At 70.5% G+C, this 53,003-nt stretch carries 60 protein-coding genes (1 of these 60 only partly in view); 29 read left to right on the forward strand and 31 right to left on the reverse strand.

All coding sequences use genetic code 11. The features are described from left to right. Nucleotides 1-338: 338 nt before the first annotated feature. Both AB0B45_RS08310 and AB0B45_RS08315 read left to right on the forward strand, forming a co-directional pair. Nucleotides 339-608 (forward strand): sigma-70 region 4 domain-containing protein, encoded by a 270-nt coding sequence (locus AB0B45_RS08310; RefSeq protein WP_358127572.1) that lies wholly within the window; start codon nt 339-341, stop codon nt 606-608. Next, on the forward strand, nt 605-1,519 hold the full coding sequence (locus tag AB0B45_RS08315) for a hypothetical protein (protein WP_358127260.1): 915 nt from the start codon (nt 605-607) through the stop codon (nt 1,517-1,519). Before AB0B45_RS08310 ends, AB0B45_RS08315 begins: the two co-directional genes overlap by 4 nt. Here AB0B45_RS08315 and AB0B45_RS08320 read toward each other — a convergent pair. Beyond that, nucleotides 1,486-1,638, reverse strand: coding sequence for a hypothetical protein (locus tag AB0B45_RS08320; RefSeq protein WP_358127263.1), 153 nt, complete (start codon nt 1,636-1,638; stop codon nt 1,486-1,488). The genes AB0B45_RS08315 and AB0B45_RS08320 overlap by 34 nt on opposite strands. An 87-nt stretch (nt 1,639-1,725) precedes the next feature. On the opposite strand from AB0B45_RS08320, the gene AB0B45_RS08325 reads away from it, so the two are divergent. Both AB0B45_RS08325 and AB0B45_RS08330 read left to right on the forward strand, forming a co-directional pair. Then, nucleotides 1,726-2,595: a MurR/RpiR family transcriptional regulator gene (locus AB0B45_RS08325; RefSeq protein WP_358127265.1), complete on the forward strand. Its 870-nt coding sequence runs from the start codon at nt 1,726-1,728 to the stop codon at nt 2,593-2,595. Further along, nucleotides 2,592-3,332: an SIS domain-containing protein gene (locus tag AB0B45_RS08330; RefSeq protein ID WP_358127268.1), complete on the forward strand. Its 741-nt coding sequence runs from the start codon at nt 2,592-2,594 to the stop codon at nt 3,330-3,332. The genes AB0B45_RS08325 and AB0B45_RS08330 overlap by 4 nt, the downstream gene beginning before the upstream one ends. 47 nt (nt 3,333-3,379) lie before the next feature. Here AB0B45_RS08330 and AB0B45_RS08335 read toward each other — a convergent pair whose 3' ends face one another. After that, nucleotides 3,380-4,330, reverse strand: coding sequence for a BadF/BadG/BcrA/BcrD ATPase family protein (locus AB0B45_RS08335; protein ID WP_358127270.1), 951 nt, complete (start codon nt 4,328-4,330; stop codon nt 3,380-3,382). Nucleotides 4,331-4,495: 165 nt separating this feature from the next. Here AB0B45_RS08335 and AB0B45_RS08340 point away from each other — a divergent pair, with 165 nt between their 5' ends. The 4 genes from AB0B45_RS08340 to AB0B45_RS08355 are packed head-to-tail and all read left to right on the forward strand — an operon-like array spanning nt 4,496 to nt 8,556. After that, entirely contained in the window at nt 4,496-5,359 is an 864-nt protein-coding gene (locus tag AB0B45_RS08340) for a MurR/RpiR family transcriptional regulator (protein WP_358127272.1), read from the forward strand. Nucleotides 5,360-5,361: 2 nt separating this feature from the next. Continuing rightward, the gene (gene ngcE, locus AB0B45_RS08345) at nt 5,362-6,774 is read left to right on the forward strand and encodes an N-acetylglucosamine/diacetylchitobiose ABC transporter substrate-binding protein (RefSeq protein ID WP_358127274.1); all 1,413 of its coding nucleotides are present in this window, start codon (nt 5,362-5,364) and stop codon (nt 6,772-6,774) included. A gap of 1 nt (nt 6,775) precedes the next feature. After that, nucleotides 6,776-7,672, forward strand: a complete 897-nt coding sequence (locus AB0B45_RS08350; RefSeq protein ID WP_358127277.1) for a sugar ABC transporter permease — start codon at nt 6,776-6,778, stop codon at nt 7,670-7,672. Then, complete coding sequence (locus AB0B45_RS08355; protein ID WP_358127280.1) at nt 7,672-8,556, forward strand: carbohydrate ABC transporter permease; 885 nt, start codon at nt 7,672-7,674, stop codon at nt 8,554-8,556. Before AB0B45_RS08350 ends, AB0B45_RS08355 begins: the two co-directional genes overlap by 1 nt. 6 nt (nt 8,557-8,562) lie before the next feature. Here the strand turns inward: AB0B45_RS08355 and AB0B45_RS08360 are convergent, their stop codons facing one another. The 3 genes from AB0B45_RS08360 to AB0B45_RS08370 form a co-directional block, all read right to left on the reverse strand. Further along, nucleotides 8,563-8,826, reverse strand: coding sequence for a hypothetical protein (locus AB0B45_RS08360; protein WP_358127283.1), 264 nt, complete (start codon nt 8,824-8,826; stop codon nt 8,563-8,565). A gap of 52 nt (nt 8,827-8,878) precedes the next feature. After that, nucleotides 8,879-9,259, reverse strand: a complete 381-nt coding sequence (locus tag AB0B45_RS08365; protein ID WP_358127285.1) for a VOC family protein — start codon at nt 9,257-9,259, stop codon at nt 8,879-8,881. A gap of 86 nt (nt 9,260-9,345) precedes the next feature. Then, the gene (locus tag AB0B45_RS08370; protein ID WP_358127287.1) at nt 9,346-10,290 is read right to left on the reverse strand and encodes a LysR family transcriptional regulator; all 945 of its coding nucleotides are present in this window, start codon (nt 10,288-10,290) and stop codon (nt 9,346-9,348) included. Between the two features lie 215 nt (nt 10,291-10,505). Here AB0B45_RS08370 and AB0B45_RS08375 point away from each other — a divergent pair, with 215 nt between their 5' ends. Further along, nucleotides 10,506-12,449: an ATP-binding domain-containing protein gene (locus AB0B45_RS08375; RefSeq protein WP_358127289.1), complete on the forward strand. Its 1,944-nt coding sequence runs from the start codon at nt 10,506-10,508 to the stop codon at nt 12,447-12,449. Here AB0B45_RS08375 and metE read toward each other — a convergent pair. Beyond that, entirely contained in the window at nt 12,415-14,550 is a 2,136-nt protein-coding gene (metE, locus tag AB0B45_RS08380; protein ID WP_358127291.1) for a 5-methyltetrahydropteroyltriglutamate--homocysteine S-methyltransferase, read from the reverse strand. The two genes, AB0B45_RS08375 and metE, sit on opposite strands and share 35 nt — an antisense overlap. 45 nt (nt 14,551-14,595) lie before the next feature. On the opposite strand from metE, the gene AB0B45_RS08385 reads away from it, so the two are divergent. Further along, the gene (locus AB0B45_RS08385; protein WP_358127294.1) at nt 14,596-15,429 is read left to right on the forward strand and encodes a LysR family transcriptional regulator; all 834 of its coding nucleotides are present in this window, start codon (nt 14,596-14,598) and stop codon (nt 15,427-15,429) included. Here AB0B45_RS08385 and AB0B45_RS08390 read toward each other — a convergent pair. Both AB0B45_RS08390 and AB0B45_RS08395 read right to left on the reverse strand, forming a co-directional pair. Then, nucleotides 15,371-16,096, reverse strand: coding sequence for a DNA alkylation repair protein (locus tag AB0B45_RS08390; RefSeq protein WP_358127296.1), 726 nt, complete (start codon nt 16,094-16,096; stop codon nt 15,371-15,373). The two genes, AB0B45_RS08385 and AB0B45_RS08390, sit on opposite strands and share 59 nt — an antisense overlap. Then, a complete protein-coding gene (locus tag AB0B45_RS08395; protein WP_358127298.1) occupies nt 16,093-16,758 on the reverse strand; it encodes a TetR/AcrR family transcriptional regulator in 666 nt (221 codons plus the stop codon). The genes AB0B45_RS08390 and AB0B45_RS08395 overlap by 4 nt, the downstream gene beginning before the upstream one ends. Nucleotides 16,759-16,856: 98 nt before the next feature. On the opposite strand from AB0B45_RS08395, the gene AB0B45_RS08400 reads away from it, so the two are divergent. After that, entirely contained in the window at nt 16,857-17,993 is a 1,137-nt protein-coding gene (locus AB0B45_RS08400; protein WP_358127301.1) for an acetyl-CoA C-acetyltransferase, read from the forward strand. A 10-nt stretch (nt 17,994-18,003) separates the two neighbouring features. On the opposite strand, the gene AB0B45_RS08405 is transcribed toward AB0B45_RS08400, so the two are convergent. Beyond that, nucleotides 18,004-18,465: a MarR family transcriptional regulator gene (locus AB0B45_RS08405; protein ID WP_358127304.1), complete on the reverse strand. Its 462-nt coding sequence runs from the start codon at nt 18,463-18,465 to the stop codon at nt 18,004-18,006. 87 nt (nt 18,466-18,552) lie between these two features. On the opposite strand from AB0B45_RS08405, the gene AB0B45_RS08410 reads away from it, so the two are divergent. From AB0B45_RS08410 to AB0B45_RS08420, 3 genes are all read left to right on the forward strand, one after another. Continuing rightward, nucleotides 18,553-18,966, forward strand: a complete 414-nt coding sequence (locus AB0B45_RS08410; RefSeq protein WP_358127307.1) for a DoxX family protein — start codon at nt 18,553-18,555, stop codon at nt 18,964-18,966. 178 nt (nt 18,967-19,144) lie between these two features. Beyond that, nucleotides 19,145-20,701: a glycoside hydrolase family 3 N-terminal domain-containing protein gene (locus AB0B45_RS08415; protein WP_358127310.1), complete on the forward strand. Its 1,557-nt coding sequence runs from the start codon at nt 19,145-19,147 to the stop codon at nt 20,699-20,701. Nucleotides 20,702-20,705: 4 nt separating this feature from the next. Then, on the forward strand, nt 20,706-21,377 hold the full coding sequence (locus tag AB0B45_RS08420; protein ID WP_358127314.1) for a pentapeptide repeat-containing protein: 672 nt from the start codon (nt 20,706-20,708) through the stop codon (nt 21,375-21,377). Here AB0B45_RS08420 and AB0B45_RS08425 read toward each other — a convergent pair. Genes AB0B45_RS08425 through AB0B45_RS08440 form a run of 4 tightly spaced genes read right to left on the reverse strand, consistent with a single transcriptional unit; the run spans nt 21,364 to nt 24,569 of the window. Continuing rightward, nucleotides 21,364-22,392 carry a nitronate monooxygenase gene (locus AB0B45_RS08425; protein ID WP_358127317.1) on the reverse strand — a complete coding sequence of 343 codons (1,029 nt, stop codon included), beginning with the start codon at nt 22,390-22,392 and terminating at the stop codon, nt 21,364-21,366. The two genes, AB0B45_RS08420 and AB0B45_RS08425, sit on opposite strands and share 14 nt — an antisense overlap. Then, entirely contained in the window at nt 22,389-23,069 is a 681-nt protein-coding gene (locus AB0B45_RS08430) for a CoA-transferase (protein WP_358127319.1), read from the reverse strand. Before AB0B45_RS08430 ends, AB0B45_RS08425 begins: the two co-directional genes overlap by 4 nt. Next, nucleotides 23,056-23,841, reverse strand: a complete 786-nt coding sequence (locus tag AB0B45_RS08435) for a CoA-transferase (RefSeq protein ID WP_358127321.1) — start codon at nt 23,839-23,841, stop codon at nt 23,056-23,058. Before AB0B45_RS08435 ends, AB0B45_RS08430 begins: the two co-directional genes overlap by 14 nt. Then, on the reverse strand, nt 23,838-24,569 hold the full coding sequence (locus AB0B45_RS08440; protein ID WP_358127324.1) for an enoyl-CoA hydratase family protein: 732 nt from the start codon (nt 24,567-24,569) through the stop codon (nt 23,838-23,840). The genes AB0B45_RS08435 and AB0B45_RS08440 overlap by 4 nt, the downstream gene beginning before the upstream one ends. Nucleotides 24,570-24,614: 45 nt before the next feature. On the opposite strand from AB0B45_RS08440, the gene AB0B45_RS08445 reads away from it, so the two are divergent. Then, nucleotides 24,615-25,361 carry an SDR family oxidoreductase gene (locus AB0B45_RS08445; RefSeq protein ID WP_358127327.1) on the forward strand — a complete coding sequence of 249 codons (747 nt, stop codon included), beginning with the start codon at nt 24,615-24,617 and terminating at the stop codon, nt 25,359-25,361. A gap of 18 nt (nt 25,362-25,379) precedes the next feature. Here the strand turns inward: AB0B45_RS08445 and AB0B45_RS08450 are convergent, their stop codons facing one another. Beyond that, nucleotides 25,380-26,315, reverse strand: a complete 936-nt coding sequence (locus AB0B45_RS08450) for a class I SAM-dependent methyltransferase (RefSeq protein WP_358127330.1) — start codon at nt 26,313-26,315, stop codon at nt 25,380-25,382. A gap of 186 nt (nt 26,316-26,501) precedes the next feature. Between AB0B45_RS08450 and AB0B45_RS08455 the strand changes: the two genes are divergently transcribed. Beyond that, the gene (locus tag AB0B45_RS08455; RefSeq protein ID WP_358127334.1) at nt 26,502-27,317 is read left to right on the forward strand and encodes a hypothetical protein; all 816 of its coding nucleotides are present in this window, start codon (nt 26,502-26,504) and stop codon (nt 27,315-27,317) included. A gap of 232 nt (nt 27,318-27,549) precedes the next feature. Further along, nucleotides 27,550-27,891: an RNHCP domain-containing protein gene (locus AB0B45_RS08460; RefSeq protein WP_354906770.1), complete on the forward strand. Its 342-nt coding sequence runs from the start codon at nt 27,550-27,552 to the stop codon at nt 27,889-27,891. A gap of 1 nt (nt 27,892) precedes the next feature. On the opposite strand, the gene AB0B45_RS08465 is transcribed toward AB0B45_RS08460, so the two are convergent. From AB0B45_RS08465 to AB0B45_RS08495, 7 genes are all read right to left on the reverse strand, one after another. Then, nucleotides 27,893-28,639: an SDR family oxidoreductase gene (locus AB0B45_RS08465; RefSeq protein WP_358127338.1), complete on the reverse strand. Its 747-nt coding sequence runs from the start codon at nt 28,637-28,639 to the stop codon at nt 27,893-27,895. 77 nt (nt 28,640-28,716) lie between these two features. Continuing rightward, nucleotides 28,717-30,018: a DUF2252 domain-containing protein gene (locus AB0B45_RS08470; RefSeq protein ID WP_358127341.1), complete on the reverse strand. Its 1,302-nt coding sequence runs from the start codon at nt 30,016-30,018 to the stop codon at nt 28,717-28,719. Between the two features lie 31 nt (nt 30,019-30,049). Continuing rightward, the gene (locus AB0B45_RS08475; RefSeq protein ID WP_358127344.1) at nt 30,050-31,054 is read right to left on the reverse strand and encodes a hypothetical protein; all 1,005 of its coding nucleotides are present in this window, start codon (nt 31,052-31,054) and stop codon (nt 30,050-30,052) included. After that, nucleotides 31,051-31,389, reverse strand: a complete 339-nt coding sequence (locus AB0B45_RS08480; protein ID WP_358127347.1) for a PadR family transcriptional regulator — start codon at nt 31,387-31,389, stop codon at nt 31,051-31,053. Before AB0B45_RS08480 ends, AB0B45_RS08475 begins: the two co-directional genes overlap by 4 nt. 47 nt (nt 31,390-31,436) lie before the next feature. Next, a complete protein-coding gene (locus tag AB0B45_RS08485; protein WP_358127349.1) occupies nt 31,437-32,195 on the reverse strand; it encodes an SDR family oxidoreductase in 759 nt (252 codons plus the stop codon). After that, nucleotides 32,192-33,292: an acyl-CoA dehydrogenase family protein gene (locus AB0B45_RS08490; RefSeq protein WP_358127351.1), complete on the reverse strand. Its 1,101-nt coding sequence runs from the start codon at nt 33,290-33,292 to the stop codon at nt 32,192-32,194. Before AB0B45_RS08490 ends, AB0B45_RS08485 begins: the two co-directional genes overlap by 4 nt. Further along, nucleotides 33,289-33,879: a flavin reductase family protein gene (locus AB0B45_RS08495; protein ID WP_358127353.1), complete on the reverse strand. Its 591-nt coding sequence runs from the start codon at nt 33,877-33,879 to the stop codon at nt 33,289-33,291. Before AB0B45_RS08495 ends, AB0B45_RS08490 begins: the two co-directional genes overlap by 4 nt. A gap of 117 nt (nt 33,880-33,996) precedes the next feature. On the opposite strand from AB0B45_RS08495, the gene AB0B45_RS08500 reads away from it, so the two are divergent. Together AB0B45_RS08500 and AB0B45_RS08505 are read left to right on the forward strand one after the other, a co-directional pair. Continuing rightward, nucleotides 33,997-35,136: an acetyl-CoA acetyltransferase gene (locus AB0B45_RS08500; protein WP_358127357.1), complete on the forward strand. Its 1,140-nt coding sequence runs from the start codon at nt 33,997-33,999 to the stop codon at nt 35,134-35,136. A gap of 2 nt (nt 35,137-35,138) precedes the next feature. Further along, on the forward strand, nt 35,139-35,483 hold the full coding sequence (locus AB0B45_RS08505; RefSeq protein ID WP_358127360.1) for a zinc ribbon domain-containing protein: 345 nt from the start codon (nt 35,139-35,141) through the stop codon (nt 35,481-35,483). 102 nt (nt 35,484-35,585) lie between these two features. On the opposite strand, the gene AB0B45_RS08510 is transcribed toward AB0B45_RS08505, so the two are convergent. Continuing rightward, entirely contained in the window at nt 35,586-35,783 is a 198-nt protein-coding gene (locus AB0B45_RS08510) for a hypothetical protein (protein ID WP_358127363.1), read from the reverse strand. A gap of 264 nt (nt 35,784-36,047) precedes the next feature. Here AB0B45_RS08510 and AB0B45_RS08515 point away from each other — a divergent pair, with 264 nt between their 5' ends. The 3 genes from AB0B45_RS08515 (at nt 36,048) to AB0B45_RS08525 (ending at nt 38,314) form a co-directional block, all read left to right on the forward strand. Further along, nucleotides 36,048-36,797 carry a GntR family transcriptional regulator gene (locus AB0B45_RS08515; protein ID WP_358127365.1) on the forward strand — a complete coding sequence of 250 codons (750 nt, stop codon included), beginning with the start codon at nt 36,048-36,050 and terminating at the stop codon, nt 36,795-36,797. A 186-nt stretch (nt 36,798-36,983) separates the two neighbouring features. After that, entirely contained in the window at nt 36,984-37,562 is a 579-nt protein-coding gene (locus AB0B45_RS08520) for a GNAT family N-acetyltransferase (RefSeq protein WP_358127367.1), read from the forward strand. Between the two features lie 74 nt (nt 37,563-37,636). Continuing rightward, the gene (locus tag AB0B45_RS08525; protein ID WP_358127370.1) at nt 37,637-38,314 is read left to right on the forward strand and encodes a copper homeostasis protein CutC; all 678 of its coding nucleotides are present in this window, start codon (nt 37,637-37,639) and stop codon (nt 38,312-38,314) included. Nucleotides 38,315-38,563: 249 nt separating this feature from the next. Here the strand turns inward: AB0B45_RS08525 and AB0B45_RS08530 are convergent, their stop codons facing one another. Both AB0B45_RS08530 and AB0B45_RS08535 read right to left on the reverse strand, forming a co-directional pair. Further along, a complete protein-coding gene (locus tag AB0B45_RS08530; protein ID WP_358127373.1) occupies nt 38,564-38,920 on the reverse strand; it encodes a YbaB/EbfC family nucleoid-associated protein in 357 nt (118 codons plus the stop codon). Between the two features lie 28 nt (nt 38,921-38,948). Beyond that, nucleotides 38,949-39,320, reverse strand: a complete 372-nt coding sequence (locus tag AB0B45_RS08535; protein WP_358127375.1) for a YbaB/EbfC family nucleoid-associated protein — start codon at nt 39,318-39,320, stop codon at nt 38,949-38,951. A 96-nt stretch (nt 39,321-39,416) separates the two neighbouring features. Between AB0B45_RS08535 and AB0B45_RS08540 the strand changes: the two genes are divergently transcribed. Genes AB0B45_RS08540 through AB0B45_RS08550 form a run of 3 tightly spaced genes read left to right on the forward strand, consistent with a single transcriptional unit; the run spans nt 39,417 to nt 41,634 of the window. After that, nucleotides 39,417-39,743, forward strand: a complete 327-nt coding sequence (locus AB0B45_RS08540) for a hypothetical protein (protein ID WP_358127378.1) — start codon at nt 39,417-39,419, stop codon at nt 39,741-39,743. Next, nucleotides 39,734-40,537 (forward strand): hypothetical protein, encoded by an 804-nt coding sequence (locus AB0B45_RS08545; protein WP_358127381.1) that lies wholly within the window; start codon nt 39,734-39,736, stop codon nt 40,535-40,537. The genes AB0B45_RS08540 and AB0B45_RS08545 overlap by 10 nt, the downstream gene beginning before the upstream one ends. After that, nucleotides 40,537-41,634, forward strand: a complete 1,098-nt coding sequence (locus AB0B45_RS08550; protein WP_358127384.1) for a tetratricopeptide repeat protein — start codon at nt 40,537-40,539, stop codon at nt 41,632-41,634. Before AB0B45_RS08545 ends, AB0B45_RS08550 begins: the two co-directional genes overlap by 1 nt. A 345-nt stretch (nt 41,635-41,979) precedes the next feature. Here the strand turns inward: AB0B45_RS08550 and AB0B45_RS08555 are convergent, their stop codons facing one another. Next, complete coding sequence (locus AB0B45_RS08555) at nt 41,980-43,125, reverse strand: aldolase (RefSeq protein WP_358127387.1); 1,146 nt, start codon at nt 43,123-43,125, stop codon at nt 41,980-41,982. Between AB0B45_RS08555 and AB0B45_RS08560 the strand changes: the two genes are divergently transcribed. Next, on the forward strand, nt 43,118-43,273 hold the full coding sequence (locus AB0B45_RS08560) for a hypothetical protein (RefSeq protein WP_358127390.1): 156 nt from the start codon (nt 43,118-43,120) through the stop codon (nt 43,271-43,273). The genes AB0B45_RS08555 and AB0B45_RS08560 overlap by 8 nt on opposite strands. Nucleotides 43,274-43,286: 13 nt before the next feature. On the opposite strand, the gene AB0B45_RS08565 is transcribed toward AB0B45_RS08560, so the two are convergent. Genes AB0B45_RS08565 through AB0B45_RS08585 form a run of 5 tightly spaced genes read right to left on the reverse strand, consistent with a single transcriptional unit; the run spans nt 43,287 to nt 49,294 of the window. Then, on the reverse strand, nt 43,287-44,588 hold the full coding sequence (locus AB0B45_RS08565; RefSeq protein WP_358127393.1) for an FAD-dependent oxidoreductase: 1,302 nt from the start codon (nt 44,586-44,588) through the stop codon (nt 43,287-43,289). Nucleotides 44,589-44,609: 21 nt separating this feature from the next. Then, on the reverse strand, nt 44,610-45,755 hold the full coding sequence (locus AB0B45_RS08570; protein WP_358127396.1) for a class I adenylate-forming enzyme family protein: 1,146 nt from the start codon (nt 45,753-45,755) through the stop codon (nt 44,610-44,612). 33 nt (nt 45,756-45,788) lie between these two features. After that, nucleotides 45,789-47,249: an AMP-binding protein gene (locus tag AB0B45_RS08575; RefSeq protein WP_358127399.1), complete on the reverse strand. Its 1,461-nt coding sequence runs from the start codon at nt 47,247-47,249 to the stop codon at nt 45,789-45,791. A gap of 9 nt (nt 47,250-47,258) precedes the next feature. Further along, a complete protein-coding gene (locus tag AB0B45_RS08580; protein ID WP_358127402.1) occupies nt 47,259-48,251 on the reverse strand; it encodes a hypothetical protein in 993 nt (330 codons plus the stop codon). Further along, nucleotides 48,248-49,294, reverse strand: coding sequence for an LLM class flavin-dependent oxidoreductase (locus AB0B45_RS08585; RefSeq protein ID WP_358127405.1), 1,047 nt, complete (start codon nt 49,292-49,294; stop codon nt 48,248-48,250). Before AB0B45_RS08585 ends, AB0B45_RS08580 begins: the two co-directional genes overlap by 4 nt. Nucleotides 49,295-49,454: 160 nt before the next feature. Between AB0B45_RS08585 and AB0B45_RS08590 the strand changes: the two genes are divergently transcribed. After that, a complete protein-coding gene (locus AB0B45_RS08590; protein ID WP_358127408.1) occupies nt 49,455-49,904 on the forward strand; it encodes a hypothetical protein in 450 nt (149 codons plus the stop codon). On the opposite strand, the gene AB0B45_RS08595 is transcribed toward AB0B45_RS08590, so the two are convergent. Next, nucleotides 49,901-50,821: an acyl-CoA dehydrogenase family protein gene (locus AB0B45_RS08595; protein ID WP_358127411.1), complete on the reverse strand. Its 921-nt coding sequence runs from the start codon at nt 50,819-50,821 to the stop codon at nt 49,901-49,903. The two genes, AB0B45_RS08590 and AB0B45_RS08595, sit on opposite strands and share 4 nt — an antisense overlap. 101 nt (nt 50,822-50,922) lie before the next feature. Between AB0B45_RS08595 and AB0B45_RS08600 the strand changes: the two genes are divergently transcribed. Both AB0B45_RS08600 and AB0B45_RS08605 read left to right on the forward strand, forming a co-directional pair. After that, nucleotides 50,923-51,555: a hypothetical protein gene (locus tag AB0B45_RS08600; RefSeq protein ID WP_358127414.1), complete on the forward strand. Its 633-nt coding sequence runs from the start codon at nt 50,923-50,925 to the stop codon at nt 51,553-51,555. 57 nt (nt 51,556-51,612) lie between these two features. Next, on the forward strand, nt 51,613-53,003 hold the 5' portion of the coding sequence (locus AB0B45_RS08605; RefSeq protein ID WP_358127417.1) for a proline--tRNA ligase. 355 nt of this gene lie beyond the right edge of the window; the window shows 1,391 of its 1,746 coding nt (coding positions 1-1,391); the start codon lies at nt 51,613-51,615; the stop codon falls past the right edge of the window.

Consider the following 53,003-nt stretch of genomic DNA (forward strand, 5'->3'; position numbering starts at 1 on the left):
GTCAGCCGCTGCACCACGCCCCGAGACCGCCGATGATGCCGGCGGGCGATGGCGACGAGGCCGTTTGTGCCGGGGGCCGATGGCGGCCGGACGGTTCGTGGCGGGGAGGGGCGGCTCGTCGTCCTCGGGCGGGGGCGGGGCGGGCTCGGCAGGTGCTCCGTATGGGTTTGAAATGCTGGAGCGCCTTCCGACATGGACTGGGTGTCCGACATTCCCGACCAAGGAGGCCGACCATGGGGACCGCCCGTGGCTGACCACAGGAGGGCCAGGTTCGAGGCCGTCTACGCCGGAACCTACGAACAGATCACCACGCCCGCACGATCGAGCTCGACGCCGACCTGGCCGACCTCTACGCCACCACCCCCGACACCACGCTCGAGTTCGGCGCCATCGCCAGAGCCTTCCAAAGCCTGCGGGGCGACGACCGTGAGCTCCTCGGCCTGGTCGCGTGGGAGGGGCTGGAGCGCGGCGAGATAGCGGCCGTGCTCGGCTGTTCGCGCAATGCCGTGAGGATCAGGCTTCATCGGGCACGCAAGCGTTTCGCCCGCTCACTGCAGGCGGCGGGCATCTCGGTCAACCATGTCGTTCTCGCGGGGAGGGAAGTGTGAAGAGCATCGAGGAGCAGGTCGGCGGTCTGGCCAGGGTCCGTGACGAGGATCTGGCCGAGCGGGGGTCCGGCGCGGGGGCGCGGACGCTGCTGGAGTCGATCGTCGCGGCCGAGCAGGCACACGAGCCCGCCGTACGGCGGCGCTGGGGGGCGCGCCCGGTGCGCCGGCTGGCGGTGGCCGCGGTGGCGGTGGCGGCGCTGGCCGCCGCCGCGGTGATCGGCCCGGGGCTGATCGAGGGCGGCAGGGGGGTGCCCACCTCCTACGCCAACTCCGCCATCGAGATCGAGCAGCGGGGCGACGATTGGGTGGCCAGGGTCAAGGATCCGTACGCCAACCCCGGTCTGTACGGGGAGGCCTTCAAGGCGGTCGGTCTGGATGTCAGCCTCAACCTGGTGCCCGCCTCGCCGAGCGGGGTCGGGAAGGTCGTGAGGACGGACTTCAGCGGGAACACCAGCCCAGACAAGAGCCTCGGCGACGGTTTCGAGCCGGAGGGCTGCGACATGGGCTCGCCGGGGTGCGCGCTTGCGGTCACCGTGTCGGTGGGCTTCACGGGCACGGGGGTGATCTCTCTCGGCCGTCCGGCCAAGCCGGGCGAGCAGTACGAGAACGCGGCGAGGGCCACCACCAAGGGAGAGTTGCTGCACGGTGTCAAGGTGGACGAGCACACCGTCGGCGAGGTGCGGGCGGCGGCCGCCGAGCGCGGGGTCAAGACGAAGATCTGGGTGATCGAGCCCACGGAGCCCAGCGGTTACAGCTACAGCCCCAAGGGGCAGCCCGAGCATGTCGGCGACGACTGGATCGTGTGGGACGCCGAGGTGTTGGGCGCCGACACGGTCAAGCTGCTGGTGACGGAGAAGCGGCTGGCCAAGAACCCGATCTACGACGGCCCGAAGCCGCCCGACATCGAGTAGCCGACGAAGCGGGAGTGGAGCGGCGCGGCCTTCGCGGTCCCGAGCAGGTCCAGCGCGGCCGGCCACGCCGCCGCTCCCGCTCCGTCCGCCGCCACCGTGACGGGGGCTCGAGGTTTCACCCGCGTCCACGCCGAACACCATCGCCATGTCAAAAATTATTGTCCACAGCCTTGACGAGGCGAGATCCTGAGCATAATTTTCATCGCGTGGAACTGTTGAGCCGCATCAGAGCCGAACAGGCCGATCAGCCGGAGGCGTTGCGCAAGGTCGCCGAGGTGATCCTCGCCAACCCTACGGAGGCCGCCCGATCGACGATCGTCGACCTGGCCGAGCGCAGCGGCACCTCGACGGCCACGATCACCAGGTTCTGCCGCGCGCTCGGCTTCGGCGGCTACGCCGAGCTGCGCGTGGCCATCGCCACCGAGAGCGGAAGGACGGCCCGGCAGCGCTGGGAGACCGACATCGGGCAGGAGATCCTTCCCGCCGACGGCCTGGACAGGGTGCTCGGCGTGGTCTCGGGCAACGACATCAGGCTCATCCAGGAGACCGCCGCCCAGCTCGACCTGGCCATGGTCGAGAAGGTCGCCGAGGCGATCGCCCACGCGGGCAGGGTGCTGCTGTTCGGCGTCTCGAGCAGCGCGGCCGTCTCCAGCGAGATGGAGCACCGCCTGCAGCGGATCCGCATCCCCACCTGGAGCAGGTCCGACGCGCACTCCGCGCTCAGCGACGCCGCGCTGCTCGGCCACGGCGACGTGGCGGTGGGCATCTCCCACAGCGGCAGGACCCGCGAGGTCATCGAGGTGCTGGCCGAAGCGGGCAGCCACGGGGCGATCACCGTCGCGGTCACCTCCCACCCGAGCTCGCCGCTGGCCGAGGTGGCCGAGCTGGTGCTCGCCACGGCCAGCCGCGAGACCACCTTCCGCGCCCACGGCTTCGCCGCCATCCACTCCCAGCTGCTCGTCCTCGACGTCGTCTACGTCTCGGTCGCGCAGCGCACCTACGAGCGCACCCGCGAGGCGTTCGACCTGACCGTCAGGGCCGTCGAAGGCCACCGCCTACCCGGAGGAGAATCGTGAACCCGGCCGAGTACGCCAGGCACATCGCCGAGCTCGTCGCCGTCATCCCGCAGGATCCCGAGATCGGCAAGGCCGCCGCCCTCGTCACCAGGACGCTGGACAGGGACGGGGTGATCCAGGCGTTCGGCTCCGGCCACTCCGAGGCCACCGCGATGGAGATCGCGGGCCGGGCGGGAGGCCTCGTGCCCACCAACAGGCTCGCGCTCAGGGACATCGTCCTGTACGGCGGCGCCGACCCCGCCGAGCTCGAACGCTACGACCTGGAACGCGACCCCGGCCTCGCCCAGCGCATCCTGGACCTCGCGCCCGTCAGGGACGAGGACCTGTTCGTGATCATCTCCAACTCGGGCGTCAACGGCGTCGTCGTCGAGCTGGCCACCCTGGTCAAGGAGCGCGGTCACGACCTGATCGCCATCACCTCCCTCGCCCACAGCTCCAGCGTGCCGTCCAGGCACCCGTCAGGACGCAAGCTGCTCGAACTCGCCGACGTGGTCCTCGACAACAGGGCGCCGCGCGGCGACGCCGTCCTCCCCATGCCCGGCGGCGGCGCGGTCGGCGCCGTCTCCTCGATCACCTCGGCGCTGCTGGTCCAGCTCGTCGTCGCGGAGGCGGTCCGCGACCTGGTGGAGGCAGGGCGAACGCCGCCGGTGTACCTGTCGGCGAACGTTCCCGAGGGCGACGCGCACAACCTGGCACTCGAGGCCCGTTACGAAGGCCGCATCAGAAGAGGCGGCTGACGGCAAGGAGATCCACCGTCCTGGTCGTGGGCGCGGTGAAGGGCTGATCAGCCGGTGAAGGCGGCGTGCAGCCTCCCGGCCTCCTCGCCCGGCAGGAGTGCCAGGGCCGCCAGCCATGCCGCCGCTCCGGCTCCGTCGCGCGCGGTGCTGACCTCCGCGTCCCACCGCCGCTCCAGCAGCGTCGTCACGGCCTGCCGTACCGGGCCCTCGTTGGTCAGGACGGAGCCGGCCAGCACGATGGGCCCGCCGTCGTAGACCCTGGCCACGGTCTCGGCCAGGTGGGCGGCGGCGCGCCCGGCGATCTCGACGGCCATCGGATCACCCGCGGTCGCCGCCTGGCTGACCAGGGCCGACAGGGGGCCCAGCGCGGTGCGGTCGGCCTGGGCGAGCCTGACGATGCGCTCGGCCTCCCTGCGCGGCGTGGGGCCGCGGTCCTCGCCGAGGAAGCGGGCCACGACCAGCTCGGACAGCAGCCCTCCGCCCTCGCCGCGGTCGAGGGCGTGGACGACGGCCTTGGCGGCCTGCCTGCCGATCCAGAAGCCGGAGCCCGCGTCGCCCAGCAGCCAGCCGAGCCCGTCGGACAGCAGGTCGATCTCGTGCTCGGTGACGCGGGAGGCCACTGCTCCGGTGCCGGACAGCAGCAGCGTGCCCGACGGCGCGGCCGTGCCCGCCGCGTAGGCGATCGGCACGTCGTTCGTGAGGCGGGGGCCCGAGGCGATGCCGTGGTCGGCCCACAGCTTGTCGAGGGCGACGTCGAAGTCGACGGCGTTGCCGGCCACGCCCGCCACCGAGCGCGACACCCGCGAGGGGTCGACTCCTTCGAGGGCCCGGCCGAGCGCCGCCCCGATCGCGGCCGCCGCGGCCTCGACGCCGTGGGAACTGGGGTTGCCGCCGCCCGCCTCGCCATAGCCGAGCCTGGCGCCGTCGAGGGTGTGCACGGCCACCCGGGAGGAGGTCGCGCCGGCGTCGACACCGACCACCACGTCACCGCGCTTCACGGGGTCACCCACCTACTCGCTCTCGCCCGCCTTTGGAGGAGGCCACCGTACCGGCCAAGACTTCACCAAAGAAGCCGTTATGCACGTGTCACATCCTGGGTCTTGACTGGACCCGATTGCAAGAATAATTTTCGCCGCAAGGTCCGATATTCGGAAGGAATATTCGTGCCATCTGGTGCCCTCGGCCGCGTCGAAACCGAACTACCCGGTCTGCCGGAAGCTCTGCGAAGGGTGGGCGAGGTGATTCTGGGCGATCCCGCGGAGGCCGCCCGCTCCACGATCATCGCGCTGGCCGAGCGGGCGGGAAGCTCGCCCGCCACCGTGACGAGGTTCTGCCGGGCCTTCGGCTTCTCCGGCTACGCCGAGCTCCGCGTCGCGCTGGCGACGGAGACGGGAAGGGCCGCGCAGGCCGGATGGGGGGCGGGAGTCGGCCAGGACATCGGTCCCGACGACCCGCTCGACGCCGCCATCGAGGTCATGGCCGCGGCCGACGCCCGCCTGATCCAGGACACGGCCGCCCAGCTCGACCTGACCGCCGTCAGCCGGGTCGCCGACGCGATCGTCTCGGCCCGCAGGGTGCTGCTGGTGGGCGTGTCCACCAGCGGCGCGGTGGCCACGATGTTCGAGGGACGGCTGCGCCGCATCGGCGTGCCGTGCTGGAGCTCGGGCGACGCGCACGTCTCCCTGTCGGACGCGGCGCTGCTCGGGCAGGGCGACGTCGCGATCGGCATCTCGCACAGGGGCCGCACCCGCGAGGTCATGGAGGCGCTGGCCGAGGCCCGCACCCACGGCGCGATCTGCGTCGCCGTCACCTCCTTCGCCCGCTCGCCGCTGGCCGAGCTGGCCGACCTGGTGCTCACCACGGCCAGCAGGGAGACCACGTTCCGTCTCGGCGGCCTGGCCGCCGTGCACTCGCAGTTGTTCGTGCTGGACGCCGTCTACGTGGCGGTCGCCCAGCAGACCTACGAACGCACCAATCAGGCCTTCGAACTGACGATCAAGGCCGTGGAGAGTCATCGACTGGAGTAGCCATGCCCAACACCCCCCAGATCACCCGACGTCAGCTTCTCCGCAGTGCCGTCCTCGTTCCCGCGGCGGGCGCGCTCGCCGCCTGTGCCACGCCCGCCGCGCCTCCCGCCACCTCGGCCCCCGCCGCGGCCGTCCCGACCAGCGCCGCCAACCCCTTCGGGGTCGCGACCGACAAGCCGCTGGAGATCTGGATCTTCGACGGCGGCTTCGGCAACGCGTACGCCAAGGACATCCACGAGCCGCTCTTCGCCTCGAAGTACCCGAAGGTGGAGATCAAGCACAACACCACCAAAGAGATCACCAAGGTCCTCCAGCCGCGTTTCGCCGGCGGCAACCCGCCCGACGTCATCGACAACTCGGGCGCGAACGCCATGGACTTCGGCGCGCTCGCCCAGGACGGCCAGCTCCTCGACCTGACGCCCTTGCTCGACGCGCCCACGTGGGACGACCCCTCGGTCAAGGTGAGGGACTCCCTCGACAAGGCCGTGATCGACATCGGCACCTATGACGGCAAGTTCAGCGTGCTCGGCTATGTGAACTACATCTTCGGCATCTGGTACTCCAAGAAGGCCTTCGACGAGAACGGCTGGCAGGCGCCGAAGACGTGGGAGGAGTTCATCGCGCTCTGCGAGACCATCAAGAAGTCCGGCAAGATGGCTCCCTTCACCTATGCGGGCAAGTTCCCCCAGTACCTGTACGAGTCCCTGCTGACCATGGCCGCCAAGATCGGCGGGAACGAGGTGCTGGTCAACATCGACAACCTCGAAGACGGCGCGTGGACCACCGACGCCATGAAGCAGTCGGCCACCCGCTGGGCCGAGGTCGGCGCCAAGTACCTGATGCAGGGCACCGCGGGCCTCGACCACGTGCAGACGCAGACCGCGCAGAACAAGTACGAGGTCGCCATGCTGCCCTCGGGCTCCTGGCTGGAGAACGAGCAGAAGGACACCACCCCCGCCGACTTCGCCTACCAGATGTTCGTCATCCCCGACGTCACGAGCTCCGACAAGATGCCGTACGGCACGCTCCACGCCCAGCCGGGCGAGAACTTCATCGTGCCCTCGAAGGGCGCCAACCCGCAGGCGGGCCTGGAGTACCTGAGGGCCATGCTGTCGAAGAAGGCGTCCGGCGACTTCAGCGAGCTGGTCAGGACCGTCTCGGTGGTCAAGGGCGCGGGCGACGGCAGGGCGCTGTCGCCGGGCGCCAAGAGCGCGTCCGACGCCGTGGCAGCCGCGGGCGCGAACACCGTCTACTGGCGCTGGGAGCGCTGGTACGCCCAGCTCAAGGACGAGGCGATCGCCGCCACGGGACAGCTGATGAGCGGCGGGCTGACCGCCGACAAGTACCTGGAGCGCATCCAGAAGAAGGCCGACGAGATCAAGAAGGATTCCGCGATCAAGAAGTTCACGCGCTGACATGCTGCGACGTCGCCTCTTCATCGCCTCCTTCCTCGCGGCGCCCGTCACGCTCTACCTGATCTACGTGATCGCGCCGTACCTGCAGGCGTTCTACATCGCGATGACCGACTGGCGCGGCGTCTCCGCCGCGCCGCGGTTCGTCGGGTTCGACAACTTCCGGCGGCTGTTCGACGACGGGATCTTCTGGAAGGCGGTGTGGCACAACGGATTGCTGCTGGTGCTGCTGCCGCTGATCACCATCGTCGCCGCGCTGTTCTTCGCGTTCCTGCTGAACGTGGGCGGCAAGGGCGTCGCGGGGGTGGCGGGGTCGAAGTTCTACCGCGTGGTGTTCTTCTTCCCCCAGGTCCTGGCCGTGGCCGTGGTCGCGGTGCTGTTCCAGCAGGTCTTCAGGCCCGACGGCAGCGGCATGCTCAACGGCCCGCTCATGTCGATCGGGCTGTCGCCCGTCGGGTTCCTGTCCGACCCGTCGATCGCGTTCTGGTCCGTGCTGGGCGTGATGGTCTGGCAGGCCGTCGGCTTCTACGTCGTGCTCTTCTCCGCCGGGCTCGCCTCGATCCCCGGCGACATGTTCGAGGCCGCCCAGATCGACGGGGCTGGGCGCTTCTCGCTGTTCTTTCGCATCACGCTGCCGCTGCTCTGGGACACCGTCCAGGTCGCGTGGGTCTACCTCGGCATCCTCGCCCTCGACGTCTTCGCCATCGTGTGGGTGATGACCGACCAGCACGGCGGTCCCGACTTCTCCACCACCGTGATGGCCGCCGAGATCTACCGCAACGCCTTCCAGTACTTCCGCTTCGGCTACGCCTCCGCCCTCGGCGTCGTCATGTTCTTCTTCACCATCGGCTTCGCGATCCTGGCCCTGCGCCTCTCGCGTCGGGAACGAATCGAGTACTGATGTATCTATCGCGCAAGCGGCTCCAGGTGGAACGGCGCAGGCGACTCGGGCCGCTGTCGGCGCTCACGCACGTGGCGCTGCTCGTCTGGACGCTCCTCGTGGTCGTCCCGATCCTGTGGACCTTCCTGGCGTCGGTCAAGAGCGAGGACGAGATCTTCGGCGACGCGTGGTCGCTGCCCGCCTCGATCCGGTGGGACAACTTCGCCAGGGCGTGGGAGCAGGCCCACATCGGCCAGTACATGCTCAACAGCGTCATCGTGGTGTCCTTCAGCACCCTCGGCACGATGCTGCTGGGTTCCATGGCGGCCTACGTGCTGGCGCGCTACCCCTTCCGCGGCAACCGCGCCTTCTACCTGCTGTTCGTCTCCGGGCTGGCCTTTCCCGTCTACCTGGCGCTGACCCCGCTGTTCTTCGTGGTGCAGAACATGGGACGGTCCATCCCCTTCATCGGCCTGAACACCCACGCGGGCCTGGTGCTGGTGTACATCGCCTACTCGATGCCCTTCACGGTGTTCTTCCTCGCCGCCTTCTTCCGCACCCTGCCGACCGCGGTGGCGGAGGCGGCAATGGTCGACGGCGCCTCGCACACGCGCGTCTTCTTCCAGATCATGCTGCCGATGGCCAGGCCGGGCATCGTGAGCGTCACGATCTTCAACGTGCTCGGCCAGTGGAACCAGTACCAGCTCCCGCTGGTCCTGCTGCAGGAGCGCGACAAGTGGGTGCTCACCCAGGGCATCGCCGACATCTCCACCGCGGCGGGCTACGACCAGGACTGGTCAGCGCTGTTCGCCGCGCTGACCCTCGCCATCCTGCCGATGCTCGTCGTCTACACCGTCTTCCAGCGGCAGATCCAGACCGGCCTGACCGCCGGCGCGCTCAAATAGCCGCGCTCAGTCCGGCGGTTCGGGCGTCTGGCCCCCGCTCGGCTCCGACGGGGACCCTTTCCACAACGCCTCCCTGCGCGCGGCCTCCTCAGGGTCTCCGTCGTCGGCCTGATCGCGACGTCCAGGGCGGATGGGCGCCGCCTCCGCCTCCGCGACCACCTGGGCGTCGCGCTGGTCCACCTCGTCCGGCGACTCGTCGTCGTTCAGGGCCCTGTCGACGTGCTCGGCCGCTTCTTCCCCCGTGTACCTGGCATCAGGTGTCTCGCTCATGACCGTGCAGCTACCCAGGAGTCCGGCGAATCACCTTCGCCGCGGAGCGGGTTCAGTAGGGGAGCTGCTGGAGCGTCCAGGTGTTGCCGTCGGGATCGCTGAACCAGGCGTAGGAGATGGTCGGCTTGCCCGGCACGCCCATGTCCTCGACCTCGCCGATCTCCATACCCCTTTTCATCAGCGCGGCCCTGGCCTCGTGGATGTCGGAGACCACCAGGTGCAGGCCGCGAACCGAGCCGGGCGCGGTGTCGACGATGCCGACCCCGATCGCGATGGAGCAGGCCGAGCCGGGCGGGGTGAGCTGCACGACGCGGAACTCCTCTCCTGGCGAGAAGTCGACGTCGCAGGTGAACCCGGCCTTCTCGACGTAGAACTTCTTGGCGCGGTCGACGTCGGAGACGGGGACGGGGATCAGTTCGAGCTTGAATTCCATGGTCGGACGCTCTCCTGGTGGCCGGATGCTCCCTGATCGGGAGCCGGTCTCCAGTGTGGTCCTCTCCGCCGGTCCGCGGCCAGCTTTCACGGACCGAGCAGCGCCTCGTCCGCGGCGGGCAGCCAGGAGCCGGGAGGGCGGTCCATCCAGCCCTCGTGCTCGGCGATCGCCTGGAAGAGCGCGGTCAGGCCCGGGTGCCGCAGCCCTGGCCGGTGCACCAGGCTGACGAGCGACAGCGGCACGGGGTCCACCAGCGGCCGCACGACGGTGCCCTGCGTTTCGCCCCAGCCCACGCTCGACAGCACGGGCTCGCCGTGCCGCCGCACGTAGACGAGCAACTCGTCGAGCCCGATCGGGCACGCGTGCGGGTCGGCGAGCGTGAGGCCGAACTCCTCGGCCAGCAGCCTTCCGAGATCGGTCCACTCGGTGGTGTTGGGGTTGCCGCCCATGATGTCGAGGGGGTAGCCGGCCAGGACGCCGAGCGGCACCTCGTCCAGCCGCGCCAGCGGGTGCCCCTCGGGCAGGATCACCGCCATCGGGTGCAGCATGACGGGTACCTGCGCCAGGCGCGCCCGCGTCTCGGCGGCCAGCCCCGCGAAGCGGCCGAACGACACGTCGGCGGCGCCCGCCATGATCGCCGCGGCCCCCGCCGAGAGCCCGCCGTGGAAACGGGCCACGATCTCCGCCTCGGGCGCCAGCTCGCGCGCCCTGATCAGGTAGCTGGGCAGCGCCGCGCCGGGGCTGTTGAGGTCGACGAGCAGCGGCCCCGCCGCGCCGCGCATCTCGGCGACCAGGTCGTCGTGGACGGCGAGTAGCCGCCTGGCCGCGGGCATCAGCCTGACCCCCGCCTCGCTCAGCTCGACCTGCCGGGTGGATCGCGTGAACAGCACGACGCCCAGCTGCTCCTCCAGGCGGCGGATGTCGCGGCTGAGCGCCTGCTGGGCCAGGTAAAGCCGGGCGGCCGCGCGCCCGAAGTGGAGCTCCTCGGCCACGGCGACGAACACCCGCAGGAGCCGGGGGTTGATGTCCACCTCCCAAGATTAACAACAAAAGGGCGTTAATCCGGAAAGTTAAGGTGTTGGACGCGATGTCCGGTTCGGCGAGAGCCTTGCGGCATGTTCCTCCGCTTCTTCCGTGCCTTCAGGCTGACCCACGCGCAGGCCTTCACCCTCCTCTCCCTCCCTCAGGGAAGCGGTCACTTCATCATGTAACCAAGTTAAAAAATTAACCGAGTTACACTATCTGCATGACCGAACTCGAGAGCGAGCGCGCCTACGTCGCCGCGTGCAGGAAAGGGCTCCAGCGGATGCTCGAGGGAGCCCGCGACAACGTCATCGTGGGAGAGACGGTCGCGGGGGACCGCTACAGCGCCGAACGCCTCGGCCGCCACCTCAAGAGCCTGGCCAAGGAGCTGAGCGAGGCCCCCGACGGACCGCCGTTCTTCGGCCGCCTCGACGTCGAAGGGGGCCACCGCTACTACATCGGCCGCCGGCACATCTCAGGCGAGACCGGACACCCTCCCGTCGTGATCGACTGGCGGGCGCCGGTCTCGACCGCCTTCTACCGCGCGCACGCGGGCGACAGGCGCGGGGTCCTCATGCGCCGCAGGTACGGCTGGGCCCACCTGACCCTCACCGGCTTCGAGGACGAGCGCCTCGACGAGGGCACGCGGGTCGCCGGCAGGATCCTCGCCGCCGAGATCGAGCGGCCCAGGGTCGGCCCCATGCGCGACATCGTCGCCACCATCCAGCCCGAGCAGGACGAGCTGGTCAGAGCCGAGCTGGAGGAGTCGATCTGCGTGCAGGGCGCGCCCGGCACCGGCAAGACGGCCGTCGGCCTGCACAGGGCCGCCTACCTGCTCTACGCCCACAGGCAGCGGCTCGACCGGCACGGCGTGCTCATCCTCGGCCCCAACAGGGCCTTCCTCGGCTACATCGGCGCCGTGCTGCCCGCGCTCGGCGAGGTCGACGTCGAGCAGACGACCGTGGACGACCTGCTCCGGCGGGTCCAGGTGAAGGGAACCGACTCCGCCGAGGCCGCGGTCGTCAAGCACGACGAACGCATGGCCGCCGTGCTCAGGAGGGCGCTGTACGGGCGGATCGCCAAGCCCGCCGAGCCCGTGGCCGTGCGCGACGGAGCCTTCGTGTGGCGGGTCCAGCAGGAGGACCTGCGGCGGATCGTCGACGACGCGCGGCGGGCGGCGCTGCCGTACCGGATCGGGAGGGAGCGGGTGCTGTCGCAGACGGTCGCGTTGATCAGACGCCAGGCCGAGCTGCGCGGCCGTTCCGCGACCTCGGCCTGGATGCGCGCGATGACCAGGGGAGCGACGCCCGCGGTCGACGCCGTGTGGCCGAACGTGAAGGCGGAGGACGTGCTGGCCGAGCTGCTCGCCGACCCGAGCGGGCCCGCCGAGGGCATCCTCACCCCCGAGGAGCAGCGGGCGATCACCCGTGCGCGGAAGAAGTGGACGGCGGCGGACACCGTGCTGATCGACGAGCTGGAGGGGCTGCTCGACCACCCGAAGGGCTACGGGCACGTGATCGTGGACGAGGCGCAGGACCTGTCGCCGATGCAGTGCCGCGCCATCGCCCGCAGGAGCGCGTACGGCTCGCTGACCGTGCTCGGCGACCTGGCCCAGGGCACCACGCCGTGGGCGGCGGCCGACTGGGCCGACCAGCTGAAGAGCCTGGGCAAGCCGGACGCCGCGGTGATCGCGCTGACGACCGGGTTCAGGGTGCCCGCCGCGGTCGTCGAGCTGGCCAACGGGCTGCTCGACGACCTGGGTGCCAACGTGCCGCGCACCCGCTCGTTCAGGTCGGAAGGGCGGCTGCTGCTGCGGGCGAGCGGCGAGGCGGCGGCGGCCGTGACCGAGGCCATGGCGTACGAGGGCTCGATCGGCGTGATCGCGGCCGACCACGAGCTGCCCGCGCTGGTGGCGCGGCTGCGGGCGGCAGGGGTGGACCTCGCGCCGGTGGACGAACCGGGCGCGAGGGTGACGGCGGTGCCGGCGAGCATGGCCAAGGGGCTGGAGTACGACCACGTGGTGGTCGTCGGCCCCGAGGCCATCGTCGCCGCCGAGCCGCGCGGCATGAACCGCCTCTACGTGGCGCTCACCAGGGCGGTCTCGCGACTCGACGTGGTGGGGCCGCTGCCCGTCACGCGGACTGGCGGACCGAGCGGGCCGCGCTGACCAGGTTGGCCAGCGAGGCCTCGACCTGCTCGTAGGTGCGGGTCTTCAGGCCGCAGTCGGGGTTGACCCACAGCCGCTCGGCGGGCAGCACGTCGAGCGCGGCCCGCAGCAGCGACTCCACCTCGGCCTCGGCGGGCACGCGAGGGGAGTGGATGTCGTACACGCCGGGCCCGAGCCCGCGGGAGTAGCCGCCGACGCCCTTCAGGATGCGCGCCCCCGACCTGGCCGACTCGATCGTGGTCACGTCGGCGTCGAGGCCGTCGATGGCGGCCAGGATCTGGTCGGCGTCGGAGTAGCACAGGTGCGTGTGGATCTGGGTGCGGTCGGCGGCCACGGAGGTTGCCCTGCGGTAGGCGGCCACCGCCCACTCCAGGTAGTCCTCCTGGGCGCCGGCCCGCAGCGGGAGCAGCTCGCGCAGCGCCGGCTCGTCCACCTGGACGATCGAGATGCCCGCCGCCTCCAGGTCACGCACCTCCTCGGCGATGGCGTCGGCGACCTGGAACGTCACCTCGCGCAGCGGCAGGTCGTCGCGCACGAACGACCATGCCACGATCGTGACGGGCCCGGTCAGCATGCCCTTGACCGGCTTGGCGGTCAGCGACTGGGCGTACGTCGCCCACCGCACGGTGATGGGGGAGGGACGGCTGACGTCGCCGTGCAGCAGCGGCGGCCTGGTGCAGCGCGAGCCGTACGACTGGACCCAGCCGTGCCTGGTCACCGCGAACCCGTCGAGGTGCTCGGCGAAGTACTGCACCATGTCGTTGCGCTCGGGTTCGCCGTGGACGAGCACGTCGAGGCCGAGCCGTTCCTGCACCCTGATCGCGCGCTCGATCTCCTTCTCCACCAGCGCCTCGTAGTCGGCCACCGGCAGCGACCTGTCGGCGCGGGCCGCCCGCAGCTCGCCGGTCTGCGGGAAGGAGCCGATCGTGGTGACCGGCAGGAGCGGAAGGTCGAGATGCTCGGCCTGGGCCCTGGCGCGCACGGGATAGGGGCTGCGGCGGGCGGGCGCGGCGCTCTCCTGGCGGGCCCGCGTCACCGTCTCCTCCTGGTCGGGCGCGGCACCCTCGGCGAACAGGCGGGCGAGCGCGACCACCTCGGCCACCTTCTCCTCCGCGAACGCCAGCCGCTCGCGCAGGCCGGGCTCCAGCGCGTCCTCCACCGCCACCGTGTACGGCACGTGCTGCAGCGAGCACGAGGTGCTCACCACCACCGCGTCCGCCTCTACGGCGCGCAGCGCCGCCAGAGCCCTCGCCTGCGAGGTGCGCCAGACATCCCGTCCCGACACCACGCCCGCCACCACCGTCTTGCCCGGCAGCGCGGGCACCGAGCCGCGCACCAGGTCCACCCCGATCGCCTCGACCGGCGTGGCCGCCAGCACGGGCAGCGCCTCGCCGAGGTCGCCGAAGTAGCTCGCCACCAGCAGCCCAGGCCTGGCCACCGGCGAACCGAGGCGGTCATAGGCGGTCCGCACCGCCGTCAGCTCGGCCGGCGTCCGGTCGCCGACCAGCGCGGGCTCGTCGAACTGCGCCCACGCGACCCCCTCGGCGGCCAGCGCCGACAGCAGCTCCTCGTAGCAGCCGAGCACGTCGTCGAGCCGGTCGAGCGCGCCCGACAGCAGCAGGAACGTCACGGGGCCGATCACCACGGGCCGCGTCTCGAACCCGAGCGCCCTGGCCTGACGCACCTCGTCGAGCGGTTTGGCGGCGTCCAGCTTGAAGACGGTGCCGGGGCCGATCTCCGGCACGATGTAGTGGTAGTTGGTGTCGAACCACTTGGTCATCCGCAGCGGCGCCAGGCCCTGGGTGCCGCGCGCCATCGCGAAGTAGGGATCCTCGGCGTCCCTGTAGCGCTCAGGCACCGCGCCCAGCATCACCGCCGTGTCGAGCACCTGGTCGTAGAGCGAGAAGGTGTTGGACGGCAACCCTTCGAGCCCGAGCCCGGCCAGGCTTCGCCACGTCAGCTCGCGCAGCTCGGCGCCCGTCCGCTCCAGCTCCGCGCGGGTCGCGCGCCCGTCCCAGTACGACTCGAGGGCTCGCTTCAGCTCGCGGTTCGGGCCGATCCGCGGATATCCAAGCACGGTGGACGAAGGAAAAGAAGTCATGGGCCCACCGAACACGTGCGCCCGCTTCCGGTGCATCATCTATTGATGCTGCTTATGCTCAGGGAGATCCAGTGCTTCGAGCGCGTCGCCGCGCTGCTCAGCTTCTCCCGGGCGGGCGCCGAGCTCGGCATGTCGCAGCCCGCCGTCAGCCAGGCCGTCACCCGCCTGGAGAAGGCCCTGGGTCTCCGCCTCTTCGACAGATCCGCCCGCGCGGTGCGGCTGACTCCCGAGGGCAAGGCCCTGCTCGACCACGCCCATCAGGTGCTCGACAGCGTGACGGCCTTCGGTCTCGAGGCGGCGCGGCTGGCCAGACCGGTCATTCATCTGGCTTATCCACCGCTGGCGGGACCGCTCGTCGCCCGCGTCGCCAGAAGGCTCGCGGGGCGGGGGATCGCCGTCGAGCTCGTCACGGCGGGCCGCGGCGCCGCGGCGAGGGCACTGGACGCGGGGGAGGCGTCGGCGGCGATCGTCGCCGTGCCCGCCCCGCCCAGGTTCGTCACGGGGGCCAGGTTCCACGTCACCGTGGACAGGCTCGCCGTACCGGTGGACCACGCGTGGCGGTCCAGGGTCACGGCCGCCGAGCTCGGCGGCCGTGACGTGCTGATCCCCGGGGGCCGGTGGGCCGGCCTGCCGGGCAGGCACCGGCAGGTGGCCGACGACGACTTCGCCGCGGCGCTCGACCTGGTCGCCGCGGGCGCGGGACTGCTGCCGATTCCTCAGCTCGTCGCCAGGACCGTGCGCCGCGACGACATCAGGTTCGTCCCGCTGGAGGCCGCCGACCTGCGCCTCACCTACACGCTGGCGTGGGCGGGCGAGGCGGTCACGCCGGAGTTGATGGCGCTCGTCCAGGCGGTGCAGCAGGCGCTGTGGACACGTTGACGTTCTTCAGCGCCTCGCGCCGGCTCAGGCCGCTGATGCCCTTGGCCTCGACGTAGCGGACGACCTCGCGCGGATTGGTCTTGGCGTACTCGCGCAGCGCCCAGCCGATCGCCTTGCGGGCGAAGAAGTCGATGTCGGACAGGCTCGGCTCGATGCACGCGTAGAGCAGCGCGGTGTCGGTGCGCTCCTTGAACCTGTTCTGGGCCAGGATCGCGGTGCGCCGCTTCCACAGGTTCTCCGCGTGCGCCCACTCCAGCATGAGCGGCCGCATCGCGTCGGGGTAGGCGGCCAGCAGCCCGCCCACCCGATGTGTGGCGATCTCGTCGACCAGGTCCCACCACGCGCCCGAGACGACCATCTCCTCGTACATCGGGACGGTGTAGAGCGTCTGGAACTCCCTGTAGAAGCGGAAACCCGACAGCTCGATCGCGGCGTAGCGCTCCTCGCGGAACTCGGCCTCCCGCCACAGCTCCAGGACCGAGCGCCGCCATTCGGGGGCGGCCTCGATGCGATGCTCGGTGAACACCCTCTTCAGCGCCGCCCGCCGCGGCCCCGACTGCACGCCGAGGAAGGGCATCTCCGACTTCATGTACGCCTGCATCGCCGGCGCCTTGCCGGGCTCGGCGATCTCCCGCAGTGCCAGCCGCACTGCCTTCCCGAGGCTCATGCCTGAGACTGGGTGGTCCGCTCGCCGGTGGCCAGGCCGTCGAAGAGCACGGTGATGTAGTGCTCGGCCAGGCCCGTGGTGTTGAGCCTGCCGCCGGGGCGGAACCAGCGCACCGCCACCCAGATCGTGTCGCGGATCATGCGGTAGGTCAGCTTCGGGTCGACGTCGGCGCGGAACTGCCCGGCCGCCTGGCCCGCCTTGATCTGCCGTACCCACATCTGCTCCACGTCGTCCTCGGCCTTGACGAGGTAGTTGAAGCGGGGGAACTGGCGCAGATAGTTCCAGTCGTTCTGCATCACGGTGATCGCGGCGCGGTGCGGCTCCAGTGTGCCGAACCCGATGCGCACCATCTCCGACAGCACGGCGCGCGGTTCGCCACCGCTCTCCAGGGCGGCCCGGTAGCGGGCGATCAGGTCGTCGAGGAAGGTGGACAGCACCTCGTCGACGATCGTCTCCTTGGAATCGAAGTGGTGGTAGAGACTTCCTGAGAGGATGCCGGCCTCGTTGGCGATCTCGCGAACGGTCGTCGCCTGGAAGCCCTTGCGTGCGAAGATCTCGGCGGCGAGCTTCACGAGGTGGTCACGGCGCTCCGAGGCCGATCCCGACGTGGCGGCGCGCTTGGTCTTCGGCGGCGCGGCGGTCGGGTTCTTTCGTGTTGTCACGCCTCCATTATGGGCCTTTGCGCAATCGCTTGTTCACCGAACACCCGCAGCTCATCGGCGGTTCCGCTACGAACCAAGCGCTTGCTAGGATTCGGTTCATGAGTGAGGCCTACATCGTCGGCGCGGTCAGGACCCCCGTGGGTCGCAGGAACGGCGGCCTGGCCGGGGCGCACCCCGCCGACCTGGGCGCCCACGTCATCGGCGCGGTGATCTCCGGCGTCGATCCCGCCGCAGTCGACGACGTGATCTTCGGCTGTGTCGACACGGTCGGCCCCCAGTCCGGTGACATCGCCCGCACCTGCTGGCTGGCGGCCGGGCTGCCGGAGGAGGTGCCGGGCGTGACCGTCGACAGGCAGTGCGGCTCATCCCAGCAGGCGCTCCACTTCGCGGCGCAGGCGGTGCTCTCGGGCACGGCCGACCTGGTGGTGGCGGGCGGCGTGCAGAACATGAGCATGGTCCCGATCTCGTCGGCCATGACCTTCCCCGGCTTCGACACGCCGTTCTCCGGCTCCAAGGGCTGGGCGGCGCGGTACGGCTCGCAGGAGGTCTCGCAGTTCGCCGGAGCCGAGCGGATCGCCGCCTCGTGGGGCATCTCCCGCCAGGAGATGGAGGCCTTCGCCCTCGCCTCGCACGAACGGGCCCTGCACGCCATCGACACGGGAAGGTTCGCCCGGCAGATCGCCCCCTACGAGGGGGGCGAGGTGGATGAGGGGCCGCGCAGGGACACGTCGCTGGAGAAGATGGCGGGGCTGCGCCCGCTGCTGCCCGACGGGTCGCTGACGGCCGCGCTCTCCTCGCAGATCTCCGACGGGGCCGCCGCGCTGCTCGTCGCCTCCGAGCGGGCCGTACGCGATCACGGGCTCACGCCGCGCGCCCGCGTCCACCATCTGTCGGTGCGCGGCGCGAGCCCCATCGTGATGCTCGACGCGCCCATCCCCGCCACCGAGCACGCGCTGGCCAGGGCGGGGATGTCCATCACCGACCTCGCCGCCGTCGAGATCAACGAGGCGTTCGCCTCCGTGGTGCTGGCCTGGCTCAAGGCGACAGGAGCCGACCCCGCGATCGTCAACCCCAACGGCGGGGCCATCGCCCTCGGCCATCCGCTGGGCGCGACGGGCGCGGTGCTGGCGGTGAAGCTGCTGCACGAACTGGAGCGGGTCGGCGGACGCTACGGCCTGCAGACGATGTGCGAGGGCGGCGGCCAGGCGAACGTGACCATCCTCGAACGCCTCTGAGGGGCCGTCGCTAGACGGAGGGGCGCATGGCCCGCTGCGCCCTGCTCATGGCCGCGGTGATCGTCTCCAGCTCCTCTGGGGTGAGCAGGTCGATCAGGTACCTGCGCACCACCTCGACGTGCCCTGGCGCGATCTGCTCGAGCTGTCGCGAGCCCTCGTCGGTGAGCACCGCGAGCACGCCTCTCTCGTCTCCGGGGCAGTCCGTGCGCTTCACCAGGCCGCGTTTCTCCAGCTGGGCGATCTGGTAGGTCAGCCCGCTCTTCGACACCACCACGCCGCGTGCCAGCTCCGTCATCCGCATCCGCCGCTCGGGCGCCGCCGACAGCAGCGCCAGGATCTCGTACTGAGGATGGGTCAGGCCCGCCGCGCTCTTGAGCTGTTCCTCGATGCGCCTTTCCAGCAGGTGTGAGGCGATCAGGAACGCTTGCCACGCGGCCATCTCCCTTGCCCCCAGCCACCGTGTTTCGCTCACGTTCGCCATCCTATGAGTTGTTCAGAATTGAACGACCATCTAGAGTGGGGAGTTGTTCAAATCCGAACAACAATGACGGAGAACCTCATGGCTCGATCGATCACGCTGCTGCTCGCCAGGCTGGCCATTGGCGCGACCTTCCTCATCCACGGTTGGGTGAAGTTCACCACCATGGGCATCTCGGGGGTCACCGCCTTGTTCGAGCAGATCGGTGTTCCGCTGCCCGGTCTGGCCGCCCCCGCCGTGGCCGTGCTGGAGGTCGTCGGCGGCATCGCGCTGATCGTCGGCGCCGCCCTGCCGGTGTTCGGCGTCCTGCTGGCGCTGGACATGGTGGGGGCGATCTTCTTCGTGCACCTGCCCAACGGCTTCCTGGCCGACAAGGGCGGCATCGAGCTCCCGCTGGTCCTCGGGGCGGCCTGTCTCGCGCTGGCATTCACCGGCGGCGGCGCGCTGGCGGCCGACGGCCTGTGGCAGCGTCGCAAGGAGGCCGTCGCCGCCTGACCGGCCACTGGCAGGTCGTGAGCCCCGCAGCGTTCCCGGCGTCGCCTTCCAAGGGGTGGGCCTCGCCGACAGGAAGAAGACTCCCATCCGTACACTTGCCGAGTTCATCATCGAAGGCCGTGGTTGACGTCTGAAGATGCCTCTAGAAAATAGGAAACTTTCCTATTAGATTTCGGTCATGCCCAAGCCTGGCCGCGACTTGCTTCGCCTTGCCGACTCCGTCATCCTTCCGGGATTCGTGGGGACGACGCCCCCCGACTGGCTCCGCCGCCGCCTGTCCGAAGGACTGGCGGGCGTGGTGCTCTTCTCCCGCAACATCGTCGGCCCCGCCCAGGTGGCCGAGCTGACGGCGGCGCTGCACGCGGACAACCCCGCGGCGCTGGTGGGAGTGGACGAGGAGTCGGGCGAGGTGACCAGGCTCGAGGTCGCCAAGGGAAGCAGCAGGCCCGGCAACTACGCTCTCGGCGTGGTCGACGACGTCGCGCTCACCGAGGAGCTCGCCCGAGACCTCGGCAGGGATCTGGCCGCCGCGGGCGTCACGATCGACTTCGCGCCGTCCGCCGACGTGAACTCCAACCCCGGCAACCCCGTCATCGGACTGCGCGCCTTCGGCGCCGACCCCGAGCTCGTGGCCAGGCACACCAGGGCCTTCGTCCGCGGACTCCAGGCGACAGGGGTGGCGGCCTGCGCCAAGCACTTCCCCGGCCACGGCGACACCGCGGTCGACTCCCACCACGGCGTGCCCGTGGTGGCGGGCGAGATCGAGGAGCACCTGTTCCCTTTCCGGGCGGCCATCGATGAGGGCGTTCGGGCGATCATGACGGGGCACCTGCTCGTGTCCCGGTACGACGACCGGCGGCCCGCCACGCTCAGCCCGCACGTGCTGACCGCCCTGCTCCGCGAGGAGCTCGGCTTCGAGGGCATGATCATCACCGACGGGATCGAGATGGCGGCCGTCTCCGGTGCCTACGGCGTGGGCGGAGCGTCGGCCATGGCGATCGCCGCGGGCGCCGACGCGATCTGCGTGGGCGGCGAGCGCTCGGACGAGGCGACGGCCGTCGAGGTGCGTGACGCGATCGCCCACGCGGTGCTGGAGGGCGGACTGCCCGAGGAGCGCCTGGCCGACGCCGCGCGCAGGGTCACAGGACTCGGCGCGTGGTCGGCGGCCGCCAGAGCGGCACAGGGCCGCCACGGCGGTCGCGGGGGTCACGGGGTTCACGGGGGTCGCGGGGTTCACGGGGGCGTGAACGACGACGGCCACGCGGTCGAGGGGGAGATCGGTCTCATCGCCGCCCGCCGCGCCGTCCGGGTGACCCGCAGGACCGCCGCGCCCGTCCTGCCCCTGACCGTCGCGCCACAGGTCGTCGAGTTCGCCCCCGAGATGAACCTGGCCATCGACAAGGGCACGCCATGGGGCGTGGGCGAGCCGCTGAGCAAGCTCCTGCCCGGCACCACCGTCAACAGGCTCACCGCGGAGGAGTCGCGCGCCGCCGTCCTGGAGAACCTGCTCAGGGCCGCCGCCGACCGGCCGCTGGTGATCGTCGCCCGCGACGCCCACCGCTACCCGTGGCAGGCGGCGGCGATCAGCCACCTGCTCAGCGCCCGCGCCGACGCCGTGGTGGTGGAGATGGGCCTGCCCGAGCGCTCCGACCTGGGCGCCGTCCACATCGCGACGTACGGCTCGGCCCGCGTCTGCGGCCAGGCCGCCGCCGAGGCGATCACGGGTAGCCTCTGACGTCGTGAACTTCGACGGCGAGGACCTCTCCCACCTCTCGATGGCCGACCGCCTCAAGGCGGACGAGCAGCACGTCTTCCGCGGCTGCGACCTCACCGAGACCGACTTCTGGGGCGCGTCGCTGGCCTCGGCCACGTTCGAGTCGTGCGTGCTGGAGCAGACCGACTTCCGCAAGGCCGACCTCGACGGGGCGGTGTTCACCGGCGGCGGAGGGCTGCGGGCGAGGTTCGCCGACGCCGACCTGCTCGACGCCGTCTTCACCGACGTCGACCTGTCCTCCGCGCACTTCGGCGGTGCGTTGCTGACCGACGCCGCCTTCACCGGCTGCCGGATGATCGGCGCGTCGCTCACCGGGTCGAGGGGGACGGGGTTCACGCTCTCGCGCTCGAACCTGACGATGGCCAACCTGGGCGGCTGCTCGCTGCGCGGTCAGACGCTCGAGGGCATCAGGTTCGACGACGCCGACCTGTCGGGCTGCGACTTCACCGAGACCGTCTTCAGCGACTGCCGCCTGATCGGCACGAAGGTGCTGAAGACCGTCTTCGCCAAGGCCGACCTGCGGGGAGCCGACCTCGGAGAGCCTGACGACGCCAAGCTGCGCGCCCTGTCCGGCGCGATCATCAACCAGGCGCAGGCCAACGCGATCCTCGGCGCCCGCGGGCTCACGGTGGTGTGAGCCGCCGCAGCGCCTGGCCGGCCTCGGCCATGATCCGCTCGATCAGCTCCGCGCACGAGGGCAGGTCGTCGAGCACTCCCACCACCTGGCCCGAGGCCATCACGCCGAGATCGGTGCGGCCGTCGACCATGGCCGCCCTGAGCAGCATCGGGGTGTTGGCCGCCTGCAACACCTGCGCCCAGGTCAGGTCCCTGCCCGCGCGCATCCTGCGACCCTCGCCGACCAGCTGCCCCCAGCTCAGGCCCGACAGCCGTTTGAAGCGGGCGGCGTTGACGAGTGCGCGCAGCAGCCGGGCGCGTTCGAGCGAGGCGACGAACGGCGTGGCGAGCACCCGGTGCGGCACCCCGTCGACCTTGCGGGTCACGAGCGTGTCGGTGGCCTCCAGGTAGAGCCGCTTCACCTGGTCGGGCACGGGGGAGTCCTTGGTGAGCAGGAAGCGGGTGCCCATGGCGATGCCCGCCGCGCCGTACGCCATGGCCGCCACCAGGCCGCGGCCGTCGAAGAAGCCGCCCGCGGCGATGACCGGGATGTCGACGGAGTCGACGACCTGCGGCAGGAGCAGCGTGGTAGGGACGGGACCGGTGTGGCCGCCGCCCTCGCCACCCTGGACGATCACCGCGTCCACCCCCCACGCGGCCACCTTCTCGGCGTGGCGGCGCGCGCCTACGGAGGGGATGGTGACGACTCCCGCCTCCTTCAGCCTGGCGATGAGCTCCCTGCGGGGGGCCAGGGCGAAGGAGGCCACCCTGACGCCCTCCCTGATCATGACCTCGACCCGCTCGGCGGCGTCGCCGGCGTCGGAGCGGATGTTGACGCCGAACGGCGCGCCGGTGCGCTCCTTCACCTCCCGGATCGCCGCCGTCATCTGCTCCACGGACATGGTGGAGGCGGCGATGACGCCCAGGCCCCCCGCGCCCGAGGTGGCGGCGGCGAGCCTGGCACCCGCCACGTAGCCCATGCCGGTCTGCACGATCGGGTACCTGCAGCCGACCAGGTCGGTGAGCGCGGTCCTCACAGCGCCTCGCGCAGATTGTCCGGGTCGATCGTCTCGAGGACGCGGCGCTCCTCGTCGGTCGGCAGCCGCGTGGTGGGCACGTCGGGCGGCACGACCAGGTCGAAGCCCGTCGCCTCAGTCACCTCGGCGACGCTGACACCCGGGTGGACGGAGACGAGCCGCATCGACCCGTCCGGCGTGCGCAGGTCGAGCACCGCGAGGTCGGTCACCACCCTGCGGATCATCGGGCCGCCGACGCCGGAGACCATGTCGACCTTCTCGACGAACACCCGCGGGCTGTGCTTGGGGATCCAGTAGCTCGTCGGACAGCACACGGTGTTGCCCGGCGCCCCGCGCACGCCGAGGAGCTGGGCCTTCGGCCGCTCCCACGCGCCGATGCAGGAGATGTTGGTGTTGCCGAGCCTGTCGATCTGCGCGGCCCCGAGGAACACGTGCCGCCTGCCGTTCAGCACCAGCCACAGATGGTCGCGGACGGGCAGCCAGCCCTCCACCACGCCGGGCGCGTCGCCGGTCAGCAGGCACACGCCGTCGGTCGTGATCAGGTCGGGCTCGAACGTCATCCTGGCCAGGCGCGCGGCCAGCATCGTGATCGGCCCGCCGATCCCGGCCGCGACGATCTCGCCGTCGCCCCTAAACGCCTCGGCGCAGGCGACCACGCACACATCAGCCCTGCTCATCGTGATACTCCCCCCACGGGGTCGTCGCGTACCTGCGCTGCTCCGCCTCGTCCCTGCCGTAGTCGGGCTCGCACGAGGTGAAGCCCGCGCCACCGGGGGCCTCGACCACGCCGGCCACGAACGACCTGCTGATCAGCAGTGACTGCACCGGTCCCTCCTTCAGCAGGTCGGCGCTGTCGACGAGCCGCTCACAGGAGACGTAACAGCTCGTGGCCGCCTTGGCGTAGAGGTCGTCGAAGTAGGGGTCGGGGCCGAGATACTGGGCGTTGCCGCGCCTGTCGGCCCTGTTGAGATGCACCAGCGCGACGTCCATGGTCAGCGCGGGCACCGCGAGCAGGTCCTCGTCGGTGTACGGCGAGCGCACCGTCCTCAGCCCCGGGTTGACCCGCATGACGTCGGAGCCGAGCCCCGCCCGCGTCGGCAGGAAGGGCAGCCGGTGCGCGGCGGCGAGCAAGCCGAACATGAACATGCCCTCGTCGTACTCGGCGAACTCGATCGTGCCCTGCTGCCTGGCGGTCCTGAAGTGCGGCTCGAGGGGGATGGTGTCGAGCGTGACGAAGGGGGCGACCACCTTGCGCACCTTGCTGGCCGCGCACAGCATGCCGACGTCGGCTCCACCGTACGAGATGATCGTCAGGTCGGTGGCGGGGGACCTGAGCAGGGCCCCGACGAGCGCCATCGGTTTGCGGCGCGACCCCCATCCGCCGACGCCGACGGTCATGCCGCTCTCGATCCTGGCCGCGACCTCGTCGGCCGTCATCACCTTGCTCATCGCAGGAACCTCTCTCTGTGCTCGTCGCCCGCGCCCATCAGGTTCAGCTCGAAGGTGAGGCCCTGCTCGAAGCGGTAGCTGCGTTTGACGTCCACCGGGTCGATGCCGTTGAGCGACTCCTTGGCGCGGCGGATCACGTAGGGGTCCTTGTCCGCGATCCGCGCCGCCACCTCCATGGCCGTCTCGCGCAGCTCGTCACGCGGGGTCACGTGCAGCACGGAGCCGAACGCGTGCAGCTCGTGCGCGGTGACGTTCCTGCACGTGTAGACCATCGCGCGCATGAGGTGCTGCGGCACCAGCCTGGCCAGGTGGGTGGCCGCGCCGAGCGCGCCCCTGTCCACCTCGGGCAGGCCGAAGTAGGCGTCGTCGCTGGCGACCACGATGTCGGCGTTGCCGGCCAGGCCGACGCCGCCGCCCAGGCAGAAGCCGTGCACCGCCGCGATCACCGGCACCTCGCAGTCGTAGACGGCGGCGAACGCCTGGTAGCACCCTCTGTTGGCGCCGACGAGCGCGGCGTGGCCATCGTCGGCCTGCATCTCCTTGATGTCCACGCCCGCGTTGAACCCGCGGCCCTCGGCTCGCAGCACCACGACCCTGGTCCCCGGGTCCCGCCCCGCGGTGTGGACGGCCTGCGCCAGCTCGTGCCAGTCCCGCACCCGCAGCGCGTTGACAGGGGGGACGTCGACGACCACCTCGGCGATCGGTCCCGCCCGCAGCGTGATTCCCATGACGCTCCTGTCGCTACCTAACGCTTGCTTGGTACCGTAGCATCCGTGATCTCCTACGACTACACCGGCAAGGTGGTCCTGGTGACCGGCGGAACCAAGGGTCTGGGGCTGGGGATCGTCCGCGCCTTCACGGCCGCGGGAGCCGAGGTGATCGTCTGCGCCAGGACCCCGCCCAAGGACCCGGCCGCCGTCGATCAGGGCGCTCGGTTCGTCCAGGCGGACGTGCGCGAGCCCGGCGACCTGGAGCGGCTGTTCGGCGGGCTCGACCGGCTCGACGTGGTGGTCAACAACGCGGGCGGCGCGCCGTACGCGATGGTCGCGGGCACCTCGCCCCGCCTGCACGCCCGCGTCATCGAGCTCAACCTGACCGCGCCGCTCCTGGTCGCCCAGCGCGCCCACCCGCTGCTCGCCGCCACGGGCGGCGCGGTCATCATGATCGGCAGCACCAGCGGCACCCGTCCCTCGCCCGGCACCTCCGCGTACGGCGCGGCCAAGGCGGGCCTGCACCACCTCGCCGCGTGCCTGGCCGCCGAGTGGGCCCCCGAGGTCAGGGTCAACACGGTCGTGGTCGGACTGGCGCGGACCGAGAACACCGCCGAGCACTACAACGACAGGATCGACCTGATCAACGCGACCATCCCCGCTGGACGGATGGCCGAGCCTGACGACGTCGGTGAGGTCTGCCTGTGGCTGGCGGGCTCCCGCTACGTCACGGGCGCGCAGGTCCTCGTGCACGGAGGCGGCGAGACCCCTGCCTGGAAGTGGCTCGCATCTGATGAGACCTCCCGATAACCAGGTGGCGAGGAGGCTTCAGCCTGCCGACCTGTGCCGGGTGATCCGACTGCGGGTCCATCGAACGGCGCGCTGGACGACGGGGCCGGCCAGGCTGATCTCGCCGGTGGCCTTCCGCAGCGCCTGCACGGCTGCCCTGGAGTCGCTCGTGGTCTTCTTCAGCTCCGCCGAGGTGCGCCGGAGTTCGGCGCTGAGCCGTCCCAGCTCGGCGAGGTCGCCGCCGCCGGCCGCGGGCTTCGGCTTCTTTCGCTGGTTGACGCGGAGGAGTTGCCGGTCGCCGAGCGCGTCGATGGTGTGCCAGAGGTCGGGAGCGGAGCCGAGCCATTCGAGCATGCGCGTCCGGATGGGCGCGGGATCGCCCCACGTGGCGTAGAGCTTCTGCGTGCTGACGCAGATCGGCTCCAGGCCCAGCCTGGAGACCGCCTCCCAGACCGCCAGGGCGACGCCCGGCGTGTGCTCGCTGCGGTAGTCGTCGAATGCGACGATCCCGTCCTCGCGCAGGACCGTCCGCGCCGCCAGCACGTCCTGCTTGACGTGCGCGTACAGGTGTGACGCGTCGACGTGAACGAACCTGCAGGAGTCCGCCTTGACGTGGTCGAGGATCTCCGACGTCGGCCCGTGCACGATCCGCGGCAGGTCGGCGTGGACGCCGAGGTAGTTGTCCTCGAACTTCCGCCGGGTGAGCGTGGAATACGACTTGCTGGTCTCGGCGTCGTTGTCGGCGTCGGGCGCGTCCGACTCGAACAGGTCACAGACGGTGAAGATCTCCCCCGGGCGCAGATGTCCGCCGATCAGGACCGCGCTCTTGCCGAGGTAGGTCCCGAGCTCGAGGAGGTCGCCCTGGTCACCCGCCGACAGGATCCAGTCGAACAGGCGCCGATCGGTCGGCCAGAACCATCCGGGAATCCGATCCACCGCCGAGGTGAGGTCTGCTGCTGCCGTGGGTTCGGACATGGCCGGACGCTAACAGCCTGGGATCCTGGCTCTGAAGAGGGTTTGCCGCATGGCCATCCGGGTGTCGCCGAGAATTCGATCGGATGAGCAGACCGGCGAAGACGGTCAGGCGGAGAACCGGAGGACGCCGAGCCTTGAGCGAGCCTGCCCGGCTCGCACCGTTTCCTGCCGCGTACCATCCACCTGGTGACTAACGCTGCATATGTGACATTTGGTAATGGCGACTCCGTTGACGACGAGCGTGACCTCGTCATCGCGGCGTGGCGTGCGGAGGGCATCGAGGGCAAGGCCGTGCGCTGGGACGATCCCGACGTCGACTGGAGCACGTTCGACGCGGCCGTCGTGCGCTCGGTGTGGGACTACGTGGGCAGGCGCGAAGAATTCGTGGCGTGGGCCAGGGCGACGGCGAGCGTGACCAGGCTGCTCAACCCCGCCTCGGTCCTGGAGACGAACACCGACAAGACCTACCTGCGTGAGCTCGGCGTGCCGACGGTGCCGACGCACTGGTCGGCGGACGGCATGCCGCAGTGGAGCGAGTACGTCGTCAAGCCGACGGTCTCGGCCGGGGCTCGCGACACGATCAGGACCGCCGACAGGGCGGCGGCGCAGGCGCACGCGGAGGCGCTGGAGGCCTCGGGGCGCGCGCCGATGGTCCAGCCGTACCTCGACATGGTCGAGGCCGAGGGTGAGACGTCGCTGCTCTACTTCAACAGGACCTTCAGCCACGCCGTCCGGCGCAACGCGATGCTCGCCAGCGGGCAGAGCCTCGCCGACAACTCTCGCGCCGAGTCGCGCACGCCGGCCGACGACCAGGTCGAGCTGGCCGAGAAGGTGCTCGCTGCGGTGCAGGGCGAACTGCTCTACGCCAGGGTCGACCTGATCAGGCTCGCCGACGGCAGCCCCGCGCTGATGGAGCTGGAGCTCACCGAGCCCTACCTGTTCCTGTCCTACGCGGAAGGGGCGGCGGGCAACCTCGCGAGGGCGCTCATCGAGCTGCTCTGACGCCCGGAAAACCCGTTGCGATCTGCGGCGGCGGGTTGGTTGACTGCCGACGACGAACACGAACACGAGCGGATGCGAGGGGGGAATGTTGATGCCCGCGGGCACCGAGGTCGCCGTCGCGCGCCCTCGAGCGGACTCACCCCTTCGCCGGAGTCGCCGGCGGGGCTGATTCCGCCCGGCGTTGACGACGGCACAGGTGTCCCGTCCTCAACGCCTCGAAAGTGCTGATCCGTTGCCTCGTAAGAGTTCGTTCCGCTGCGTCAACTGCCGCCTCGACGTCCCCATGGACGCGCCCGGCACCCGCCACCGCAACCACTGCCCGACCTGCCTGTGGTCCCGTCACGTCGACAGGACCCCAGGCGACCGCGCCGCCGACTGCGCGGCGGGGATGGCGCCCATCGCCATCCACGTGCGGCAGGGCGGCGAATGGCAGATCATCCACCGCTGCACCTTCTGCGGCGAGCTGGACGCCAACCGCATCGCGGGTGACGACAATCCGCTCACGCTGATGCGCCTGGCCGTCGCCCCGCTCGCCCAGCCGCCCTTCCCTCTCGACTGGTTCGCCCGCCTCTAGGTCAGGCGCTGATCCCGCCGTCCACCGGGATCACCGCGCCGGTCAGGTAGGCGCCGGCCCGCGAGGACAGGAAGATCGCCGCCCCGGCCATGTCGTCGGGGCGGCCGATCCTGCCCAGCGGCACGCCGGCGGCGATCAGCTCGCGGGTGGCGGGGTCGTCCAGCGCGAAGGACATCATCTTCGAGTCGAAAGGACCGGGTGCGATCGCGTTGACCGTGATGTGCTCGGGCGCCAGCTGTCTGGCCAGGTGCCTGGTCAACATGTGGACCCCCGCCTTCGCCGCGGAGTAGGCGTAGTTCTCCATCTCGGGCACCCTGATGCCGTCGATGGAGCCGATGTTGATCACCCGGGCGGGGTCGTCGGCGCCGGCGGCGGCCCGCAGGTGGGGGAGGAAGCGCTGCGTCAGGTAGAAGACGCCCTTCACGTTGATGCCCCACAGCTTGTCGAAGGCGTGCTCGGGATACTCCTCGAGTGGGGCGCCCCAGGTCGCGCCCGCGTTGTTGACCAGCACGTGCAGCGGCCCCTCGACGGCCTCGGCCAGCGTGGCGACGCCCTCGGGCGTCGACAGGTCGGCGGCCACCGCGACGCAGCCCAGCTTGGCGGCGGCCTTCTCCACCTCGGCCGTCTTGCGCGCGGAGATGTAGACCTTGGCGCCGGCCTCGACGAACCCCGCCGCGATCATCCACCCGATTCCCCTGGAGCCGCCGGTGACGACGACCTTCTTGCCTTCCACCGAGAACAGAGTCATGCTCTGGGAGCATGCCATACCGACCAGTCGGTTTCCATAGAGGTACAGCTCTGTTCTAATAGAGGTACAGCTCTGTTCTAGAGGCCTGGGATCCTGCCGTTCCTGAACAGGTCGACGAAGGTCTGGTGGTCCTGGCGGGCCTGCGCGCCGTACGCGTGGGCGAAGTCCACCAGCATCCTGATGAAGCCCTCCGCGTCGCCGTCGATGACCGCCACGATCGCCTCCTCGGTGGAGAAGTCGACCAGGTCGTGCGCGGACTCGTCGTCGGCGACCGAGTGCATCCGCGCCACCGCCCGCCCGAGGTCGCGCATGATCGAGCGCAGCTCGCCCGGCTCGTTCACGTCGTCCCAGTCCAGGTCCGCGGAGTACGGCGAGACCTCGGCCACCAGCTGCCCGATCCCGCCGAGCGTGGTGTAGCCGAGCCACGGGTCGGCATAGGCCTGCAACGCGCGCTGCGACTCGGCCGTCCTGTGACCTTGGTGCCTGAAGTAGGCGGAGACCTTGTCGTCGTGGATGTGCCTGGCCACGGCGGGCACCTGGGCCTGCTTCATGTAGAGGATGACGTCGTTCTCCAGCGCCTGCGACCGGCCCTCCAGCAGCAGGTTGTAGGAGGGCAGCCCGGCCGAGCCGATGCCCACGCCCTTGCGCAGCGCCACGTCCTTGATGACGTGCTCGACCGGGTCCATGTGGCTCGGCAGCGTGGCGAGGTACTGCGTGAAGGCCTCCAGCACCGTCGCCCGCGTCTGCTCCGAGACGGGCTCGCGCCCCTCCATGAGCGCGAACCGCCGGTCGTAGTCGTCGATCAGGGTCTCCACGTCGAGCATGGCCACGCGAGTCCTCAACCTGGCCGTCTGCAGCACCCTGTGGAGCACGCCCGAGGTGGTGGACAGCGTCAGCGAGCCGATCGCGTCGTCGCCGCCCTTGGCGATGGCGGTCAGCTCGCCCAGGTAGGCGGCGCCGAAGTCGCTCACCAGGCGGGAGATCGCCTCGTCCGACATGGCTTTGCCGTACCCGATGAGGGCGACGCTGGCCGCGAAGCGCTTCAGGTCCCAGGTGTAGGGCCCGACGTAGGCCTCGTCGAAGTCGTTGACGTTGAAGACGAGGACGCCAGAGGCGTTCATGTAGGTGCCGAAGTTCTCCGCGTGCAGGTCGCCATGGATCCACACCCGGCCCGTCGGCCCGTCGAGGTAGGAGTCGTCGGCGAAGTCACCGGTCAGGTCGGCGTAGAAGACGGCCGCGCTGCCGCGGTAGAACGCGAAGGCCGATCCCGCCATCTTCCTGAACTTGCGCAGGAACGCGGCGGGGTCACGCTCGATGGAGGGGCCGAACTCGGTGGTCAGCACCTCGAGGAGGTGCGACGCGCGGCTCTGTGTCGCCATAGCTCACAGTAGGCCCGCGCGCCCCTCCAGGCTAGGCCGGACGGGGCAGCGCCCTGAAGCTCACGGTCGCGAGCGTGACGCAGAGCGCCAGCAACGCGACGCATTGGACGATCATGGTGACGAGCAGCGGCGACGTGACTCCCGACGCGCCGATCAGATACACCGGCGCCCGCAGCGCCATCAACGGCACCGCGACGATGGCCAGCGCCAGCCGCGAGGCGGGCGACGTCCTGCGCACCAGGCATACGAGGCCGGCCAACACGACCGCCGCCGTGGCCAGGCCCTCCGGGGACAGCCAGCCGATGGCCCAGATCATGTCGATATCGTCGGGAGAGGCTGTGGGCAGCCGGCTGCCCAACACGATGATCGCAAGGTACGCCGCGGCCAGGCCCAGGGGAAGGGCGGCCAGCGGCGACGAGCGCCGCACCGGTGCGTCCCGGTGGTAGGCGGCCAGCAACGCGAGGACGGGCACCGCCGTGGCCAGCATGGAGGGCACGAGGTCGACGATCGGTCCCGGCCAGGTGAACACGTCTATCCCGAACCTGACCAGCGCGTACACCAGTCCCGCCACGGCGAGCGCCTTGGCCGTCCGTACCTTGCCCAGCGCCAGCGTGGAGAAGGCGGCGATGGACACGAGGCCGGCCGCGATGGACACGACCTCCCAGATCCGCCCGTCGAGGCTGGTGATCAGCCATTCCTCGGACAAGGAGCCCAGGAGCCCGAGCGAGCGCAGCGAGAGCGCGATGCCGACGCAGCCCATCACGGCGTAGAAACCCAGGCCGAGCAGGGCGGCCAGCCTGAGCGCGTCGCCCACGGCGCGGCCGCGGGGCGCCTCGCCGAGGCCGCTGACCCTGGCCCTGACCGCCAGTGCGGCGACGGAGGCGACCTCTCCCCAGCTGGGCCGCGCGTTGTCCTCGTCGCGAACCTGCCCGGCCCCGTCGAGGAAGGCGTCGACCATCTCCTCCTCGCGCTCGGCCCTGTAGGACGCGGGCAGCATCCTGAGCACGAAGCGGTAGCGCTGCTCCAGCAGGGTCATGCGGAACCTCCGGCGATCGAGGGTCGGGTGGTGAAGATGCGCTGCCGGGCGCTGAGCCGCTCGGTGGCGGTCCGGAGGGTGCCGGTCAGCCTGGCGACCTCCGTCTGGAGCGCGCCCTCGCCGGCGTCGGTGAGGCGGTAGTAGCGGCGCAGCCGCCCCGACTGCACCTCCTCATGGTCGAGCTCGACGAGGCCGTCGGCGGCAAGCCTGTCGAGCACGCCGTACAGGGTGCCGATCTTGAGCTGCACCTTGCCTTCGGACAGCCGTTCCACTTCCTGCACGATCCCGTAGCCGTGACGGGGCTCGTCCAGGAGTGCCGTCAGAGCCAAGAACATGGGCTCTGTCATATTCATGAGCCCAACATAACATGCGCGGCATGATATCAGGCGCGCTGGCTCGAAACCGAGACGACCTCTCCCGTCATGTAGCCGGAGTAGTCGCTGGACAGGAAGACGATCACGTTGGCCACCTCCCACGGCTCGGCCGCCCTGCCGAACGCCTCCCTGTCCACCAGCTCGGCCAGCACCTCCGACGTGGTGACCTTGGTCAGGAACGGGTGCATGGCCAGCGAGGGCGCGACCGCGTTGATCCTGATCCCGTGCTCGGCGGCCTCCACGGCCGCGCACCTGGTGAGCGCCATGACCCCGGCCTTGGCCGCGGCGTAGTGCGACTGGCCGCGCTGCGCCCTCCAGCCCACCACCGAGGCGTTGTTGACGACCACGCCCGCGCCCCGCGGGATCATGTGCCGCAGCGCCGCGCGCGTGCAGCGCATCGTGCCCGTCAACGTCACATCCAGCACCGCGTGCCACTGCTCGTCGGTCATCGCGGCCAGCTCGGCGGTGCCGCCGAGACCCGCGTTGTTGACGAGCACGTCGAGCCGCCCGTACGCGTCCACCGTCGCCTCGAACAGCGCGCGCACCTGCGCCTCGGAGGTGACGTCACACGGTACGGCCAGCGGCTCGACCCCTGCCAGCTCGGCCAGCGCCTCGGCCGCCTCCCGCAGCCGCCGCTCGTGCCGGTCGGAGATGACGACGACCGCGCCCTCCTCCGCGCAGCGCCTGGCGGTGGCGTAGCCGATACCGGTCCCCGCCGCGGCGGTGACCAGTGTGATCTTTCCTTCGAGCAGGCCGTGTGACTTCACGTGGGCAGTCCCATGGTGCGTTGGGCGATGATGGTGCGCTGGATCTCGCTCGACCCGGCGTAGATGGTGTCGGCGCGGCTGAACAGGTAGAGCCGCTGCAGGTCGCCGAGCTTGCCTACCAGGCCCTCCTTGCCCAGCACCGCCTGGGCCAGCTCGCCCAGGCGCTGGTGCCACTGCGACCAGTAGAGCTTGGCGATCGACGGCTCGGCGTCGGGGCGCAGCGCGTTGAAGCGCATGATCCGCAGTTCCAGCCATGACCGGGCGAGCTCGTCCCTGATCAGGGGATCGTCGAGCGCGCCGGTCCGCCGCGCCGCCTCGATGACCTTGGCCAGCTCGCGCTGGAAGCCGATCTGCTGGCCGAGCGTGGAGGCGCCGCGCTCGTAGCCGAGCGTCGCCATCGCCACCCGCCAGCCCTCGCCGGGCGCGCCCAGGATGTTCTCCTTCGCGGTCCTGGCGCCGTCGAAGAAGACCTCGTTGAACTCGGCGGTGCCGGTGAGCTGCCTGATCGGGCGCACCTCGACGCCGTCCCGCCGCATCGGGACCAGCAGGTAGGACAGCCCGTGGTGCCGCGTGGAGCCCTCCTCGGTACGGCACAGCACGAAGCACCAGTCGGCCACGTGCGCGAGCGACGTCCAGATCTTCTGCCCGGTGACGACCCACTCGCCGCCGTCGAGCACCGCTCTGGTCTGGACGTTGGCCAGGTCGGAGCCCGCCTCTGGTTCGGAGTAGCCCTGGCACCACAGCTCGTCGCCGCGCTGGATCGGGGGCAGGAAGCGCTCCTTCTGCTCCCGCGACCCGAAGTCGAGGATCGTGGGACCGATGAGCCCCTCGCCGATGTGGCCGACTCTGGCGGGGGCGTCGGCCCTGGCGTACTCCTCGTGGAAGGCGATCTGGTCCTCGAGGGAGGCTTCCCGCCCGCCGTACTCCTTGGGCCAGGCCAGGCATGTCCAGCCCGCCCTGCCGAGGTGGCGTTCCCACGCGTGCCGTACGTCGTGGCCCTCGTGCTCGCGGCCTGGGCCGCCGAGCCCCCGGGCGTGCGCGAACTCGCCCGACAGCGCCGACTCCAGCCAGTCCCTGGCTTCCTGTCTGAGCGTCATGGGGTGAATCGCCCGTAGCCGCCGCGGAAGAACAGCAGCGGGCCTCCGTCGGCGTGGGTGTCGAGCTGGTGGACCCTGGCCACGACGATCAGGTGGTCGCCCGCGGGGTGCTCGGCCTCGATGGAGCACTCCAGCCAGGCCAGCGCGCCTTCGAGTAAGGGGTTGCCGCCGGGGGAGCGGGTCCAGGCAAGGCCGGCGAACTTGTCGCCGCCCTTGGCCGCGAGCTGCGCGCACACCGGCTGCTGGTGCTCGGCGAGCACGTTGACGGTGAGCGTCCTGGCCGTGCGGAGCCTGGGCCAGCTGGTGCTGGTGTGCGCGACGCAGAAGGCGACCAGCGGCGGGTCGAGCGAGACGGAGGTGAAGGAGTTGGCCGCGAGGCCGCTCGGCTGCCCGCTGTCTGGGTCCAGGGCGGTGATGGCGACGACCCCGGTGGCGAACCTGCTCAGCACCGACCTGAAGTGCTTGGCGGCTCCGTGGGGCGCCCCCGCGGAGGCGCTTCCGTTGGGGACTCCGTGCTGGAACGGCGCGACATGCGGCCTGCCGTCACAGCCGTCCGGCGTGATCAGCCGGGCAGCGTGTGTGCTCATGGGCGCCTCCTCGTCGACCACTGTATCTTACCAAGCGCTTGCTTGGACGGTAGGCGTCTCCCCGAAAGCCTGTCAACGCGTTGACAGTCGTTTCGTGCGCGGCATAGCGTCAATCACGTGGCCAAGCGCTTGCTTGATTTCAGGGACGCCACCGCGATCGCGGGAGTCGGCTACACGCCGTTCACCAAGGACTCGGGCGTCAGCACGCTGACCCTGGCCTGCAGGGCCGTGCTGGCCGCGCTGGAGGACGCGGGGCTCACCGCCGACGACGTGGACGGCCTGGCCACCCACAGGGTGGGCGACTCGGCCGCGCCCTCCGTGGTCGGCCCGGCGCTCGGGATGACCGCGCCCACCTGGCACCTCGACCACTTCGGCGGCGGCAGCGTCTCCCACGCGGTCGTCGGCCAGGCGGCACTCGCGGTGGCGGCGGGCGTCGCGGAGACGGTGGTCTGCTATCGCGCGATCAACGCGAGGTCCGAGTTCCGCATGGGGACGGCGCCGAACCCGAGCCCCGAGACGCAGTACCTCGCCCCGTACGGCTACGGCGCCCCTGTGCAGCAGTTCGCGATGTACGCCCGCGCCCACATGCTGAAGTACGGCACCAGGCCCGAGCACTTCGGGCAGGTGGCCGTCAGGCAGCGGGCCCACGCCGTGGCCAATCCCCGAGCACTGATGCGCACGCCCATCACCCTCGACGACTACCTCGGCAGCCGCCCGATCGCCGAGCCGCTGCGCCTGCTCGACTGTTGCCTGGAGACCGACGGCGCGTGCGCGGTGGTGGTCACCACCGCCGAGCGCGCCCGCGACCTGCGCAGGCCGCCCGTGCTGATCTCCGGCGCCGCATGGGGAGGCGGCGACTCCTTCCTGTCGCCCGGCGAGCCGACCGTCACCGCCGCCGCCGCTCTCTCCCCCCGCCTGTACGCCATGGCAGGCGTAGGACCCGGCGACATCGACGTCGCCGAGCTGTACGACTGCTTCACCTACTCCGTGATCGTCCAGCTGGAGGACTACGGCTTCTGCGCCAAGGGTGAGGGCGGCCCCTATGCCGCCTCGGGGGAGGGGCCGCCGGTCAACACCCACGGAGGGTTCCTGTCCGAGGGGTACGTGCACGGCCTCAACCACGTCGCCGAGGCCGTCTCCCAGTTGCGCGGCGACGCGGGTGAGCGGCAGGTGGAGGGGGCCGAGGTGGCGCTGTCCACCGCCCAGCCGGGCCACATCCTGCCCGCCACCTCGGCGTTGGTGCTGCGGAAGGGGTGAGTGTGGACAGGGACTCGGCCGAGTGGTGGGAACTGGTGGCCAAGGGGGTGCTCGCGGTGCAGCGGTGCTCCTCGTGCGGGCTGCTCAGGTTCCCCGCCAGGGCGTTCTGCGCTGCCTGCCGTACCGAGGGGTGGTCGTGGGCTCCCGTCGCGCCGGAGGGGCTGGTGGAGAGCTGGATCGTCGGCCACTGGCGGGCTCCGGCGCCCTACACGATCGTGCGGGTGCGGCTGGCCGAGGCGCGGGGGTGCGTGCTGTACGGCACCTGGAGGGGCCAGGGCGAGCCGGGTCAGGGACAGCGGGTGCGGGCGCTCTTCCCCGCCGAGCCGCTGATCGAGTGGACCGCCTGACCTGGAACAAAAGAGAGCGCGCCCTGGCGGGCGTGGGGGACCCGCCAGGACGCGCCTCCGTACCGTGCGCGTCGACCCAGGACCCCGGCGAGGGATGGGGTCCTACGCCGAGTGCTCGCACACGGAGCCGGTGGGGGAGTGACCGTCTGAAGTTGGGTGCCGATAGTGCTCGGCGATGCGGAGTGCCGCGCCTACCGGGTCGTCGATCGGGTGGTTGACGGTGGCTCCTGCCTCGTTCCACTCGAACGAGCCGTTCTTGCACCACACGGTCAACTCGGTCAGTACCGATAACACGGACATGCCGTTCCCGTTGCTCTGGTAGGTGTGGGTGAACCCCTGGCGATGCAACGCGTAACGCAGTAAACGTGTTGCCTCTCGGGGGTCGTACCAGGGCAGGTACGGCGTACCCGTGCGGACCGGTAACACCGGCCGTCACCCCCTTGCCCGACCTTTCGATGGATTTGTACCAACGAATGGATGATGCGGCTGTCAAGGCGCTCCGGTCAAGGGGTTGTAGCTAGCTAGAACCAGATCGTCTAAATTGTTGGAACAAAAGGGGTGAAAGTGGCTCGGTCGTCGCTGTACCAGCAGGTGGCTTCGGATCTGCGAAGGGCCATCTACTCCGGCGACCTCGGCCCCGGGGCGCAATTGCCTACAGAGGCCCACCTTCAGGACAAATACGGAGTCAGCCGCAACACCGTCAGATTGGCCCTCGGGGAACTGGTGAACGAGGGCCTGGTCACGCGTGCTCCCCGGCGTGGCACGGTCGTGCGGGATCGCCGGCCGTTGCTGATGTATCCGCAGCGAGAGCTCGCTCCGCAGCCGCGCGGTGAGGTGCGGGAGGCATTCGCGTACGCCGTCTCTCAGGAGGGCCGCGAGCCGAGCCAGACGATCGAGGTGCAGATCGTGAGCCCGGTCGAGGAGATCGCCAGCCGTCTGGAGCTGGGCGACGCCGACCTGGCGGTCGTCAGGCGCAGGCTGCGGTTCGTCGACGGCCAGCCGTACAACACCAACGACTCCTACTTCCCGCTGGCCCTGGTGCAGACCTCGGAGATCGCCAGGCCAGGGGACATCGCCCGCGGGGCGAACAGGGTGCTCGAAGAGCTCGGCCATAAGCAGGTGAGGGTGGTCGACGACATCATGGCGCGGATGCCGAACCAGGAGGAGGCCGAGCGCCTCCAGCTGGAGCTGGGGACCCCGGTCGTCGTCTACATCAGGGTCGGCTACGACCGTGCTGACACGCCTGTGCGCGTGGCCGTGTCGGTGCTTCCGGCCGACAAGCACTTGATCCGATACGAGCTGGGTCTCCGCTAGACCACGCTCGCTTGGGGGTGATCCCGGCCGTGCGGCGCGGGTCGTTCCTCCGCGCTGGGCACGGTGGAGTTGTGCATACTCCCCCAAATTGCATTTTTCCCTGAAATATCGCCATGAAAGCCGTGTGCCATCGAATGAACACGCTTCGTGTTCACTTCGTTACCCATCGGAACGAAAGGCAGAATCATGCACTCGAACACCCTCCTTCCTCCCCTGGCCCTTCGGCGTGCCGTACCCGACGACCTCCCCGGCGTCCTCACCCTCCTCGCCGACACCGCCGAGTGGCTCCATCTGCAGGGTGTGCGGCAGTGGCCGCGCGGCGGCTTCGGCCCCGAACGGATCGCGCCGCTGATCGACGAGCAGGTCCTCTACCTGCTGGAAAGCCGCTTCGGTGAGACCGTCGCGACCATCGCGCTCGACGGTCACGCCGACGCCGAGTTCTGGACGAAGGCGGACGAGCCCGCCTCGGCCCTCTACGTCCACAAGCTCGCCGTCTCGCGCGCCGTCGCGGGGACCGGCCTTGGCGACGCGCTGCTCGACTGGGCCGGCGGGGCCGTCGCCGCGTCGGGCCTCGACTGGCTGCGGCTCGACTGCTCGAAGGACAACCCGCGGCTCCAGCGGTACTACCAGCGCCGCGGGTTCCGTCACCTCCGCACGGTCGACCTGCCGCACCGGGCCTCAGGCGCGCTGTTCCAGCGCCCCGCCGAGCTGCGCACCTGTGTCGCGGAGGGGCTGTTCCGGACGTTGGATCTTGTCGAGGCCTGACATGAATTGTCAGATATGACCACTGCCCTCCTCCATGCCGAGAGGAGGGCAGATTAGGCGATAACCTCTCTTTCATGACCGGATCCTTGCTCGAGGTGATCGCGCTCGACGCGCGCGACGCCGTGGCCGCGGAAGAGGGCGGCGCCGACCGTGTCGAGGTCGTCGCCGACATGGCGGCCGACGGCCTCACCCCTGCGACGGAGACGGTCGCCGCGATCGCGAGAGACTGCGCGCTGCCCCAGATGGTCATGCTGCGCACCGACCCGAACTTCACCTCGGAGTCGCTCGACAAGCTGATCTCCGAGGTGAAGGGGCTGGCCGAGGCGGGCGCCGCGGGGTTCGTGTTCGGCTTCCTCACCTCCGAGGGCGTCGTGGACCTGGAGGCGACGGAGGCGCTCATCCACGCGGTCTCACCGCTGCCGTGGACGTTCCACCGCGCCGTGGACCACGCGGCCGACGTGCAGGCCTCGTGGCGGGCGGTGCGGCTGCTGCCCAACCTGGCGACCGTGCTGACGTCGGGCTCGCCCGCGGGCGTCTCTGAGGGGCTCCCGGTGCTGAAGGCGCGCGCCGAGGCGGGAGACGGCGGCCTGATCCTCGCCGGCGGCGGGCTCAAGCTGCGCCACATCCCCACGCTGCTCGACTACGGGGTGCGCGCGTTCCACGTGGGCAGCGCGGTCCGGTCGTCGTGGACCACCCCCGTCGACCCCCATCTCGTCTCTCAGTGGCGCGCGCTGATCGATCGCGACATCTAGGCCGACCCTCAACCCACTTCTGAAACGTGGGTTCAGAGCCTAGGTGCCACGCCTTTCCTCAGCGGGTCGTACCACTTCGGCCGTACCCTCTGGGCCGGGTGGTATGGCGCGGCGGGTTACGCGCGCGACGGCGTCGATGAGGAGCGGGTCAGCCTGACCAGCGCTGTGCAGGGTTGCCGGCTCCTGGCGCCTCATGCCGATGGCCGGCACCAAGGGCGGCTCCGGGAGGCCACCCCCGTCCTGGAACGGTCAGCGCCCCAGCAACCGGTCGAACTGTGATTGGGCCTCAGCCGGGTCGACGCCCTCGAGCCCGTCGCGCATGAGGTTGTGGGCCTGGCGCCCGGCGTCGCGCTGCGCCTGCTCGACGGCTACCAGCACCTCTTCCGCCAGGGTCTTGCTGTCCAGGCGCTTGGCCCTGGGTTCGAACACGACCTCCTGCACTCTTCCCTGCACCGAGACCGTCACCTGAACCTGGCCTGCCGCGCCCTCACCCACGCCGACGATCTCGTCGAGCTCGCTCTGCGCCTCTTCCATCCATTCCCGGATCCTCTCCGCGTGCTGGGCCGCCTCCTCAAGGTCCTCGTCGCGGATGTTGCCTGGATCCATGCGGTTGCCGTACAACCCTGGCCTCCCGTCAGAACAGTTCTCGAGCCACCTGCTCGACCCGGTTTCGGACATAAGTCTCGTTGGGCGGCTCGGGCATGGCCTCGGCGTAGACCATGACCTCGCTCACAATTTCCTGTGCCTGGCGCTCGGCATCGAATTGCGCCGATTGGAGGGCGACGGTCACCTCCCGGCCCAGCTCCACGACATCCAGACGCAGGACGCGGGGATCGAAAGTGAGTTCTGTGATGCCCCCGCGCCCGTTGGACGTGGCTTTCACCTGCCCGTCCGCGCCGACGCCGATGCCCATGACCTCGAGGATCCGACCTTCGGCCGCGTCCAGCTTCTGCATGATCGCCTGGGCCTGTTCCAGCGTCTGCTCAAGATACTCGTGATCATCCATCCGTACTCCCAGAGTGACGATGCGAAAGAGCCGCCAGTCTAGACATAATCCTGATCTTTGCGGATCTCGCGGTGATCCACGCTATGGTCGCTAGTCATGAGTTTCGGACTTTCGATAGCCACCGAGGCGCAGACCGAAAATGCTTCCCGCATGCTGGTTCACGGGGAGGACTACATCGCGGCGGTCCAGCGGTTGACAGAACGTGGTTGCGGCGGGGACCTCTGGGGCGACGACGGCTTGTTCGGCACGATCAGAGCGACGTACGCGGAATGCACCCAGACCGGCGTGCAAGCTCTCTCCCATCTTGGCGGTGGGATCTCAGCGACCGGTGAGGGCGTGGCGGCCACGGTCGTGAACATCCGGGCCGCGGAGGATGTCAACGTGCAGAACGCCGCGAGATTGCATGGCGGAACATGGGTGTGACGCTACCGGCCAGCGTCGACGGAGTCCTCGCGCTCATGGGCGTGCCGTGGCCGAACATCGACGAGGACGAGATCCGCAAGGACGCGGACGCCTGGCGGACGGTGCTCGCGGGAGCGGAGCCCGCAGGAGCCCGAGCCGACGCGACGGTACGGCAGACGCTGGAGACCTACAAGGGGGACTCGGCGACCGCTCTGGCTGGGTACTGGTCGGACACGGGTGCCAGCGGTCACCTGGGCGAGGCCGCCAACGCGGCCAGGGTCGCCCCGATCGCGCTCGACGGCACCGCCACCGTGGTGACGGCCGTCAAGGTCGTGGTGGCCGCGAATGCCGCCTACGCCGGAGTCAGGATCGGCATGGCGTTGCTCGCCGGTGGACCGCTCGGGGTCAGCTCGGCGACCGCGACCATGCTCGCCACCCGCGCCGCGATAGGGCGGGTTCTTCGCGAAGGGGCCGAAGGCACCGGCAAGGTGCTGGGTCCCGCCCTCAGCCGCAAGGTCACCCAGCCGCTCCAGCGCATCCTGCAGAGCTTCCGCGGTCCCGGCGGCGGAAGCCCGATGCTCGCGGGTGCGGGGGGACCCCGCGTCGCCCTCGGCAAGGGCCCGGACCGGTTCGATGACATGCCAGGCGTTGCGAAGATGGGTAGGAAAGATAAGGAAAAGGGGGAGCTCAACCAGAGCGGCAGAAACCCGCACGAAAGTAATCAGTCGGGTTCTAAGCGTAACAAGCACGAGGAGGCCGCAAACCATGGCGGACGGCGGAACATTCCGCCGAATCCCAACAAGAGGAAGAAATAATGAGTGCTGGTGACATGCTCGCCCGCGCCAACAGGCTCGCCGCCATGAACCTCTACGAGAAGGCCGGCGAGCTGTACGAACAGGCAGTCCGGGAACACGTGCCGGGGGCCATCGTCAAGTACGGCGAGATGCTCTTCGAGGCCGGCGACTACCCGGCGGCGGAGAAGGTGCTGCGCTCCGCCGTCGACGAGGGAGACGACGCCGCCTACGGCTGGCTGTCCGATGTCCTGGTCGCCGCCGAGCGTCCAAGCGAGGCGGCACACCTCATGGAGCGAGCGGCCGGCCAGGGAGTTCCCAAGGCCGCGCTGCGGGCCGCGACCATCTGGGCCGACGCGGTGGGTGACCGTGAGCGGGCCGAGAGCTGGTACAAGAAGGCGATCGACAGAGGCGAGCCCGGGGCGGTCAACGACTACGGGGTCTTCCTCGCAGAGGACGAGAACCGTCTGGACGAGGCCGAGCGGCTGCTCAGGGTGGCCGCCGAGGAGGGTGACGACCTGGCCTACGGGAACCTCGGCAGCATCGCGCTGGACCGCGGCGACCCCGAAGCCGCCATCGAGCTGCTGCGGCAGGGAATCACGCCAGGATCCTCGGCACTGCTTCACCTGGCCGTCGCCGAGGAGCAGCTAGGACGGTTCGCCGCGGCCCGCGCCTACTTCGACCGTGCCGTGAGCGAGGACATACCCGATGCGCTGGTGAAGCGAGCCCAGTTCCTGGCCGATCAAGACGAAGCGGAGGCGGCGGAGGCCGATTTCCTGGCTGCCGCCGACAGGGGCGAGGCGGGGGCCGACTATTACTACGCCGCGTTCCTCGCAAGGTACGGTCGCGCCGACGAGGCGACGGATCGCTTCCAGCGGGCGATCGAGGCCGGATCGGACGCAGCCTACGAGGACCTGGCGCTCATCCACCAGTCGAATGGTGACACGGCGACCGCGGAGAAGTACTTCATGGCAAGTATCACCGCGGGCTGGTTGAGCGCCGTGTTCTCCTACGCGGACATGCTGCGTGGTCAGGGGCGCCTGTCCGAGGTCGCGGCCTTGGTCCCGCTGGCCGAGAACCTCGGAGCCGACCCCGAGGAGATAGCGGCCCTGCGCGAATAGGCGCTCGAGATCGCGGTCACGGGCGCGGCTGCCGCCCCGTGACCGCGTCCCTCTACCGGGTCACTCGGAAGGCGTCTACCAGCATCATGATGCGCAGCAGGAGACCCTCCCAAGCCTGGCGCGCGGATGTGAGCTCCCTCTCCAGATCCTTGACGCGCGCGCCGACAGGCCCCAGCTCGGCACGAATCTGGGTCCGCAGCTGATGGCGGTGGCGGCGGAGGAAGTCGACCGTGCCGAGCCGCAGGCGGTGGCCGTACAGCCAGGCGCGGGTGCCGCGGGTGGCCGCCCGTCCATCACGCGTGCTCCAGCGGGACTCCGGTCCCCGCCGCGACGCCGTACGGGAGGTCAGCCGAGCGCCGAGTCGGCCCTGTGCAGCGCGGCGACGAGAGTCTTGATCGTGGCGGGCTCGTCCATCACACCCCCGCCTGCCGCCCGCCGCTCCTCCCAGGCCCGCACCCTGGCCGCATACGCGTCGTAGTGGGCCAGGTGGAAGGCGTAGACGGTGGCGAAGCGGGACACCAGGTGCGAGGGGTGCATGTCCCACCCCTGGTAGAAGCCGTGCGACAGCGAGTGCCTGACCAGGGCGGCGTGCCTGTGCCACAGCGCGTGCACGTCCGCCGTCGAAGCGGAGGCGGGTGAGGCGGCCAGCGACCCGTCCGACAGCTCGACGCCCGTCCCCGCGAACGCGGTCTGCATGACGTGGCGGGCGTGGTCGCAGGCGGGATGGTCCAGGCGCTGCTCGTGTGGCGGCAGGCCGAGCGCGGCGGTGTAGTCGAAGACGCCGAAGTGGGCCGCCGCCAGCCGTCCGCCGAGCGACTCGGCCAGGTCCGAGCGCAGGAACATGACGGTCTGCGGCGCCTCCACCTGGATCTCGAACCGCACCGGCGACGGCAGGCCGAGCCTGCTCTCCAGCGCGGCCAGCACCTTCGCGAACTGTCCCAGGTACTCCTCCATCAGCACCTTGGGGAAGGTGAGGGTGAAGCCGGGCGGCAGCGCGCCGGCCCGCGCGACCAGCTCGGTGAGGAACAGCTCCAGTGTGCGGACCGAACGGCCGGGGTCGCCGTCGGCGAACGACTTGATCCTGAGCCCCCACCTGCGGGGCAGGCCGCCCTCGGCGTGCAGGCGGGCCAGCGCGGAGGCGGCCGCGACCGCGTCGCCGTCCTCGGCGTCCGGCCGCACGCCGTAGCCGTCCTCGAAGTCGACGCGCAGGTCCTCGACGGGCTCGGCGGCGAGCTTGGCGGCCACGCGCGCGTGAACGTCGGCCGCCAGGCCCGAGGGGATCTCGAACACCTCGGCCATGGCGGCGGCGTCGGGCAGGTGCGCCTTCATCAGGTCGAGCGCCTGACCTCCCCACGAGGAGGGCGTCGAGGCGGAGAACAGGTCGGCGGGAACGTAGATCGTGTGCACGGGCTGCCAGCCGGGCTCACGCAGGGGATAGCGGGCCTGCTGGGTCCGGTGGACGTCCTCGAAACCGTCGACGGTGATGCGCATCGTCACACGCTATCGAGGGCTGAAGGTCACGGTCACGGCAGTGTCGGGACGGGCGCCGACGGCGGGCAGGGGCGCCGCGAGGAGGGCGGCGAGGGTCACGAAGGCGAGTGAGCGGCGCATGGTGGACCCTGACCCGCCGATCCACTAAAGGTGAACAGTGCTCATGTCGCAATTCGGCCGCAGGCCGCGAACATCGCCTCGAGCCCGACCAGCTTGACCCGCTCACCCCTGCCGAGCGTGCCCGCGAGCTCGGCCTCGGCCGCCTCGATGGCCAGCCAGTCGTCATAGGTGACGGGCCTGACACCGCGCGCGGCCAGCAGTTCGTCGATCGAGGCGGCGGCGCCCGAAGGAGCGTCGGCCAGCAGCGTGCGGACGGTCTCGGCGGCGTCGGACTTGTTGGTCCCGATCACGCCGGTCGGCCCGCGCTTGAGCCAGCCCGCCACGTACTCGCGGTCGCGGACCCTGCCCGCGACGTTCGGCACGGTCATCGTCTCGGTGGAGAACGGCACGCCGGGCAGCGGCACGCTCTGGTAGCCGACCGAGCGCAGCACCATCCCCACGGGCAGCGTCTCGAACTCGCCCGTGCCCACCACCCTGCCGTCCTCCGACAGCCTGGTCCGCTCCAGGCGCAGGCCCTCCACCCGGCTGGTGCCCAGGATCTCCACGGGGCGCAGCCAGAAGCGCACGTCCAGCCTGCGTGGGCGGCCCACGGGAGGGCGCTCCGACCACGAACGCAGCACGTCGATGTTGCCCTTGATCTGGCGGGGGAAGTCGCCGCCCAGCACCACCGCCTCGTCGGGGCGCACGCACACGTCCGCGTTGGCCACCTCGCCCAGCTCGCGCAGCTCCTTCAGCGTGAACTTGGCGTGCTCGGGGCCGCGCCGCCCGATCATGTGGATGGCCTTGACCTGGCTGTCGGCCAGCCGGGCCAGCACGTCGTCCGGCACGTCGGTGGCGCTCAGGTCCTCGGCCGTCTTGGCCAGCACGCGCACCACGTCCACGGCCACGTTGCCCACGCCGATGACGGCGACCTCGGGGCTGTCGAGCTCGAACCTGTCGGGCGAGACGTCGGGGTGGCCGCAGTACCAGTTGACGAAGTCCGTCGCGGCGACGCTGCCCAGCAGCTCCTCGCCGGGAATGCCCATCTTCCTGTCGACCATCGCGCCCGTGCAGTAGACGACCGCGTCGTAGCAGGAGAGCAGGTCCTCGACGGAGACCTCGGAACCGAGCGTCACCCCGCCCAGAAACCGGATCCGCGGCAGCTCGAGGACCTTCCTGAGGTAGTTGGCGATCGACTTGATCGAGGTGTGGTCGGGCGCGACCCCGTAGCGCACGAGCCCGTACGGCGTCGGCAGCCGTTCGAGCACGTCCACGTCGACGCTGTCCGCCGACTGCTTCACCAACGCCTCCGCCGTGTAGATGCCGGCGGGACCCGATCCGACGACTGCCACGCGCAACGACACGCTGCCTCCTCGGTGGCGACGCTATGTCCGTGATTGTGTACCCGCCAGGTGCAGGCGGCCAAGCTCGTCGAGGAATCCCGTGTCGCCTGTCCTGACGAACCCGTCCTTGGCGAACACCCTCGGCTCGCCGTCTCCGACATACCCGCTCATGACCGCCTGGGACCGCAGCAGCACCTCACCCTTCGCGCCCACGGGCAGCGGGCGGCCCGCGGGGTCGCGGACGGACAGGTCCACGCCGGGGCGCGGCCTGCCGACGGTCAGCTCCGCGTCCTGCGGCGGGTCCCCAGGGCGGGTGCCGAGGCCGAGTCCCGCCTCCGTGCACAGGTAGCGGTTGCACACGGGCACCCCGAACCGCTCCCGCAGCCGTCTGATCAACTCGGGCGCCGCGGGCCCTCCGCTGGACAGGACCAGATCGAGCGCGGGCGGCGCGCCCCGCACCTCCAGGATGGCGGTCAGCTGGGCGGGCGTGCCGTGGAGCACCCGCAGCTCCTTCTCGCACACCAGGCGCAGCGCCGCCTCGGGGTCCCAGCGCGGCAGCACGTGGGTGGTCCTGCCGGTCTGCAGGAACACCGGCAACCGCGTCGCGAACGCCATGTGGCCCATCGGGTGCCAGAGCACGCGCGAATCGCCCTTGCCCCATCTGACACCGGCGCCGTGCGCCCTGATCGCCTCCAGCTGCCGCTCGCCGAAGACCACCGCCTTGGGCGGGCCCGTCCTGCCGGAGGTGTGAGTGATCACGACGGGCCGGCCCGGGTCGGGCGGCAGCGGTGGCGGCGGGGCCTCGTTCCTGGCCAGCGTGCCGAATCCGCCGCCGGGCAGCGTCGCGACGTCGAGTCCCGGCAGGGAGGGGAGCAGGCCCTGCACGGTGATCACGATCATCGGGTCGAGCCCGGCGAGCAGGCGCGCCCTCAGGGGGTGGCGCGGGTCGACACCCGCGGCGACCGCGCCGATCTTGGCGGCGGCCAGGTAGCAGACGACGAACTCGGGGCCGTCCGGCAGCACGAGGGCGACCACGTCGCCGATGCGCGTACCGCGATGGGCCAGGCCCGCGGCCACCTGGTCGGAGAGGCGGTCAAGATCGGAGAAGGACAGGCGGGAGGTACCGGAGTCGACCGCGACGCGCCCCCCGAACCTGCGTGCGGCCTCCCCGGCCAGCAGGCGCAGCATGGCGGCTCCTGACGAAAAGGCGCACCTGATTACTTACCCGCGTCGCGCCGCCTCACGCAGGGCGATCTTGTCCAGCTTGCCGTTGGCGTTCACCGGCAGCTCGTCGAGGACGAAGACCCGGCGGGGCACCTTGTAGTCGGCCATGTTGGCCTTCGCCCACGCGCGTAACCCCTCCTCGCTCACGTCGGCGCCCGCCCTCGGAACCACGTAGGCCCAGCCGGCCTCGCCCGACCTGTCGTCCGGCACGCCGATCACCGCCGCCTGCGCCAGCGACCCCTCCCTGAGCAGGAGCGACTCGACCTCCGCCGGCGAGACATTGAAGCCGTTCACGATGTAGAGCTCCTTCCTCCTGTCCACGATCGTCAGGTTGCCCACCGGGTCGAGCACGCCGATGTCTCCCGTGTGCAGCCATCCGTCGGCGTCGATCACCTCGGCCGTCATGTCGGGTTCGTCCCAGTAGCCGCGCATCACGCCGTAGCCCCGCTGCAGGATCTCGCCGCGCTCGCCCTGCGGCACCTCCTTGCCCATCGCGTCGACGATCTTCACCTCGATGCCGGGCACGGGCCGGCCGGCCGAGCCCGCGATCACGTCGACCGGGTCGTCGTGCCTGGTCATCGAGACGACGGTGCCCTCCATGAGGCCGTAGGCGTTGATCATGCGCTCGAGGCCGACGCGCTCGATCAGCCGCGTGACGAGCGAGGCGGGCACGGTCGCCGCGCCGCAGATGGCCACCCTCAGCGACGACACGTCGCGCGGCCGCCTGTCCAGCTCGTCAAGGAGCCGGGCGAACAGCGTGGGCGGCCCCGCCAGGATGGTGATCCTGCCCGACTCGACGAGCGTCATCAGGGCGTCGGGGCTGAACGTCGCGACCGGCATCATCGTCGCCCTGCGCAGCACGCACGCCAGCAGCCCCGCGTTGAGCCCGAAGCCGTGGGCGAAGGGCGCGATCACCGGGTACCTGTCGCCCTCGCGCAACGTGACGATCTCCGACCAGTCCCAGTAGCCGCGCAGGATCTGCGCGTGGTCCAGCATGACGCCCTTGGGCGTCCCCGTCGTGCCCGACGTGGACATGATCTCGCACAGATCATCCCCCCGTACGGCCAGCGCCCTTGCCTCCGCCTCCTCCACGCTCGCCGGCGCGTGCCCTACCCCCTCGAAGGGGCGGACGGAGGGCAGACGCTCCTCGCTGATCAGCAGCGACGTCCCCGTCTTGCGGGCCAGCTCGGCGGCCTCCAGCCGCTTGGCGCGGGCGGAGATCGGCACGAGCACCGCGCCCGCGTCCCACACACCGAAGGCGTTGACCACCCACGTCAGGTCGTTCGGCCCCCAGATCGCCACCCTGTCTCCATGGCGCACGCCATGGGCGATGAGCGCGCGCGCCACCACCTGGGCGCGCTCGCGCAGGGCCGCCATGCCGAACTCGAGGGTGACGGGGGCCTCGGGGTGGCGCCCCGCCTGGTCGCGCAGCATCCGGGGGATCGTTTCCCACTGCATGGCGTGCTCCTAAACGAGAGCGCGGTCCCTGCCGAGGTGGTGACCTCGGTGGTCGGTGACGACCCCGGGCGAGGAGCTCTCCGCCACCTCGGGGGAGACCTCCACGGCGATCGAGATCGAGGTCAGCGCCGCGAGGGCCTGCTGGATGCGTGAGCGCCACATCGGGTTCTTGACCAGGCTCTCCCTGCCGAACGACACGGTGAGCGTGGCGGCGTCGAGCGTGCCCTGCCTGCTGACGGCCAGCTCCCAGCCCGACACCCCGTCGATCTTCGACAGCGCCTTCTCGATCCTCGGCAGCGAGACCCACACCCCGCGGACCAGCACGTGATCGCCGACGGTGTGCGCGGGCCTGCCGTCGGCCGTCACGTAACCGGTGCGCACGGTGGCGTCGCCGTGCGTGACGACCAGCTCGGCGAGCCCGCCGTCGGCCATGGAGTCCTTGGCCAGGGCGCCGAACCCCAGCGCGCCGTCCGCCAGCGGGGTCAGCGGCTCGTCCTCCGCCGCGCGCCAGGCGAGCGCGCCGCCGGACAAGGGGCTGGAGCAGACTTCGGTCACCCTGGCGTCGAACTCGGCGGCGAGATGGCCGAGCGTCCGCTTGGTGGCGATCTCGCCCGTCAGGACGATGGTCCTGAGCCCGAGGTCGAGCGGGTCCAGCAGGAACTCCAGGTGCAGCCTGGCCAGGAAGTCCATCGCGCCCGTGGGAGTGGCCACCAGCGTCGTGGCCCCGAGCGCCTGGAGCGCGCGGTGCAGCCGCATCCTGCCGCGCGGCCCGACCGAGGCGGCGGCCTCGGCCACCCCTGCGGCCGCCGCGGCCCACAGGCCTCCAGCGGGCTCAGCCAGCGCCACCGCCACCCTGTCGCGCTCGCCCACGCCCGCGGTCCTCAGTGCCTGCGCCGTCAGCTCGGGACGCAGCGGGAAGGCGAAGGACGCGTCAGGCGCGAGGTGGAGCAGCCCTGTGGCGCTCGCCGCCGCCAGATCGTCGCGCGTCAGCCACCGGGTCACGGCATCACCTCGGTCATGAAGTCGTTCATGGAGTCGCAGACCAGGTCGTGGCGGAGGCCGCCCACCTGGCACTGCAGGATCAGGTCGGTCGCGCCCGCCTCAGCGATGCGGGCCACGGCCTTGCGCGAGCCCTCCACGTCGTCGACCACGACCATCAGGTGCTCGCGCAGCGTCGCCATGGCCTCCTCCGGGGGCATCCCCGCCGCGAGCTGGCCGAGCACGCGGTGCGTGGCGTGGCGGGCGTCGTAGTAGTCGGGCGGGGTGACCAGGTTGACCTGGCGGCGGATGTACCACAGGACCGCGTCGGCGGCCTCGTCGCGCGCGTCGCCGACGTACCAGGGGATCATCAGCGCGATCCGCCGGGTGGCGGGGTCGAAGCCGTTGTCGGCCAGGCACTCCTTGTAGCGGGCGATGTCGGCGGCCACGTCGTCGATGCCCTTGAGCATGGTCATCCCGAGCAGGTTGTAGCCGTGCCTGGCCGCGGCCAGGTATCCCTCCAGCGAGGTGGAGGCCACCCACACGGGCGGGTGCGGCACCTGGGCGGGACGCGGGTAGACCGCCACGTCGGGGATCTCGAAGAACTCGTTCGACCTGCTGATCGGCTCGCCGTCGGCCCGCCAGATGTCCAGCGTCGCCTCCAGGCTGTCCTCCCAGATCTGCCGCGACTTCTCGAACGGCCGCTGGAACGCCTGGTACTCCAGCGGCGAGGCGCCGCGTCCGGTGCCGAACTCCACCCTGCCGCCGCTCAGCACGTCGAGGGTGGCCACGCGCTCGGCCGTCCTGATGGGCGACTGGAACGGCAGCAGCACCACGCCGAGCCCGAGGTGGATGCGGGTGGTGAGCTGGGAGATCGCGGCGAGGACCAGGTCGGGCGCGGAGGAGTGGGAGAAGCCGCGGGTGAAGTGGTGCTCGACGAACCACGCGGTGTCGAACCCCAGGCGGTCGCCGAGGACGACCTGGTCGATCACGTTCTGGAACGCCTGCCTTTCGACCTCGCGGGTCCGCCCGCGGACCTCAAGCTCGTATCCCAGGCTGATCCGCATGCACGCCTCCCGATAGAGAACCAAGCGCTCGCTTGGTTGAGCGTAGCAGTCGATCGGGACTTGCGGGAAGGGCGCGGGGAGATCAGAGTGAGTGTCCGTGAGCGCGGAGAAGCGGCGAAAGCAGGGGCTGAGGCGGTCGAAAGATGACACGCTCCCAGACATGAGATTGCGTCGCGCCGGAGAGGCTCGTGAGGAGCCCGCGCTGGCCAGCGCCCGCAGGTTCGAGGCGTTCGGCAGGGTGATGGCCGCGCTGGCGAGCGAGGCCGAGTTCATCGAGTCGTGCCGCGACCTCACCTGGTGGCGCGGCGCCGACCACAGCTGGCACATCTCGTGGCGTGACGGGCCCTACGCCTCCGAGGTGGTCACGCTCCTGGCCGCGCAGGTGCGCGATCCCGGCTTCGACGGGAGCCTGGTCACGGTGGTGGGCCCAGGCACGTCCACCTCCGCCGTGCTCGACGTGATGGGCGTGCGGTTCGAGCTGCAGGCAGTCGACCCGCTCGGCAGGTCCAGAGCCGACGCGCGGCCGGGCTTCTGGCGGCTGGCCGAGGCGCTCGACACCACCCGCAGCACCAACGCCAGGCGGCCGTGGGAGGAACTGCTCGGCGGCTAGCGGAGCTCCAGCCGCGCCCTGTGCGAGCGGGGCGGGCCCAACAGCTGCGCGTCCGAGGTGGCGCGCTTGAAGTAGCGGTGGGCGTCGTGCTCCCACGTGATGCCGATGCCGCCGTGGATCTGGATGCTCTCGCCGGCCGCCTTCAGGTAGGCCTCCGAGCAGTAGGAGCCGGCGATCGCCGCGTTCTCCCTCGTCGGCTCCTGCGCCGCCGCCCACACCGCCGAGCGCGCCGACTCCACCACGAGCAGCAGGTCGGCCAGCCTGTGCTTGATCGCCTGGAAGGAGCCGATGGGGCGGCCGAACTGGTGGCGCAGCTTGGCGTAGGCGGTGGCCTCCTCCAGGCACCTGGCCGCGCCGCCCGCCTGCTCGGCGGCCAGTGCGATGACCGCCAGGTCGCGGACCCGCTCCCATGCCGCGCCGTCGCCCGCCTGCCGTACCTGGACGTGGTCGAAGGACAGCGCGGTCAGCGGGCGGCTGGCGTCCATGGTCTCGTACGGCGCCCGCGCCGAGGGCTCGGCCTCGACCAGCCGTCCTCCGGCGTAGACGAGCACGGTCTCGGCGTCCAGCACGTAGGGGGCCGCGCCGGTCAGCCGGTCGCCGTTCAGGACGCACGAGTGGTCGGACGGCAGCACGACGGTGGCCGTGCGCGTCCCTTCGGCGATCGCCCGGAGCAGGCCTGGGTCGTCGGTCGCGGTCGCGGCCATCACGGCGGTCTGGAGAAACGGGTGGGGCGACAGTGATCTGCCGATTTCCTCCGCCACGACGGCCAGTTCCCGCATGCCGAATCCCGCACCGCCGTACGCCTCGGGAACGGTGAGTCCCGCGATTCCGAGTTCGCCCGCGAAACGCCCCCATGGCGCATTCGGATGGGCGGCGAGAAACGATCTGACGACGGTCCGCAGCTCGGAAAGGCTCACACCGGTGATATTAACCAAGCGATTGCTTGATATGCCAGCGTGACCGCCGGTTGACCGAAATTTACTTTTCCTGTATGTCCGCATAGTCTGATTAGCGAGCTATGGAGAAGATTGCTATTGAATACGCTGATTTCGCCGAATACGACCGGCGACAGCGGGGCATCCAGCGCCACGTGCTGGCGGCCTTCATCGGAGGACTGGCGGTCGGCGCCGTCGGCGTGTTCGCGTCCGGCTTCGACTTGGGCATCTACGATCCCTACGCCTACCTCGCGCTGTCCATCGTCGTCGGCGCGACGGCGACAGGGTTCGGCTGGGCGCTGCTGACCACCTTCCTGGCCTCGGCCTCCTCGCTGGTGGCCGCCATGGGAGGCAGCGCGCTAGGGGGCGACCTGCGCTTCGACGCCATCGGCGGCACCGCCAACGGCGTCAACCTGCTGGTCGTCCAGTTCGTGGTGCTCGGCCTGCTCGCCTACCTCACCCGCAGACGCGACACGTGGGGCGACCTGGCCGCGGGCCTCATCTCGGGACTCCTGATCGGCGACGTCGTCGACCGCGCCACTCCTGGCGGGATCGACTGGGAGATCAGCTTCTGGCCCGTCCCCGCCGTCGTCGTCGGCGCCGTCGCGGTGGCCGGCGTCATCGCGCTGCGGCGCACGATGGCAGGCAGGGCACGCGCCGCCGCGGTCGCCTGCGTGGTCTCGGGAATGATCGCGGTCGCGCTCCTCGCCCTGTGACGGACGAAAGTCGGTAGCCTGTAGGTCTTCACCTCCGGGCCCTAACTAGGAGTAGCCGTGTTGCTGCGCATGTCGTCGTTGTTGCTTCGCACCCTGCGGGACGACCCGGCAGACGCGGAAGTCCCGAGCCACAAGCTCCTCGTCCGCGCCGGATACGTCCGCCGCGTGGCCCCCGGCATCTACTCCTGGCTCCCGCTCGGCAAGATCGTCCTGGAGAACGTCGCCCGCGTCGTCCGCGAGGAGATGAACCGCATGGGCGGCCAGGAGGTGCTCTTCCCCGCGCTGCTGCCCCGCGAGTTCTACGAGACCACGGGCCGCTGGACCGAGTACGGCGACAACATCTTCCGCCTCAAGGACCGCAAGGGCGGCGACTACCTGCTCGGCCCCACCCACGAGGAGCTGTTCACCGACATGGTGAAGGGCGAGTTCTCCTCCTACAAGGACTACCCCGTCACGCTCTACCAGATCCAGACGAAGTACCGCGACGAGGCCAGGCCCAGGGCGGGCATCCTGCGCGGCCGCGAGTTCCTCATGAAGGACTCCTACTCCTTCGACCTCGACGACGACGGCCTCAAGCGCTCCTACGAGCAGCACCGCGAGACCTACATCCGCACCTTCGACCGCCTCGGCCTCGACTACAAGATCTGCTTCGCCACCTCGGGCGCCATGGGCGGCTCTGCGTCGGAGGAGTTCCTGGCGCCCACGCCCACCGGCGAGGACGCCTTCGTCAACTGCCACCACTGCGGCTACGCGGCCAACGCCGAGGCCGTGGTCACCCCCGCGCCCGCCGCCACGCCGCTCGAAGGGCTGCCCGCGCTCCAGGTGCTCGACACCCCCGACACCCCGACCATCGAGTCGCTCGTGTCCCTGGTCAACGCCGAGCACGGCCTCGACATCACCGCCGCCGACACCCTCAAGAACGTCGTCGTCAAGGTCACCACGCCCGGCTCCGACAAGGTCGAGACGCTGATCATCGGCGTGCCCGGCGACCGCGAAGTCGACTTCAAGCGCCTGGAGGCCTCCCTCGCCCCCGGCGAGCCCGCCATCTTCGAGGCCGGCGACTTCGCCAAGCACCCCGGCCTGGTGCGCGGCTACATCGGCCCGCAGGTGCTCAAGGACCTCGGCATCCGCTACCTCGTCGACCCGCGCGTGGTCACCGGCACGGCATGGGTGACCGGCGCCAACGAGCCCGGCAAGCACGCCGCCAACGTCGTCGCAGGACGCGACTTCTTCCCCGACGGCACCATCGAGGCCGCCGAGGTCCGCGCGGGCGACGCGTGCCCCCGCTGCGGCAACGGCCTGTCCATCGACCGCGGCATCGAGATCGGGCACATCTTCCAGCTCGGCCGCAAGTACGCCGACGCCGCGGGCCTCGACGCCCTCGGCCCCGACGGCAAGCCGATCAGGATCACCATGGGTTCCTACGGCATCGGCGTCTCGCGCGCCGT

The organism is Nonomuraea sp. NPDC049152, from assembly GCF_040648355.1.
Classification (GTDB): Bacteria; Actinomycetota; Actinomycetes; order Streptosporangiales; family Streptosporangiaceae; genus Nonomuraea.

Coding starts and splice junctions, on each gene's coding strand:
- metE (WP_358127291.1), bottom strand. CDS start 14,550: ATGACTTCTTTTCCTTCGTCCACCGTGCTTGGATATCCGCGGATCGGC.
- AB0B45_RS08400 (WP_358127301.1), top strand. CDS start 16,857: ATGAGTGAGGCCTACATCGTCGGCGCGGTCAGGACCCCCGTGGGTCGC.
- AB0B45_RS08585 (WP_358127405.1), bottom strand. CDS start 49,294: ATGCGGATCAGCCTGGGATACGAGCTTGAGGTCCGCGGGCGGACCCGC.
- AB0B45_RS08550 (WP_358127384.1), top strand. CDS start 40,537: ATGAGTGCTGGTGACATGCTCGCCCGCGCCAACAGGCTCGCCGCCATG.
- AB0B45_RS08560 (WP_358127390.1), top strand. CDS start 43,118: ATGCGCATCGTCACACGCTATCGAGGGCTGAAGGTCACGGTCACGGCA.
- AB0B45_RS08545 (WP_358127381.1), top strand. CDS start 39,734: ATGGGTGTGACGCTACCGGCCAGCGTCGACGGAGTCCTCGCGCTCATG.
- AB0B45_RS08600 (WP_358127414.1), top strand. CDS start 50,923: ATGGAGAAGATTGCTATTGAATACGCTGATTTCGCCGAATACGACCGG.
- AB0B45_RS08570 (WP_358127396.1), bottom strand. CDS start 45,755: ATGCTGCGCCTGCTGGCCGGGGAGGCCGCACGCAGGTTCGGGGGGCGC.
- AB0B45_RS08355 (WP_358127280.1), top strand. CDS start 7,672: ATGTATCTATCGCGCAAGCGGCTCCAGGTGGAACGGCGCAGGCGACTC.
- AB0B45_RS08385 (WP_358127294.1), top strand. CDS start 14,596: ATGCTGCTTATGCTCAGGGAGATCCAGTGCTTCGAGCGCGTCGCCGCG.
- AB0B45_RS08360 (WP_358127283.1), bottom strand. CDS start 8,826: ATGAGCGAGACACCTGATGCCAGGTACACGGGGGAAGAAGCGGCCGAG.
- AB0B45_RS08350 (WP_358127277.1), top strand. CDS start 6,776: ATGCTGCGACGTCGCCTCTTCATCGCCTCCTTCCTCGCGGCGCCCGTC.
- AB0B45_RS08435 (WP_358127321.1), bottom strand. CDS start 23,841: ATGAGCAAGGTGATGACGGCCGACGAGGTCGCGGCCAGGATCGAGAGC.
- AB0B45_RS08475 (WP_358127344.1), bottom strand. CDS start 31,054: ATGACCCTGCTGGAGCAGCGCTACCGCTTCGTGCTCAGGATGCTGCCC.
- AB0B45_RS08430 (WP_358127319.1), bottom strand. CDS start 23,069: ATGAGCAGGGCTGATGTGTGCGTGGTCGCCTGCGCCGAGGCGTTTAGG.
- ngcE (WP_358127274.1), top strand. CDS start 5,362: ATGCCCAACACCCCCCAGATCACCCGACGTCAGCTTCTCCGCAGTGCC.
- AB0B45_RS08410 (WP_358127307.1), top strand. CDS start 18,553: ATGGCTCGATCGATCACGCTGCTGCTCGCCAGGCTGGCCATTGGCGCG.
- AB0B45_RS08495 (WP_358127353.1), bottom strand. CDS start 33,879: ATGAGCACACACGCTGCCCGGCTGATCACGCCGGACGGCTGTGACGGC.
- AB0B45_RS08480 (WP_358127347.1), bottom strand. CDS start 31,389: ATGTTCTTGGCTCTGACGGCACTCCTGGACGAGCCCCGTCACGGCTAC.
- AB0B45_RS08520 (WP_358127367.1), top strand. CDS start 36,984: ATGCACTCGAACACCCTCCTTCCTCCCCTGGCCCTTCGGCGTGCCGTA.
- AB0B45_RS08365 (WP_358127285.1), bottom strand. CDS start 9,259: ATGGAATTCAAGCTCGAACTGATCCCCGTCCCCGTCTCCGACGTCGAC.
- AB0B45_RS08465 (WP_358127338.1), bottom strand. CDS start 28,639: ATGACTCTGTTCTCGGTGGAAGGCAAGAAGGTCGTCGTCACCGGCGGC.
- AB0B45_RS08490 (WP_358127351.1), bottom strand. CDS start 33,292: ATGACGCTCAGACAGGAAGCCAGGGACTGGCTGGAGTCGGCGCTGTCG.
- AB0B45_RS08530 (WP_358127373.1), bottom strand. CDS start 38,920: ATGGATCCAGGCAACATCCGCGACGAGGACCTTGAGGAGGCGGCCCAG.
- AB0B45_RS08375 (WP_358127289.1), top strand. CDS start 10,506: ATGACCGAACTCGAGAGCGAGCGCGCCTACGTCGCCGCGTGCAGGAAA.
- AB0B45_RS08540 (WP_358127378.1), top strand. CDS start 39,417: ATGAGTTTCGGACTTTCGATAGCCACCGAGGCGCAGACCGAAAATGCT.
- AB0B45_RS08440 (WP_358127324.1), bottom strand. CDS start 24,569: ATGGGAATCACGCTGCGGGCGGGACCGATCGCCGAGGTGGTCGTCGAC.
- AB0B45_RS08535 (WP_358127375.1), bottom strand. CDS start 39,320: ATGGATGATCACGAGTATCTTGAGCAGACGCTGGAACAGGCCCAGGCG.
- AB0B45_RS08415 (WP_358127310.1), top strand. CDS start 19,145: ATGCCCAAGCCTGGCCGCGACTTGCTTCGCCTTGCCGACTCCGTCATC.
- AB0B45_RS08555 (WP_358127387.1), bottom strand. CDS start 43,125: ATGCGCATCACCGTCGACGGTTTCGAGGACGTCCACCGGACCCAGCAG.
- AB0B45_RS08525 (WP_358127370.1), top strand. CDS start 37,637: ATGACCGGATCCTTGCTCGAGGTGATCGCGCTCGACGCGCGCGACGCC.
- AB0B45_RS08575 (WP_358127399.1), bottom strand. CDS start 47,249: ATGCAGTGGGAAACGATCCCCCGGATGCTGCGCGACCAGGCGGGGCGC.
- AB0B45_RS08450 (WP_358127330.1), bottom strand. CDS start 26,315: ATGTCCGAACCCACGGCAGCAGCAGACCTCACCTCGGCGGTGGATCGG.
- AB0B45_RS08470 (WP_358127341.1), bottom strand. CDS start 30,018: ATGGCGACACAGAGCCGCGCGTCGCACCTCCTCGAGGTGCTGACCACC.
- AB0B45_RS08390 (WP_358127296.1), bottom strand. CDS start 16,096: ATGAGCCTCGGGAAGGCAGTGCGGCTGGCACTGCGGGAGATCGCCGAG.
- AB0B45_RS08590 (WP_358127408.1), top strand. CDS start 49,455: ATGAGATTGCGTCGCGCCGGAGAGGCTCGTGAGGAGCCCGCGCTGGCC.
- AB0B45_RS08510 (WP_358127363.1), bottom strand. CDS start 35,783: ATGTCCGTGTTATCGGTACTGACCGAGTTGACCGTGTGGTGCAAGAAC.